The following is a 45,066-nucleotide window of genomic DNA, read 5'->3' as shown; positions in this document are numbered from 1 at the left end:
GCCTCATTCTTGAATGTATAGGTTGAAATAAAATTCCTCAACTGCTGAAAGGCATCGCCCAATACGAGCGATGCCTCCAACGATTTTTTCAAAATATTAAGATCTGAATTTTCAATCTTTTTTATACGTTTCTCGGTTTCTTTTTCAAGAGAGACGACAAATACTTTCATTCTATAATAATCAATTATCTATTTAATTGATCCTACGACTTATCCTCCAAACGAATGATGCCAACTTATTCGCCAATTTTCAAGCGGATGATATTCATACACTTGTCGAATAACAAAACATTCAGTTGATCTCACTTTATTGTACGGAACCTTGATTGAAATATTCGATACCTACTAATGGATTTAACACTTTTACCTTTATGATTTGCGTGATGTAACGGATATCTTAGCAAAACATCCTTTTATCATTTCCGCAAATGCAGTCCGCACTCCTTGTGATCGGGCGATTCCCACCACCACCGTCCGGCGCGAATATCTTCGCCCGGTTTCACTGCCCGCGTGCATGGCTGGCATCCGATACTCGGAAATCCCTGCTCGTGCAGCTTGTTATACGGGACGTGATTGCGGTGTATATATTCCCAGACCTGTTCTTCGTGCCAGCCGATCAGCGGATTGATTTTCACCAGTCCGTGTGTCTCGTCCCATTCGATCGCCCGCATTCCGCTGCGTGTAACCGACTGTTCACGCCGAAGGCCGCATATCCAAGCGTCCAATCCCTGAAAGGCCCGTTCGAGCGGTTCGAGCTTGCGCACCCGGCAGCAGCGTTTGCGCTTTTCCAGACTCTCGTAAAATCCGTTCATACCGCAGTCGGCAACCAATTTTTCGACTTCGGCATGGTCGGGAAAGAAAACCTCCAAACGAATGCCGTAGCGCATGGCCGTCCGGTCAATCAGGCTGTACGTTTCCGGGAACAGACGTCCGGTATCGAGTGTAAATATCCGTGCGCCGGGTTTCAACTTGCAAATCATGTCTGTCAGCACCTGATCTTCGATGCTCAGACTGGACGACAAGGCGATGCGGTCGCCGAAATGATCGAGAAAATAGCTCAGGATCGTTTCAGGCGTCGCGTCGGCGAACTCTTCGTTCAACCGTATTATTTCGTTTTGTGTCATGGTATTACTCGATTATGGTTATCATGCCGGCACCTACCGTATCGTTGGTGTCGGGATCGATGAAAATCAGGCTGCCCGTCGTGCGATTCTGCGCATAGGCATCGAATACCAACGGCAGGGCCGTGCGAATCCGAATGCGGGCAATATCGTTGACAGCAAGTTGTGTGACGGAATAGATTCGTTCCAGCGAGTTGATGTCCAGTTTGTATTCAATCTCCTTGACGACGCCCACGGTTTCTGCCGTTGCCTGCCGAATGACATAGCGTTTGCCGAGTTGCAGCGGTTCTTCGCGCAGCCAGCAGACCGTCATGGTTACATCCTGCGATACTTGCGGCTGCGGTTCGTCGCTGCGCACGATGAGGTCGCCGCGACTGATGTCTATGTCGTCGGCAAGACACACCGTTACCGATTCGGGCGCAAACGCCTCGTCTTTCTCTTTTTCCGCGAAACGGATCTCCTCCACGGTCGAGCGGTTTCCCGACGGAAATACGACAACAGCATCGCCCCTGTGCAATACGCCGCTGCACAGACGCCCCGCATAGCCCCGGAAATCGTGAAACCGGTCCGAGATCGGACGGATGACGTGCTGGACAGGCATTCGCATGGGTCCCTCGGCAAGCGAGAGTCCGACAGGGATGGTCTCCAACAGATGCAACAACGTGCCGCCATCGTACCATGGCATGTGCTCGGATTCCGTTACGACATTGTCGCCCAACTTCGCCGAAATAGGAATGAACGTTATCCCGCCGATCCGCAGCTTCTCAGCCATATTGCGGTATGCCGTACAAATGTCGTCGAACGCCTGCTGCGAAAAACCGACCAAATCCATCTTGTTGACGCATACGACGATATGTGAGATTCCCAGAGTCGACGCGATGAACGAATGGCGCACGGTCTGTTCCAGCACGCCGTTGCGGGCATCGATCAGAATAATCGCCAGATCGGCGGTCGAAGCGCCCGTCACCATGTTGCGCGTATATTGTATGTGTCCCGGCGTGTCGGCGATGATGAACTTGCGGCGCGGCGTGGCGAAGTAGCGGTATGCAACGTCGATAGTTATGCCCTGTTCGCGTTCTGCACGCAGACCGTCTGTCAGCAGGGCGAGGTTCAATTCTTCGTTGCCTCGGTTGCGCGAGGCCGTTTCGACCGCTTCCAACTGATCTTCAAAAATCGACTTGCTGTCGTATAGCAGCCTGCCTATCAGTGTGCTTTTGCCGTCGTCAACACTTCCGGCCGTAGTGAAGCGCAGCAGCTCCATATCCAAATATCCTTTTTCCATAGCTTTGTCCTCGTTAAAAATACCCTGCTTTCTTGCGGTCCTCCATAGCTGTCTCCGAACGTTTGTCATCGGCGCGCCCGCCGCGCTCCGTCACGCGGGTAGCGGCGATTTCGTCGATGATCTCTTCCAGCGTATGCGCCCGCGAGAGCGTCAGCCCCGTGCAGCTGATATCGCCGATGGTGCGGCAGCGCACTTCACGCTCGACCACCTCCTCGTCGGGTTTGAGCCGCATGCACGGTTCGGCCGCCAACCACTGACCGTCGCGTTGAAAGACACGGCGCCGATGTGTGAAGTAGATGCTCGGCATCTCGATATGCTCCTGATAGATATACTGCCAGACGTCCATCTCGGTCCAGTTGCTGATCGGGAAAACGCGGAAATGTTCGCCCATGTTCTTACGCCCGTTGAAGATATTCCATAGCTCGGGCCGCTGGTTCTTGGGATTCCACTGCCCGAACTCGTCGCGGTGCGAAAAGAAACGCTCTTTGGCACGGGCTTTCTCCTCATCGCGGCGTGCTCCGCCGATTGCTGCGTCGAACTTGTATTTCTCGATGGTATCGAGCAGGGTGGTCGTCTGCAAGCGGTTGCGGCTGGCATTGTAACCCGTCTCCTCCTTGACGCGCCCCGTGTCGATCGACTCCTGCACGGAGCCGACGATGAGCTGCGCTCCGAGGCGTTCGACCAAAGCGTCGCGATACTCGATCGTTTCGCGGAAATTGTGTCCGGTGTCGATATGCAGCAGCGGAAACGGGATCCGAGCCGGATAGAAAGCCTTGTAGGCCAAATGAGTGACGACTATAGAGTCCTTCCCGCCGGAGAACAGAATGACCGGACGTTCGAACTGTTCCGCCACCTCGCGAAGTACGTAGACGGCTTCCGACTCCAACTCTTTAAGATGTGTTAATTTACGATTGTTCATATATTTCGATTGATTCGTTAACTGAATACGCCCGACAGGTAGTTGCGGGTCATCTCGTGCTGCGGGTGATGGAATACCTGCTCGGCATCGCCCGTCTCGATTACCTCGCCCATGTAGATGAATACGACGTAATCGGCGATACGCAATGCCTGACGCAGCGTGTGGGTCACCATAATGATGGAGTATCGCTCCTTGAGTTTGACGAAGAGGTCTTCGACGATCTTGCTCGACTGCGGGTCGAGTGCCGATGTCGCTTCATCGGCGAGGATAAATTCCGGCTCTACAGCCAAACTGCGCGCCAGACAGAGACGCTGCTGCTGTCCGATCGAGAGACCGTTCGCCGGTTCGCGCAGTCTTTCTTTCACCTCGTCCCACAATCCGACCTCACTCAGGTAATGTTCGACGACGACGTCGAGTTTACGCCTTCCTCGGATACCATGGATGCGGCAGCCATAAGCGACATTGTCATAAATGGACATGGGCAGCGGGCAGGGACGCTGCGGGACGAGTCCGATGCGACGGCGCAAGTCGATCAGGTCGGCACCGTCGCTGCGGAGGATATCCTGCCCGCCGAGCGTAATGCTTCCACGCATGCGAACCCCATCGACCGAATCGATCAGCCGGTTGAAACTTTTGAGCAGCGTGGACTTGCCGCAGCCCGACGGGCCGATGATGCAGGTGATTTTGTTTTCGGGGATTTGCAGGCTGATATCTTTGAGAATCTGTTGATTCCCGATCGACAGATCGAGATGTCGTACTTCCAGCCGTGCACCCGTATCGGGATGTCGGAACTTGACGTCGGGAGTAAATGCGTTGTCCTTGTGCAATAGGTCGTCCATATCCGGTTCTACGACGGAGAATCCTATGTGGCGCTTAAAGAATTCGGGTAACATATTTTCAGATTTTATTTTTCGAGAAGCGGTGCATGATAAATCGCCCGGCAAGACTGATGACGAGTACGATCATGGTCAGTACGAGTGCGGCGGCATAGGCACGGTTCTGCACTTCGGCCTGCGGAGCGCTCAGCTGAAAGAAAATCGAGAGCGGCAGTGTGGCTGCTGGTTGCGATAGTGATGAGGGTATCGAATCGGAAAAGCCCGCCGTGAACATCACACCCGCGGCATCGCCTATGGCGCGCCCCACCGACAATAACGTCGCCGTCGCAATTCCGGGCATGATCTGCCGCAGGACGATCCCCATGGTTTCGAGCCGCGTGGCCCCGAGCGAATACGACGCGTCGAGCAAATCGCGGGGGAAAGTCTTGGCCACCTCGTCCATCGAACGGATCAGAATGGGGATGATGAGCAGCGTGGTGACCAGAATGCCGCCCAGCAGCGATGTGCGCAACCCGAGCCAGATCATCAGCGTGAAAGCAAAAGCCCCGTAGACGATAGACGGGATGCCGAACAGCACGTCGTAGGCCAAACGGGCGACATAGCCGAATTTCGAATCGCTTCTGAGAAATACGTTCAGATAGAATACTACGGGAATACTGACCAGCAGCCCGAGAAAGGTCGAGGCCGCAACGATATAGACCGACCCGACGATAGCATTGAGAAATCCGCCCTCCTTGCCTATGTAAAATCCGCCGCCGGGAAGCGAACTCACCATCTCCCATGTGATGCACGACCAGCCCCGATGAAAGACGACGTAAACGATACCCGCTGCGAATCCGACAACGGCAAGCAGCGACAATGCCATCAGAATTTTAACGATAATCTCTTCTATGTATTTGGATTTCATGATTTCTTAAGCCGATAAAGGATGATTCGCGATAGCAGATTGAACAGCAACACCACAACGAAAAGAATCATTGCGGCGAACATCAGAGCCGCTTCGTAGAGCGGCAGCGAAAGCATCTCGCCATAGTTGTTGGCAATGAGGGCGGGAATGGGATAGCAGGCATCGAAAACGGAATGAGGCACTTGAGACAGGTTCCCGCAAACCATAAGTACGGCAATGGTCTCGCCCAATGCTCGGGAAACGGCCAACACCACGGCGGCGAAGATACTCGGCAGCGAACGGCGAATCACCACCTTCTTGGTCGTTTGCCAACGCGTTGCACCCAGCGCCTGCGAAGCGTCGCGCAACTCTTGCGGTACGGTCGAGAATATCTCGACGAACAGGCTGACGAGCAGCGGCAGAATCATAACACTCAGCACGATGCCGCCCGCCAGTACGGTATATCCCGACGAGAACTCGACGAAATGCGGCGCCAGCCATTCGGAAATCCACGGAACGATCAGCAGGGAACCCCACACGCCGTAGATGACCGACGGAAGTGCGGCGAGGATATCCAGTGCCGGATAAAACCACCGTTTGACCCATGCGCGCGAATACTCGGTCAGAAAAACGGCGGTCAGCAGCGATAAAGGCAAAGCCAGCACGAGAGCGATACCCGTCACCCACACCGTGCCCATGATGAAGGGGTAAAATCCGAACCTGTTCTTGAACGGTTTCCACTCGCTGGCCGAGAGCAATTCCCACAGGGAATGATCCTCGAAGATCGGAGCCGACTTCATATACAGTCCGATTCCCATGATCAGCACCAGCAACAGTGAGGCGCCTGTCAGTAGGTACATGACGGCGCCGGCTGTTTTTTCCCTTGTTATTCGTTGTGTACTCATCGGTTATTCCGATTGGTTCGCAGATTCGAGCAACGCTAATGATTCCCGAATTTTATTTTCCGGAATATCGATATAGCCTGCCGGAATGTTTTTCGCCTGTCCGTTGCCGAGAACATATTCGAGGAATGCCACCGCGACGGGATCGGTGGGAATCCCCTTGGTAACCAGATATAGATCACGTGCCGGCGGTGACGGATATTTCCCTTCGGCAATAGCTGCGATAAGACGGTCTTTCGTATCGTAGAAATTTTCATCGGGAGCGATCCGGCCGTCTCCGTCGGTATCGATGGGCAGCACCACGATCCCGTCGTTGGGCAAATGGGTGTCATTGTCATAAGCATAACCGATATTGTTGAGCCCGATTCCGTATATGTCTTTCTGTACGGCGGCTGCAACACCCGGATCGCCGAATACGGCCGTACCGCCCAAGTCCTCTTGTTTGGCTCCAAACCACAAGGCCCAAGTTTCGGCGGCCCCGCAGGCATCGGAGCGGGTATAGGCATGCAGGGGCGTTGCGTCATCCGTGCCGAGAACGTCACCCCATGTTTTCGCCTTGCCCGTAATCCATATATCGATAGCCGCATCTCGGGAAAGACCGTGTGCGAACAGTTCCTTGAGTTTCGGATTGGAGGCATTGATTGTCGGGACTACGGCATCCTTCGCCACAGCAAAACCTACAGCACCCTTTTCTTTTTCGGGCGGATATACTTCACGCGAAACCATACCGAAATCAACGACTCCGGCTAAAGCATCGGTCATTCCTTTGCCCGCACCTCCTGCCGAAATATCAATCTGTACACCCGGGTGCAAGGTCTGAAACTCTTCTGCCCACTGAACGGCTACGGGATAGAGCGCAAACGCACCCGAAAGCGACAATTCGCCGCTCAAATCGTCATTCTTGGCTCTGTTCCCATTTCCGCAGGAAACACCCCCTAAAGCCAGTGCGCCGAAAAATAAGGTCGAAACAAATACAGTCGTTGTTTTCATGATTTGATAATTTTTTATTCATTAGAATAGGGCAAAAAATTGCAATGTCAAAGAATTAACATCTTTTCGTGCCGCTAACATTTTATATACGTAGTTCAATTGCAGACGGAGTTTTTGCATCGGGAAGTAGTTCAGCCCGATCAAATAATCGTTCTCTGCCGTATGGCTATCCGACTTGTCCCAAAGGAAATAGTCATATTTCAGAATCGGCTGAACTTTCGGGTGTACGAAATATCCAGCTACGATATATACTCCGTCGCTTTCGATGCCGCCGGTTTTCCCATAGATATATTCGCTGCGGAGCAGTAGGCGCAGATCCTCCCATTTCGCTCCGCACCCGACCCTCACTCGTCCGTGGGTCTCGCCCTCTTTTCCGTAAGAGCCATTGTAATAGGATCCTGAAAACGACAGGTGACGCATGGGGCTGATCGTCAACCTGCCCGAGAAATCCTTCGATTTATTGTTGTCTTTGATATTGATCCCATTCCCGTTGAAAATACCCACGGCATAGTCGATGATATTGTATCCATCCTTTTTTATGAAACCGCCGTAAAGACCGATACCCACATCTCGTCCGTTGGCCGATATTCCCGAAATGTCATTATAGTTGCATAAATTGGAAATGGCCATCGAATTGTCGGCTGTTTCGAGCGTCGTCGGACCATATATGTTTTCCATGGAAAACGGGATCTTGAACTCTCCGACTTGCAGATTGAAGCGTCGGTCGATTTTGCAACGGAGATAGGCATCCAATATCTTGGGGCTTCCTGCAAACTCCATTTGAAACCGGTAGTCGAGTTTTGTCGCCAGATCGCCCTTGAAATCGAGGCGCGCACGCCGGATATCGAAGCTGTTTGATTCTCCGTTATATTGGTAACGCACATTGATAAATCCCGATATTTTCGGTAGTGCGGAGGTAATCTTCTCAAGGGAAGTCATTCGCTTTTCCATGTCGGATATATCGGTCGAATCCGCCGTATTCTGTTGCGCGAACAGTGAACCGTACATGAACAATCCTCCAATGATGCCAACGACCTTTCGCATTTGATTTTTTGATTAATTATACTACACTGCAAAGGTAGAGATTGCGAAAGTTCTTGTCAATAGGTATTTTTACCTAATCTACACTTGGAAGATGTAGATTAGGAGAAGGGCGCATATATGAGGATGTTTTCTTCTTTTTTAGAATGATATGTCGGGAAAAACATTATTTTTGCAAAGACAAATTACCCGAAAATCCCATGCTTTCGAAGAAAACAAGATATGCCATGCTGGCACTCAGCGTACTGGCCGCAGAGTACGGAAGAGAGCCCGTGCAAATCGGTCGAATTGCCGAAAAGGAGAAGATTCCCCAGCGTTTTCTGGAAGGAATACTGCTCTCGCTTAAAAATATCGGAATGTTGAATAGCACGCGAGGCAAGAGCGGCGGCTATTATCTGTTGAAAGATCCGCGGGAAGTGACACTGCTCGATGTAGTAATTTGTTTCGAGGGTTCGGTGAGCATGCTGGCATGTGTGTGTGAAGATCAATATATGCCGTGCGAATTTTGCAAAGACGAAGATAATTGTCCTATTCGCAAACCGTTTTCAGAGATTTATCGGCATATTATAGACGTATTGCGTCGAACAACATTGGCCGATTTGGTAAAAGAGCAGCACGTCAACAACGATAAAAGTAAATCTTGCATGCTTTCAGAATAATAAATCACAGGTAAAATCCTATTCTATGAATTATTTAGGTTAACCAAACTGATAGCAATTATTTGATTATTCAAAAAATATAATCATATTTGCAAAGAGATTAAATGAGTTGTTTGAAAGTAAGAAGAACAAGCGGCAAAGATTTTTTTGTAACTTACTTATCCATTGCCTTTTTTATTAAGATTCTCTTCTAAATCATTAGCGCCCAAATAAATAATCAGGGTAATATCAAAGATACGAAAAAGTCGTGACAATGAATGTCACGACCTCCTGTTTGTCCTTACGGTATGTTTGCCCTAACGGGCGAGCACGAGTTTTTCGATCTCCTCGACCTGGCGGCGGAACGCCTTGTCGGTCTCGATGAGGTTCGACACGGCCTTGCACGAGTGGAGCACCGTGGCGTGGTTGCGGCCTCCGATGGCCGATCCGATCGTCGTGAGCGGGGCCTTGGTGTGCTGCTTGGCCAGATACATGGCGATCTGCCGCGCCTGGGCGATCTCGCGTGTGCGCTCCGTGGAGTTGAAGCGTGCGAAATCGAGATTGAGGTATTCGCACACGACCTCGATGATGTGGTCGATGGTCACCTCCTTCTGGTAGAGCTTTACGTAGACTTTCAGAATCTCCTTGGCCAGCGACGTGGTGATCTTGCGTCCGAGGAACGAGGCGTTGGCCACCAGCGACGAAAGCGCCCCTTCGATCTCCCGCACGTTGGCCGAGATGTTGTCCGCGAGGTAGGCCACCACGTCGTCCGAAATCTGAGCTCCCAGTTTCTGTGCCTTGGCGCGGATGATTTTGAGCTTCGTCTCGTAGTCCGGGGTGTTCAGCTGGGCCGACAGTCCCCATTTGAAACGCGTCAGCAGCCGCTGTTCGATGTCTTTCAGCTCCACGGGCGGTTTGTCCGAGGTGAGTATCAGCTGTTTGCCGGCCAGTTGCAGGTGGTTGAAGATGTTGAAGAACGCATTCTGCGTACCGGTCTTTCCCGTCAGCTCCTGGATGTCGTCGATGATGAGCACGTCGATCATCTGGTAGAAATGGATGAAATCGGGGATCTCGCCGTTCTTGTAGGCCGTCTGGAACTGGGCCTGGAACTTGTTCATCGAGACGTACAGCACCTGCAATTCCGGATGACGCTGGCGCACCTCGTGGCCGATCGACTGCACGATGTGGGTCTTGCCCAATCCCGAATCACCATATATATATAAGGGATTGAAGGGATTGTTGCCCGGATTCACCGCCACGGACATACCCGCCGAGCGGGCCAGCCGGTTGCATTCGCCCTCGATGAAGGTTGCGAACGTGAGGTTCGGATTCAGCTGCGGGTCGATGATTATCTTTTTGAGTCCCGGAATTACGAAAGGATTCTTTATATTTGCCGTGTTGGTCTGCGTGTTGAAGCGCGAGATGGCCGTCGTGTCGGCATCGGCCGCCACGGGGACCGCCGGAGCCGTCGCGCGGGGCACGGCGTAGTGCAGCCTCGTCTGCTGTCCGTAGAGTTGCGATATGATCGGTTTGAGGAACGGGATGTAGTTCTTCTCGATCTGGCGGACATAGCTTTCGTTGGGAACCTTCAACCGCAGCGTCGTCCCGTCGAATTCGAGCGGGATGATGGGCTGGAACCACTTTTCGAACTCCTCGGCGGATGTCCGGGCCTTAATCCGGTCCAAGCAGGTCTGCCACATATCGCTATATGTCTGCGTGTTGTTTAGCATGATTCAGGGTTGCACCATTTTTGATGTGACAAAGTTGTGAATAATTTTGCGAAAAGATTTTCATTTTTGGGTTGTAATTCTCCTTTTTTTATATATAGAAAACCAACGGTTTCCGAACGCTGAATTTTAACTCCCTGATATTGAATAATCGATTTTTAATTCGTATATTTGCATATAAATTTTTTGGGACTCCCGAAATGTAAATTATAAGTAAAACCAATAGAATTATGGCAAACGAATTGGAACAACTGGTTCTCCGAAAAGCTCAGACCTGGCTCGACGGCCACTATGACGAAGCGACGAAAAAGCAGGTTAAATACCTGATGGACAACGATATGAAAGAGCTCGTGGAGAGCTTCTACAAGGACCTCGAATTCGGTACGGGCGGTCTGCGCGGCATTATGGGCGTAGGGTCCAACCGCATGAACGTCTACACGGTGGGGGCTGCCACGCAGGGGCTTTCCAACTACCTGAAAAAGAACTTCGCGGGCGAGCGGGTGCGCGTCGCCGTGGCGCACGACAGCCGCAACAATTCGCGGATGTTCGCCGAGCGCGTGGCCGATATTTTCGCCTCGAACGGGTTCCAGGTTTTTCTGTTCGACACGCTCCGGCCGACCCCTGAATTGAGCTTCGCCATCCGCGAGTTGAAATGCCATTCGGGCGTGGTCGTCACCGCCTCGCACAACCCCAAGGAGTACAACGGATACAAAGCCTACTGGACCGACGGCGCGCAGGTGACCGAGCCGCACGACAAGAACATCATCGCCGAGGTGGCGAAGATCACGGATGTCGATATGGTGCTTACGGGCAAGAATCCCGAAAACATCACCATTCTGGACGAGAAGTTCGACGAGATCTATTTGAATAAGGTGCATGAACTCTCGCTTTCGCCCGAGAGCGTGAAGAAGCACCACGACATGAAGATCGTCTATTCGCCGATGCACGGCGCGGGCGTGCGGCTGGTTCCGGCTTCGTTGAAGAAGTTCGGCTTCACGAACGTGATTCTGGTGAAGGAGCAGGCCGTCATCGACGGTAACTTCCCCACCGTCGAGTCCCCCAACCCCGAGGAGCGCAAGACAATGTCTATGGCCATCGACCTCGCCGCGAAAGAGGGCGCCGACCTGGTGCTGGCCACCGACCCTGATTCGGACCGCATCGGCGTCGCGCTGCGCAACAAGAAGGGCGAATACGTGCTGCTGAACGGCAATCAGACCCTCGTGCTGCTGCTGAGCTACCAGCTGACCCGCTGGGCCGAGCGTGGCGAACTGGACGGCAACCAGTATGTCGTGAAGACCATCGTCACGTCGCAGATGGCCAACGCCGTGGCCGAGCATTTCAAGGTGAAGTGCTACGACTGTCTCACGGGCTTCAAGTATATCGCCAAGATCATCCGCGAGAACGAGGGCAAAGCCAAGTACATCGGCGGCGGCGAAGAGTCGTTCGGCTACCTCGCCGGCGACTACGTGCGCGACAAGGACGCCGTTTCGGCCTGCTCGCTGGCTGCCGAGGCCGCCGCATGGGCGATGGATACGATGGGTCTGACGCTCTACGAGTGGTTGCAGGAGCTTTACGTGAAATACGGTTTCTACCGCGAGGGCCTCGTTTCGGTGGTCCGCAAGGGCAAGGAGGGCGCCGACCAGATCCAGAAGATGATGGTCGATTTCCGCCAGAATCCGCCCAAGACGATCCTCGGGTCGCCCGTGGTGAAGATCAACGATTTCCAGTCGCTCGAAACGCTCGACGTGAAGACGGGCTGCAAATCGCCTATCCATCAGGACCGCAGCAACGTACTGCAATGGTTCACGGCCGACGGCACGACCGTTTCGGTGCGTCCTTCGGGCACGGAGCCCAAGATCAAGTTCTATTTCGGCGTGAAGACGCCGCTGGCTTCGGTCGCCGATTTCGACACGACGCTGGCCGAGCTCGACGCCAGGATCGACGGCATCAAGCGGGAGCTCAAATTGGAGTAGTCTCCGGCTGCCCTATCGAAAAACGTCCCGGCCATGCGGCCGGGACGTTTTGGCATTTACAGTTTCGGGTTGTTGCGGTGCCGCTCCTTGTCGCGGGCGGTCTTCTTGGCGAAGTTGGCCTCGACGGCCGTCGTGAGGTCCACGCCCGTCTGGTTGGCCAGGCATACCAGCACCCACAGCACGTCGGCCATCTCGTCGGCGAGGTTTTCCTTCTCGCCCTTCTTGAACGACTGGTCGCCGTATCGGCGGGCCATCACGCGGGCCAGCTCCCCCACCTCCTCGGTCAGCACGGCCATGTTGGTCAGTTCCGAGAAATAACGCACGCCGTATTCCTTGATCCAGGCATCGACACGCTCCTGCAATTCTTTGATTTCCATCTTATTTTATTCTTATCAGATTCAGTCCGTCGCGCAGCGGGACGATGACGTTCTCCACGCGCGGGTCTTCGACGACCATGCGGTTGAACTCCACGAGCGCCTGCGTGTGGCGGTCGTTGTGCGCAATGGGTTGCACGACCTTTCCCGACCAGAGAATGTTGTCGGCGATGAGCACCGAGCCGCCGTGCACCAGCTGCCGTCCGCCGTCGTCGCCCATCAGCATCCGGTAATAGGCGGGGTATTCGCGCTTGTCGCCGTCGATGAACACCATGTCGAACTCTCCGCCTAACTTCGGGGCGATTTCGAGTGCCGAGCCGATGTGGAGCGTGATTTTGTCTCCGTGGGGGCTGCGGGCGAAATACGAGCGGATGAACTCCTCCTGTTCGTCGTCCACCTCGACGGTGTGCAGTTTGGCTCCTTCGTCGAGCCCCGCGGCCATTGAGAGCGCCGAATAGCCCGTGAAAGTCCCGATTTCGAGCACTCTCCGCGGACGCATCATCCGCACCAGCATCTCCAGCAGCCGGCCCTGAATGTGCCCCGAGAGCATCCGCGGCGCCACGGCCCGCAGGTTGGTTTCGCGGTCGAGTTCGTGCAGCAGCTTCTCTTCGGGCTCCGAAAATTCGTGGACGTATTTTTCGAGAGCGTCCATCTATTCCCGGTAGAATCCGTGTTTGTTGAAGGCGTACGACGCGGCGATTTGCTCCGGCGTGTCGGCTTCGAGTGCGAGCAGGCATTCGCGGGCGAATTCCAGATACCCCGAGCCGTTGGCCGTCACGATCTTGCCGTCGCGCACGGCCTGCCGCTCCCGATAGAGTCCGGCGCCCGTGTAATTCGCGCCACCCCACTCCCGGAGCATTTCGAGCGTGTTCCCGGTATGTTCCGCCGCGTTCAGAAATCCGTGCGCCGCGAGGAACGACGCGGCGTTGCAGATGGCGCCGACGAGCACACCGCGCGACAGAGCTTCCCGCACCAGCGGGACGATCCGTTCGGCTTCGGGCGTCGCCCAGCTCATGCCGCCGACGAGAATTATCCCGGCGCAGTCGTCCGGCAGCGTCTCCGTCCCGCAGTCGGGAGTAACGGTCATGCCGCCGATCGAGCGCACGGGAACTCCCCCGGGCGTCGCATACCGCACGGCGTGGCTTCCCGGGCGTCCCGGCATGACGCCGCCGCGAAGCGCCGGGGCGAGGAACGCCGCCTCCCAGTCGGCGAATTCGTCGAGTAAAACGAACAATACGGTTTTCATCTTATTTGTAGATTAATCGTGACATATTCGAAAATACCGCTTCGGCGACCTCGGTCAGTTGTGCTGCCGTCAGATCGCGGACCTTGGCATAGACCTGTTCCATGGTGTCCACGTCGTCGTGGACCAGCAGACTTTTGCCCGCGCCGAGCATGTAGCTCTCGTTGCTCTCGCTCGATATGGCCAGCTGGGCGATGAACTGCTTCTTGGCCATCGACAGCTGCCGGGCCGTGAGCGGTGCGGTGCGGAGTTTTCGCAGCTGGCCGTCGATCAGCTCGACGCATTGCTCCGCATTGCTGTGGTCCGAACTGAAATAGATGGCCACGATGCCCGTGTCGCCGTAGGGCGTGTAGCTGGCCTCGATGTTGTACGAAAGCCCGTTCTTTTCGCGCAGAACCACGTTCAGCAGCGAGTTGGCGCTCGGTCCTCCGAGGATGTTCGTGAGCAGCGCCAGCGGCAGCCGCTGTTCCTCGCCGATGCCGCAGGCACGGTTGCCGATGATGCAGTGGGTCTGGTGGGTGTGCTTCACGACCGTCTTTTCGAACGGCGCATAGGCCGCGGGCGCGACCCGTTCGAATCCGCGCACCGTCGCCGGTCGGTCGGCGAAATAGCGGGCCGCCACCGCTTCGGCGGCTTTGGCCGAGAAGTTGCCGATCGACGAGAAGACCATCTGGTCGGTGGTGTGCGTGCGCGCCGTGAAGGCGCGGATCGCGTCGCCGTCGTAGCGCATCAGCGACGCTTTGCGGCCCAGGATGTTGTGCCCCAGCTCCGAATCCGCGAAAAGCAGGTCTTCGAAGGTGTCGTAGATCATGTCGGCGGGCGAATCCTTGTAGGTGTTGATCTCGTCCGCGATCACCTCCTTTTCGCGTTCCAGCTCCCGGTCGGGGAACGTCGAGCGGAATGCGATGTCGGCGATCAGCTCCGCGGCCTTGGCGAAATCGCCCCGCAGCGTCGTGGCGTGTATGGTCGTATCCTCCTTGGTGGTGAATGCGTTCAGCTCCCCGCCGAGATTCTCCAGCCGGCAGTTGATCTGCCAGGCGCGGCGGTGCTCGGTGCCCTTGAAAAAGGCGTGCTCCGTGAAGTGCGCCAGTCCGTATTGGTCGGGATGCTCATCGCGGCTTCCGGCGCCGATCACCAGCGCGCAATGCGCTACCGATCCCTTCACCTGACGGTGGATGCCCCGGATGCCGTTGGGCAGTCTGTATGTGAAAAATTCCATTTCGGTCGCTTAAAGTTTGGTCCTGAGGCGCAGGAATTCGCCCGTGCGGCTTTCGGGACACTTCTCCAGTTCGCGGGGCGTCCCCTCGAACACCACGCGGCCGCCCGCCGTGCCCGCCTCGGGCCCGAGGTCCACGACCCAGTCGGCGCACTTGATGATGTCCATGTTGTGCTCGACGATCACGATCGTGTGGCCGCGCTCGATCAGGGCGTTGAACGCCGCCAGCAGTTTCGAGATGTCGTGGAAATGGAGTCCCGTCGTGGGTTCGTCGAAGATGAACATCACGCCGCCCTGCGCCGAATCCTTTGTCAGGAACGACGCCAGCTTCACGCGCTGGCTTTCGCCGCCCGAGAGCGTCGATGACGACTGCCCGAGCCTGATATATCCCAGCCCCACGTCCTGCAACGGCTGCAACCGTTCGACGATGCGCCGGCAGGTCGCGTTTTTCTCCTCCTCGCCGAAGAATGCGATGGCGTCGTCCACGGTCATCTCCAGCACGTCGTAGATCGACTTCCCGCGGTATTTGACTTCCAGCACCTCGTCGCGGAAGCGCCGCCCGCCGCATGCCTCGCAGACCAGCTCCACGTCGGCCATGAACTGCATCGAGACTTTGATGACGCCCTCGCCCTGACACTCCTCGCAGCGGCCTCCCGCGATGTTGAACGAGAATGCCGAGGCCCCCAGCCCATTGTGCTGGGCATAGGGCTGGTCCGAGAAGAGTTTTCTTATTTCGTCGTAGGCTTTTATATAAGTCACCGGATTCGAACGCGACGACTTGCCGATGGGGTTCTGATCGACCATCTCGACCGATTTCAGAAGCTGCACGTCGCCTGCCAGTCCGTCGAAATCGCCCGGTTTGACGCCCGTGTCGTACAGCATGCGCCGCAGTGCCGGGTAGAGAATACCCTTTGCCAGCGATGACTTTCCCGAGCCGCTGACGCCCGTGATGCAGGTCATCACGCCCAGCGGAATCCTCACGTCGATGTTGCGCAGGTTGTTTTCCCGGGCGCCTTTGACGGTTATCGAGTTGCTCCACCCGCGTTCGGTCGTCGGAACGGCTATTTCGCGCCGCCCCGTGAGGTAGTCGGCCGTGAGGCTTTTCCTGCTTTTCAGCAGTTGCGGCAGCGTGCCGCTGAAAACCACCTCGCCGCCGTTGTAGCCAGCTTTGGGACCGATGTCCACGATCCAGTCCGCCGCGCGGATCACCTCTTCTTCGTGCTCCACGACGATCACCGTGTTGCCCAGGTCGCGCAGCTGTTTCAACACGCCGATCAGGCGGTTGGTGTCGCGCGGATGCAGCCCGATCGAGGGTTCGTCGAGGATGTAGAGCGACCCCGTGAGGTTGCTGCCCAGCGATGTCGAGAGGTTGATGCGCTGGCTCTCGCCGCCCGAGAGGGTCGATGACAGCCGGTCGAGCGTCAGATAGCCCAGCCCCACGTCCGTGAGGTATTGCAGGCGGCTGCGGATCTCGACGAGGATGCGCGACGCCGTTTTGGCATCGTGTTCGTCCAGCTCCAGACCGCCGAAGAAGGCGATCAGCTCGTCCACGGGCATCTTCACGAGGTCCGCGATCGTTCTGCCGCCCACACGGACGTACAGCGCCTCTTTGCGCAGGCGCGAACCGCCGCATTCGGGACACGTGGTCTTGCCCGTGTAGCGGGCCTTCATCACCCGGAACTGGATTTTGCGCCGCTCCGAGTCGATGTATTCGAAAAATTCGTCGAGTCCGTGAAAATACTGGTTGCCGCGCCACAGCAGGCGTTTCTGCTCGGGCGTCAGCTCGTGGAACGGCGTGTGGATCGGGAAGTCGAATTTCGAGGCGTTCTCCACGAGCTTCTGTTTCCATTTGCGCATCGTCTCGCCGCGCCAGCAGGCCACGGCGTCCTCGTAGATGGTCTTGCTCTTGTCGGGGATCACGAGGTCCTCGTCGATGCCGATCACCTTGCCGTACCCCTCGCACCGGGGGCAGGCCCCCAGCGGATTGTTGAAACTGAACAGGTGTTCCGAGGGATGTTCGAACTCGATGCCGTCGGCCTCGAAGCGCGAGGAGAATTCCCGGATGCCTTCGTCCGTGACCACCTCGCAGACGCCCCCTCCGTAGGAGAAGGCGCGGGCCACCGAGTCGCGGATGCGGGTCTGCGAATCCTCGTCCGTGGCGACGCGCATGCGGTCGATCACCATTTTGATCCCTGCGGGGTCCGTGTCGGGGCCGATGCCGGGCAGTACATCCTCGATGAGCTTCACCTCGCCGCCCATGTAGACCCTCATCAGGCCCTCCGAGAGCAGCAGCGTCAGTTTTTCGATGATCCCCTGCCCTTCGGCGAGCGCCAGCGGCGCGCCGATCACCACGCGCTGGTCCGCATGCGCGAGAATCCACGCCGCTACGTCGTCCACGCTGAAACAGCGCACCTCCTGGCCCGAGACGGGCGAAAAGGTGTGCCCGATGCGGGCATATAACAGTTTGAGGTAGTCGTATATCTCGGTCGTCGTGCCCACCGTCGAACGGGGGTTGCGCGTGTTGACCTTCTGCTCGATGGCGATGGCCGGCGCGATGCCCGTGATGATGTCCACGTCGGGTTTGTTGATCTTGCCGAGGAACTGGCGCGCATAGGCCGAGAGGCTCTCGACGTAGCGGCGCTGCCCTTCGGCGAAGATCGTGTCGAAAGCCAGCGTCGATTTTCCCGAGCCCGAAAGGCCCGTGATGACGACCAGTTTGTCGTGCGGGATCTCGACCTCGATGTTGCGGAGGTTGTGGACCCGCGCACCTTTTATATAGATTGCGTTTTCGTGTTTCATGATGTGCAATTAAAAATCAGAGAATCGTCATTGCGAGGCATCGAAGATGCCGTGGCGATCTGATTGAAACTTTCAAGGCCGCACTTTCGGCGCAGATTGCCGCGCTCTCTTGCGTTCGCTCGCAATGACAGAAATAAAACAGCGCAAAACTTCCAATTTTTAATTCTTTTTTTTCATTTTTCATTGTCACCGTCTGCAATGCTTCCTCCGGCCTTTTTCAGCTTTTCGATAAGCACCTCCGCACGGCTTTCGCGGATGGTCAGCCGCATGGAACAGAGGCTGTCGAAGGTCTGCGACACCACCTTCGGCTGCTCCTCCTTGACGACCCGCATGATGTCGTTCATCGCCACATAGGGAAAATCCAGCTCCACCGTGCGGTCCACGGTCCGCTCCACGATCTCCGCTGCGGCGATGGCCTCTGCCGCCGACTCCTTGTAGGCGGCGATCAGCCCCGGAACCCCTAACTTCGTGCCTCCGAAGTAGCGGACCACGACCACCAGACAATCGGTGATGTCGTTCGAAAGCAGCTGTCCGAGGATCGGTTTCCCGGCGGTTCCCGACGGCTCCCCGTCGTCGTTCGCGCGGAACGCCTCGCCGCGGGGCCCCAGCCGCCAGGCATAGCAGTGATGCGTGGCGTCGTAATATTTCTTGCGCAGGGCGTCGAGCCGTTCGCGGATCTCCTCTTCCGAACGCACGGGGTATATCCAGGAGAGGAACTTGCTGCTCCGCTCCCGGCAGGCGGCTTCGGCTTCGGCCGCGACGGTTCGGTAACTGTCGCCGGCCACCGTTATCTCACTTTTCGGAAGAGGCGATCCCAGCGGATGTTGGCCGGGAAACGCTTGTTAGCATCGAGCGACAGCCATACGAACGACGCCTTGCCGACGATGTGGTCCTCGGGCACGAAGCCCCAGAAGCGCGAGTCGGCCGAGTTGTGGCGGTTGTCGCCCATCATCCAGTAGTAGTTCATGGCGAAGGTGTACTCCGCGGCTTCCGCGCCGTCGATATAGATCTTGCCGTCGCGCTCTTCGAGTTCGTGGCCCTCGTAGGCTTCGATGATGCGGCGGTAGAGCGGCAGGTTTTCGGGCGTGAGCCGCACGGTGGCGCCTTTCGCCGGAATCCAGATCGGACCGTAGTTGTCCTGGCTCCAGCGGGGCTCGTCCCATTGCGGGAATACGCCGTTGTTGGGGGTGTAGATGTAGCGGCGGACCGAGATGACGTTGTTGAGCGCCTTGACCTTCTCGGCGGTTTCGTCCGTGAGCGTCATGTAATACCCCGAGCCGTTGCCGGTGTACTCCCGGATGCCGAGGTTGTCGATGGCGTACTGCGTGAAGGGCGACGAGGTTTGCACGATGTAACTGTATTGCAGCCCCGGAACCGGTTCCTGCGGTTCGCCGTTGATGAAGGCGCGTCCGTCGCGGATTTCCAGCGAGTCGCCCGGAATGGCGATGCAGCGTTTGATGTAGTTCTCGCGCTTGTCCACGGGGCGGCTGATGATCGTGTATTCCTGATTGAGCCGCTTGCGTCCCTCCTCCTTGCCGAACGAACGCTCGAATTCGCGCACTACGTCGTAATAGGTCACGGCCGGGTCTTCGAGCAGCACCGTGTCCCCCGCCGGGAAGTTGAAGACCACCACGTCGTTGCGGCGGATGGGCTTGAGTCCTTTCAGACGGTGGTACGGCCATTTGATCGCCTCGGAGAACGATTTTTTGGTCTGCGAGAACGGCATCGTGTGGTGCACGAAGGGGAACGACAGCGGCGTGTTGGGCATCTGGGGTCCGTAGGCCACCTTGCTCACGTAGAGGTAGTCGCCCACCAGCAGCGACCGTTCCATCGACGAGGTGGGAATGACGTACATCTGGAAGATGAAGATATGGACCAGCGTGGCGACGACCGTGGCGAAGATGATGGCGTTGACCCACTCGTAGACGGTCTTGTAGACCTTGCTCCGGCGGCACATCGTCACGTTGTGGCTCCACACGTAGCGGTAGAAGAACTTCGTGATGTAGAGGTCGAAGATGACCGGCAATCCCAACAGCAGCCAGAGGTTGCCCGTCCAGACCACGAACCATAGCGTATAGAGCAGTGCGGCGAGCGTGAACCCGACCCATTTGTTGCCAAAAATTTCCTTGATCTTTCCCATGCGGAGAATCCTCGATTTTTAATTCTTAATTTTTCATTTTTAATTGCGCAACAGGTCGTCCATTCCGAAGACGCCTTGTTTGCCGCAGAGGAATTCGGCGGCCACGACGGCCCCCATCGCCAGCGTGCGGCGGTTCTTGATCGTGTGTTTCAGTTCCAGCATGTCGTCATCCGACTCGTAGGTCACGGTGTGGATGCCCGGGACGGCGCCTTCGCGCACCGAGCGGATTTCGATCCGGTCGGCGGGCGTGTCCTCGCTGCGCTCCACGCGGTTCGTGGCATGCGCGATGCCCGGGGCGTAGTTGACCCAGCCCTGCTTGTCGGCGAGGTTGTCGAGGATGCCTTCGGCCAGCGTGATGGCCGTGCCGCTCGGGGCGTCGAGCTTCTGGGTGTGGTGCACCTCCTCGATGCGCACTCCGTAGCCGCCCACGCGGCCGATCATCGCCGCCAGCTGGCGGTTGAGGCGGAACATCAGGTTCACGCCCAGGCAGTAGTTCGAGGCGTAGAACAGCGCTCCGCCCCGCTCGCGGCACAGCTCCTGCAACTCCGCCAGGCGGTCGGTCCAGCCCGTCGTGCCGCTCACCACCGCCGTGCCGTTTTCGAGGCACGTGCGGATGTTGGCGTAGGCCGTCGCGGGCGTGGTGAATTCCAGCGCCACGTCGATCCCCGCCAGATGTTCCGCGTCGAGTTCGCCGGCGTTGTCGGTGTCGATGACTAGGGCCGCCTCGTGGCCCCTTTCGGTGAGTATGCGTTCGATTTCACGGCCCATTTTGCCGTATCCGATGATTGCAGCTTTCATTTTATTCCATTTCCCGCAAAGATACGAATAAGCGAGGGCAAAAGCAAGTTTACTTGCATTTTGCCGAGCGAAAGTATCTTCGGCGCAGCCAAAATACGAATAAGCGAGGGCAAAAGCAAGTTTACTTGCATTTTGCCGAACGGCGGTATCTTCGGTGCAGCCAAAGATACAAATTTATTTCAAAACTAAACGTAGCGGCCGGGTTTATAGTATCCCGGAATTTTGTATATTTGCCGGACCAACCACTTCCGGTATGCGTTATTTTCTCGAACTCCGGTACAACGGAGCCGCCTATTGCGGCTGGCAGCGGCAGCCCGACATGCCCACGGTCCAGCAGACGCTGGAACGGGCGTTGACCACCTTGCTGCGCGAGCCTGTCGAGGTGACGGGCGCCGGGCGCACCGACACGGGGGTCAACGCCTCTTATTACGTGGCGCATTTCGATTGCACGACGCCCGTCGCGGACCCTGTGCAGACGGTCTATAAACTCAATTTCCTGCTTCCGGGCGACATCGCCGTGGGGAGCATGACGCCCGTCGCGGAGGACGCCCACGCGCGTTTCCACGCCTGCGAGCGGGAGTACCGCTATTTCATCGAGCCGCGCAAGAATCCCTTTACGCGCCACATGGCATGGCAGTATTACGTGCCGCTCGACCTCGGACGGATGAACGAGGCGGCGGCCATGCTGACGGAATACGACGATTTCACCTCTTTCGCCAAGCTCAATTCGAACAATAAGACCAATATCTGTCGCGTGAAAAAGGCCGTCTGGACCGTCGATGAGCGGGGCACGATGTGTTTCACGATCCGTGCGGACCGGTTTTTGCGTAACATGGTGCGGTCGATCGTCGGCACGCTGGTCGATGTGGGGCGCGGGCGCTATACGCCCGGGGAGTTCCGTGCGATCGTCGAGAGCCGCGATTTGTCGCGTTCGAGCGCGGGAGCCCCGGCGCAGGGGTTGTTCCTGAGCGACGTGCGTTATCCGTCTGAAATTTTCGAACCTCAATGTTACACTAAATTCAAATTGTTATGATTGGAACGATTATTTGGCTGATCGGCCTCGTGTGCGCTATCTGGTGCGTGATGGACATTTTCAAGAAAAACATCTCCACGGGCGGCAAGGTGATCGCATCGGTCGTCGTGCTGCTCACCAGCTGGGTGGGACTTGCGGTCTACTATTTCTACGGCCGCGAACACCTGGAAGAGTGGTTCCGCTAATCCGGTGAACGCAGAGAAAAAGGGAGGTTCGAAAACCTCCCTTTTTCTTTTTGCGGTTTTGCGGCACGGTCACAGGTGGATCGCCGCCCCCATCGCGGCCTCGGCAGCCTCCATGACGCTCTCGTTCATCGTCGGATGGGCGTGGATCGTGCGGGCGATCTGGTGGGCTGTGGCGCCCAGCGTGCGCGCCAGCGTCGGTTCGGCCAGCATCTCGGTCACCGACGCCCCGACCATATGGGCTCCTAACAGGCGGTCTTCGTCGTCGAAGAGCAGCTTGACGAATCCGTCGCGGTCGCCGGCTGCCGTCGCCTTGCCCGATGCGGTGAACGGGAAGCGTCCGGCCTTGTAGGCTATGCCGCGTTCCTGCGCCTGCTGTTCGGTCATGCCGACCGACGCCACCTCGGGCTGTGTGAAGATGCATGACGGGATGGTCGTGTAGTCCACCGGCGCGGGATTCAGGCCGCAGATGGCCTCCACGCAGCAGACGGCCTCGGCCGAAGCCACGTGCGCCAGCGCCGGGCCCGGCACGATGTCGCCGATGGCATAGACGCCCGGGACATTGGTGCGGTAGAACTTGTCCACCACGATTTTGTCGCGCTCGACGGCGATGCCCAGCTCTTCGAGGCCGATGCCTTCGATGTTGGACTTGATGCCCACGGCCGACAGCACGATTCCGGCGATCAGCGTCTCGGCGCCCTTCTTACCCTCGATCTCCACTTCACAAAGCCCTTCGGCGTTGACTTTCACGGCTTTCACCGTGGTCGAGGTCAGCACCGTCGCGCGCAGTTTGCGGAACGCGCGCTCCATGGTCTTCGACACCTCCTCGTCTTCGAGGGGCATCATGCGGGGCATGTATTCGATGATCGTCACCTTCACGCCCAGCGCGGCGTAAAACCACGCGAATTCGCTGCCGATGGCTCCCGAGCCCACGACGATCATCGACTCGGGCAGGCGGTCGAGCGTCAGCGCCTGCCGCGACGAGATCACGTGCTCGCCATCGACGGGCATGAACGGCATTTCGCGGGGGCGCGCTCCCGTGGCGAGGACGATGTGGTCGGCTTCGTACTCCGTGCCGTCCACGTCGAGGCGTCCCGGGGCCGTGAGGCGTCCGAATCCGGGGATGAGGTCGATGCCGTTCTTGTTCAGCAGGAACCGCACCCCTTTCGACATGGTTTCGGCCACGCCGCGCGAGCGTGCCACGATCTTTTCGAGGTCCGGACGCACTTCGCCCGCGAATTCCAGTCCGTAGTGCTCCGCATTTTTGCAGTAGCCGTAGACTTGCGCGCTTTTCAGCAGCGCCTTGGTCGGGATGCAGCCCCAGTTGAGGCATACTCCGCCCGGTTCGGCGCGCTCCACGAGCGCTACTTTTTTGCCTAATTGCGCAGCGCGTATTGCCGCTACATAACCTCCGGGGCCGCTGCCCACTATCAGAATATCGTATTTCATAGGAGCGATTTAATTCTTCATTTTTAATTTTTAATTACCCGCAGGGTCTTTCCGTTATCGGCCGCCACGGCACGTTTCCACTTCTCGTTGTAGCCCGGGAACTGGATTTTGCCGGGAATCTGCCGTCCGTTGCCGTTGTCCACGAAATGTGCCGGACTTCCGTCGCCGTCGAGAAATGTCAGTACGTCGCCGTGCTCGCTCTTCACATTGCCGTCCATGTATTTCACCAGCAGGTAGTTGTTGAGCCGCTGCCAGCGGTCGAAGAGTTCCTGTGCCGTTTCCACGCTCAGTTGCGTGAGGTAGTTGCGGCGTGCCGCGGGCGACATCCGGCCCACCCGGGCGTCGGTCTTCCGCACGTTGGCCAGCATGTCGTTCTCCCATTTGTCCGCGACCTTGCGGATGTCGGCCGAGATCATGTCGTAGCGCATGTAGGCGAAATTGGTCGTGCGGTTGAAGAGCCAGAACGCCGACGTGGGCGAATATTCCAGCATCGAGCCGTTGCCCTCGCGGAAGCACTCGGGAACCTCCTGCGCCGAGCAGAAGATCGGCGTCAGGCACGAGGTCGCCGCGTCGTCCACGCCGAACCAGAGGATGCCCATGTCGCGCGTCACCTCCGGCCGGGCCTGCGCCACGAACCAGAATCCGGTCTGCTGGGTGGCCGTGGCGCGTTCGTTGACGTAGCTCACGTCGTCCACCTCGAACTCCATCGGACGCCAGCGGTAGGGGCAGTTGTGGCCTCCGGCGCCGATGTCGGCGGTCATGTCCATCGGGGTCCCCTCGTAGTGGTCGCGCATGCAGTCGAAGAGCGTCTTGGGCGATACTTTCGCGCGGGGTTTCACCCACAGCGGCATGCGGTTCTCCTTGTTATGGCCCATCGCATAGTCCGCATACCGGTCCATGTCGTCGGCCACGGTGCGGAAGAAGGCCCACACGCGGGCTTCGCAGGCGCGCATGGCCCCGAAATCGAGGGGTGCATAGGCGTCGCAGAAGCTGAAATCGGCGTCCGGACCGTCGTAATATCCCATCTCGCGGGCGAACGAAATCACGTCGGGCGAGTAGAGGCAGTTTTCGGGATCGTTCTTCGGAAAGGCGGTGATGCGGGCCTGGTTGGCGTGGGCCGAAACATAGCCGTCGGGAATGCGGCGGGCCACCCATACGATGCCTTTCCGGGCGTTGCCGCCCTTGCCGTCGTCCTTGAAACCCTTGCCGATCAGCTCCATGATCCACGCCTCGTCGGGATCGGCGATCGAGAACGATTCGCCGCTCGACGCATAGCCGTAGGTGTTGGCCAGGTCAACGATTACGCCGATCGCCTCGCGGGCGGTCTTGGCGCGCTGCAACGTGATGTAGATCAGCGATCCGTAGTCCATGCGTCCCGTCGAATCCTCCAGTTCGCGGCGGCCTCCGTAGGTCGTTTCGCCGATGATGAGCGAATGTTCGTTCATATTGCCGATGGTCGAATAGGTCTCCCGGACCTGCGGGATGTCCCGGAGGTAGCGGCCCGTGTCCCATTCGTAGACGGGGAGCATCGCTCCGTCCTTGAATTTGCCGCCGGGGGTGTGATACAGCGCGCCGTAGAGCGCGTGGGAGTCGGCCGCATAGGTGACCATCACCGAACCGTCGGTCGAAGCTCCTTTGGTGACGATGAAATTGGTGCAGGCCGATGCCGCGCCGTATGCGACTGCGGCGGTCGCTGCAAGAATCAATCGGAGTTTTTTCATTGTTTTTCAGGTTTTGACACCAAAGATACTAAAAAGAACGGACGGTTCCAAACCCGAATCGCGTATGGCTCAACAAAACGTTCCGGCCCTCTGAAAGTGCCGTTCCGGCACGAAACTGTTCGGAAACGGCGAAAGTTCGCTATATTTGTATCGGATGCGCTGTCTGTACATCCCGGAAATACCCCCCCCCGGAGCGGAGGTAACGAACTGTAATTCATGTTTTTGTATGAAAAAATTCCTGTTGTTGCTCCTCTCCGGGGCGATCTTCGGGGCCTGCTCCGACAGGGCTGCGCACCCGGCTTTGGTGACCGGTGTCGTCATGCCTCCCGAATCGCGGGTCTTCACGCCCGGCGACGGGGTGACCGTCTCGGCCGAGGGCTTCGAGGCCGATGACGAAATCATGTTCGAAATCCATTGGGAGGAGGGCGCCGAGGGGTTCGCCCCGAACGGTTGCGCCAAAGGCGTGCGGGGGATCGTCACGGCGCGCTCCGCCGCGAGCGTCACCTTTCTGGCCCCGGGGCACTACCCTGCTTCGACGGCCACGGTGCTGCTGTTCCGCCGGGGGCATCTGATGCCTTTGGGCAAGATCCGCGTTGCCGACGGAGTTCCGGAATCCGAGGCGCTCTACGGCATTTCGGATTCCGATACGGACGGAGCCGCGATCGACCGCATCGACCTTTCGACGGGCGAAGTGACACGGGTTGCGACGCTCGGTGCCGGCCGGGGAATCGCCTGCGCCGTGGGGCTTCCCGGCTCGGGCTGGATTTGCGGCGTCTGCTCCGGTTCGATGGTCGGTTTCGACCTCACGATGAATTATTATGACGATTTCGGATACCGGAGTTGTCTCTTGGCCGGACAGATCACCGACTCCTCCGTCGGACTCGTTTCCCACGACGCGGGGCGGCTGACGCTGACGACCCGAAGCGTGACCCGCACTCCCTCCGCGGGATCGGTCTCCTGGCAGGTGCCCGACGAGATCGTGCGGACGCTGATCGTGCAGCCTTTCGTGCGGGTCGGCTCCGATCTGCTGCTCGCGCAGCGCAATGCCGACGGCACCTGCATCCCGGTTCTGCTGCGGATTTCCGGCGGCTGGGGACCGGGCGAGGCCGTGGCGGCCGATGCGATGGTTCCGTTCTGGACGGCGGTCCCCTCGGCGGCCGATCCGGACAAGATGGTTCAGGCCGGCGGCTATGCCGTGTCGAAGGAGGGAAGGACGCAGCTGCGGCTGTTCGATCCCGTTTCCGGGTCGTTGGGCGGGCCGTTGTGCGAGGTGGAAGGGACCGTGCTTTCGGTTTCGGAATTCGTCAGAGACGGCAGACCGAAGCTCTGCATGCTGTGCGAGGAGGCGGACGTGCGCCGGATCTGGGTTTACGACCTGCTGTCCGATTCGGGATACCGGCTCCCCGGGGAGTTCGGCTGTTCGCGGATCGTGGCGGCGAAATGACGGCTTTTTTGAGGGTCGGTTTCGTGTTTGTACGAATTTTGCGTATTTTTACCGGGTAAAACTGAAAAAACAATGTCGGATATAGCTTGTCAACTGTCGTTCGTGCGCTCGACGATCCCTGCGGAGGTCACGCTGGTCGCCGTCTCGAAGACCCACCCCGCGGAGATGATCCGCGAGGCTTACGATGCCGGCCACCGCATCTTCGGCGAGAGCCGTCCGCAGGAGCTGCGCGAAAAATACGAAGCCCTGCCCAAGGACATCGAGTGGCACATGATCGGCCACCTGCAAACCAACAAGATCAAATACATCGCCCCGTTCGTGACGCTGATCCAGTCGGTTGACAGCGCCCGGCTGGCCGAGGCCATCCAGCGCGAGGCGGCCAAGTGCGGGCGTTCGATCGGGATTCTTTTGGAGATACACGTCGCCGCGGAGGAGACCAAGACGGGCTGGGACGTGGGCGAATTGATGGAGTACATCCGTACGGCGCCCTTTGCGCAGATGCCGAACGTCTGCGTGCGCGGTGTGATGGGGATCGCCACCAACACCGACGACGGGGAGACGATCCGCCGCGATTTCAACGAACTCCGCCGCTGTTTCGACCTGCTGCAACCCTATTTCGGGGCGCGGTTCGACACGCTGTCGATGGGCATGTCGCACGACTATCCGCTGGCTGTCGAGTGCGGTTCGACGATGGTGCGCGTCGGTTCCCTGATCTTCGGAAACAGAGACTACACGAAATAAATCAAAGACTATGAAAATCGGATTTATCGGATTCGGGAATATGGCGCAGGCCCTCGCGCACGGCCTGGTTCGCGGAAAGGCCGTCGAGGCCGGGAATATCGGCGCCTGCGCACGCGACTGTGCGAAGTTGCAGCGCAATACGGAGCCGCACGGGTTCCGGGCCTTCGACGATGCCGCCTCTGTCGCGGAGTTCGCCGACATCGTGGTCGTCGCCGTGAAACCCTATCAGGTCGAGGCGGTCGTAACCCCCGTCCGGGAACTTCTGGCGAAGAAAATCGTCGTCTCGGTGGCCGCGGGCGTCACGTTCGACGATTACGAGCGGATGCTCCTCCCCGGAACGGCTCACCTATCGACCGTTCCCAACACTCCCGTCTCGGTCTGCGAAGGCATCGTCGTCTGCGAACGCTGCCATTCGCTTTCGGACGCGCAGTGGACGAGCGTGGAGAAACTCTTCTCGACGCTGGGGAGCGTGATTCCGATGGATACCGCCCTGCTCGGGATTTCGAGCACCGTTTGCGGCTGCGGTCCTGCGTTCGTCGCCATGTTCATGGAGGCGCTGGCCGACGGGGCCGTCAAACACGGCGTTCCGCGCGCCGACGCCTACCGGATGGTGAGCCAGATGGTCGCCGGAACGGGGAAACTGCAACTCGCTACGGGACAGCACCCCGGGGTGATGAAAGACGCCGTCTGCTCGCCCGGAGGCACGACGATCGTGGGCGTCGCCGAATTGGAGCACAAGGGGCTGCGCGGTGCGGTCATCGCCGCCGTCGATGCCGTGCAGAACAAGCCCGTCTAAGAGCCGGGTTTTAGGGGCGGCGGGTAGTTTCCCGGCGTCCTGCCCGGTTCTGCGCCCGGATGTGATAATCGTTTTTGGAGAGGGGGCTCGGGGCATATCCCGAGCCCCCTCTCTTATTTGTGCAGTCCGAGTCCGCGCATCAGGCTTTTCCACCAGCGCGAATACCATCTCTTTTTCCGGCGGGGCGCTGCCGGCCGCCAGCTGCCGAGGCAATGGTGTATGGCATAACTTTCGGGAGCGGCTTTCTCGGCATACGCGGCTATGGTCGGCGAAGGATGGATGCGGATGCCCTCGTCCAACTCCTGCGCAACATCCTTGTATTTCAGTCCGGCCGGCCGGGCATGGTATGCCATGATGTCGGGCGCGATGATCTTGTCGTAAAGCGTTCCGTCTTCGCATACGAAACGGCGGCTTTCGTACCAGTCGAGGCAGCGTCGGGTGAAAGGATGGCCCGCCGCGACGCCGAACGCACCCGATTGCAATCCCAATCCCATGTCCGGAAACAGTCCGCCCGTCAGCACCTCCCCCGTTTCCGAAATGCGGCCTTCGGCGACATTGCGGGCCAGCACCGATTCTTCGGTCTCTATGGCGGCGAACATTTCGGCGTCGAGCAGGTCGTCGAACGGTTTGAGCACTTCGACATCGGTGTCGAGGTAGATGCCGCCCTCGTGATAGAGCGCATAGTGGCGGATGTAGTCGGCGGCAAAGGCGTATTTCTTTTGCTCGACCGCTTCCCGGACCCAGGGTACGGAGTTCACGTCGAAACGCCTCTCGTCCCAGCGGACGATTTCGTAACCGGGCAGTATCTCGCGCCACGATTCCATGCACTGCCGGACCCGCTCAGGGTATTTACCCCTCCCCAGCCAGCAAAAATGGATTGTCTTGGGTATCATTCGGGTGGAGTCGTTGAGTTTCACTCCGTGTTACCGCACCCGCAGCGAACGTCCGATGCGCAGGATGGTGGTCGATTTGATACCGTTCAGCCGGCAGAGGTTTGCCACCGTCGTGCCGTGACGGCGTGCGATGGCGCCCAGCGTATCGCCCGAACGGATCTTGTAGTATTTCATGGCCGCTTTTTCGGCGGCTTCCTTCTTGTCCTGCTCCTCGTTGGCGATTTCGTCTTCGAAATCCTGCCCGGCGTTGGAGTAGATGCTGAAGAACGACTTTTTCAGCAGGAACGTCTCGCGGCTCAGCGTGCCATTCTTGAAGTCGATCAGACGCTCGGGGTCGAACGACTGCCCGTAGTAGCGGGTCTCGAAATGGAGATGGGGCCCCGTCGAACGTCCCGTCGAGCCGCCCAGACCGATGATCTGTCCCGCCTCGACCCATTGTCCGGGTTCCACCATGCGCTCCGAGAGGTGTCCGTAGTAGGTCTCCAGCCCGTTGTCGTGGCGGATGATGACGAGGTTGCCGTAGCCGCCCTTGTTGTACTGCGAAATGCGCACGCGGCCGCAGAAGGTGGCGTAGACCGGGTCGCCTGTTTTGAGCGGCAGGTCCACGCCCTGGTGCTGGCGCCGGCGCCGCGGACCGTATTTTCCGTGCGGATGCACCGTGCCCTGATAGGGACAGTGGTAGCAGGTCAGCGAATCCACGAGGTCGATGACCACCGATTTGGGCATGCCCGACATATCGACCTCCCGGTAAGGGAAGAGCGTCGTCGTGTCCCAGTATTTCTCGAAGATGGTGCTGTCCTTGGCGATCTCGCGGTTGCGGACGTATTTCCACGAATTGTTGCTGTAAAGAATCACCTGCACGGCGTCGTTGTCCGTTGCGAGGGTGTCGATCACAGTCAGCCCGTTGGTGTCGAAGATGGATTCGATCTTCGTGGGCCGCAGCCGCAGCTGCAATGCGGCGACGGAGTCTGCGGCGGCCTGTTCGGGGCTGACGACGGGTTCTTCGGTCTCTTCGGCTTCGTTCCTGTCTCCCGAAAGTTCCCCGGCGGTGTGTTCGGCGACGACGAGGCTGCGGAGCGAGTCGATCAGCGACGCCTGCCGGGCCGTCACGGCCAGGAGCGAATCGGCAATGGCGACTTCGCTGTTTTTCGCGGCGGTTTGCGTGCGCGCGTTTTTAGGTTTGCGGGCCGCCGAGGTGAGGACCAGCGAGAGGGCCGCAAGTGTCAACAGGTATTTTTTCATAGTCTTCTATTGTTGTCTGATCAGTTCTTCGGCCGCTTCCAGCGCCTTGTAAAATTCCTCGCCGAAGCGGCGGACGAGCGGCTCCCGAAGGGCTTTGTAGACCGGGATGCCCAGCTTCGCGCCGCACCGGCGGGCCGGGGCGCACACCGACCAGCGGTGGTAGTTGAGCCCCACGGTGCCGTTCGAGAAGCGCATCAGGCGGATCGGATACAGATGGCACGAGATCGGCTTGCGGAACGGGGTTCTGCCCTCCATCCACGCCTTTTCGATGGCGCAGAGCGTCACGCCGTTCTCCGTATAGGTATAGGCGCATTCGGCATCGTTCACCAGCGGCGTGGTCAGGTCGCCGTCTTCGTCTACGACCATGAAACCCTGCCGTTCGACGGCCTCGATGCCTTCGGGCGTCATGCAGGGTTTGTAATTGGGGTATTCGCGTTCGAGGATCTCCACCTCTTCCGCTTCGAGCGGCGCCCCGGCATTGCCCTCGACGCAGCAGATGCCCTTGCACTGCGCGATGTCGCAGGCGAAGCATTCGCGCAGCAGGTCGGCGCTTACGATCTTGTCGTCGATTTCGATCATTTGCGGCACGTGTCGGCGATGATGATGTCGTAGAGTTCCCCGAGCGACATGCCCATTTCGCGGGCCTGCTTGGGGACGATGCTTCCGGCGCTCATGCCGGGAATCGAATTCAGCTCGATGAAGTAGGGCTTTCCGGAGGGGGTTACGATGAAATCGACCCTTACGACTCCCGCACAGCGGCAGGTTTTATAGGCTTCGCGGGTCATGCGGTTCAGTTCGGCTTTGACCTCGGGGGTGATGTCCGCCGGGGTGATTTCGTCGGAATACCCGGCGGTGTATTTAGCCTGATAGTCGAAGAAATCCTTTTTGGAAACGATCTCCGTGATGGGGAAAATGTACTCCTTCCCGCCGGCGATCAGGATTCCGCAGCCCATTTCGCGGCCCGTGATGCACTCCTCGATCAGAATTTCGTCGCCTTGGGCGAATGCCGCGTCGATGGCTGCGGGCAGCTCCTCCGGGGTGTGGACCTTCGTCACGCCGAACGACGAACCGCTGGCGTTGGGTTTTACGAAAAGCGGCATGCCCAGTTCCTCGACGATTTTCGACGCGTCGAACGCCTCGCCCCGGCGCAGGAAAATTTCGCGTGCGAGGTTGACACGGCCCGCCAGCGTGCGTTTGGTGGTGATTTTGTCGAAGGTGATGACCGAGGAGGTCATCGGACACGACGAATAGGGAATGCCCATCATGTCGAGGTATCCTTGCAGCTTGCCGTCCTCGCCGGGCGTGCCGTGGATGATGATGAGGGCATAGTCGAACGATTTTCGTTTACCGTCTACGGTGATCGAAAAGTCGTTCTTGTCCACCTGCCATTGGCGGCCGTCGGGCGTCGTGTGGTGCCAGTCGCGGCCGTGGAGATCGACGACCGTGATGTCGTATTTCGAGTGGTCGAGGGCCGCTTCGATCTGCGCGGCGCTCTGGAGGGCGATCTCCCGCTCGGGCGAATCTCCGCCGGCCAGGAGGGCTATCTTCAAACGTGTCATTTCAGGGGTTGTATATGTCTTTGTATCTGAATTCCAGTATTTCCTGCACCATCCGGGCGAACTGCCGGGCCTCGACGTGTCCGTCGTCGAGCGCCAGCACGCGGTTGAAGTCGTTGAGGGCCGGGCCCCACTCGCCCAGCCGGTAATGGAGTCTGCCGCGCTCGATGTAGAGCTCCGTATTGTCCGGGGCTTCGGCGATCCGTGCCGTGAGGACGGCGATGCGCGATGCGGGGCTCCACAGCCCTTTGCGGCGGATGTAGGCTGCGACGCCCTCGTCGAGCATCTCCGAGGTGTCCTCGCCCCGCCCGATGCGGTCGCGCACGTCCGTCGAGGCGAAATCCTGCAAAGGGGCGTCCGTCAGCAGCGTGATGCGTCCCTCGAATCCTTTCGCCGGCTTGTCGCGCCGCGGGTAGACGTAGACGGGATATTCGAGGATTTTTTCGTACTCCTTCCAGCCGTCGAGCCGGGCGATCTGGTCGCTGCCCATCAGGATCGAGAACTCCATGCCGGACCCGAAGTTCTCCTTCAGGTAACGCAGGGTATTTATTGTGTATGAGGGTTTCGGAAGCAGAAACTCTACGACCGAAGGTTTGATCCGGTCGGGGTATTCCGAGGCTGCGCAGGCGATTTCGGCCATTTCGAAACGGTCCATTTCGGGGGCCAGTTCGTCGGCGGCCTTGTAGGGGCTCTGCGGCGAGACGATCAGCACGACTTCGTTGCACAGCGCTTGCCGGACGGCGTATTCCGCCAGCGCGATATGGCCTTTGTGCACGGGGTTGAACGACCCGAAATAGAGCATCACCCGTTTCATCCTACCGCGCGATAAATTGGTCGAGGATGCCGCAGGTGCCCCCCACGGCCTCTTCGAGGCAGTCGTTGACGACCACATGGTCGAACTCCGGGGCTTTCGTCAGTTCGAATTCGGCCTTGGCCACGCGGCGTTCGATCACCTCCGGAGCGTCGGTGCCGCGGCCGACGAGCCGCCGGCGCAGCTCCTCGATCGAGGGCGGCATGATGAACACCGAGCAGGCGTCGTCGCCGAAGATACGCTTGAGGTTGATGCCGCCGATCACGTCCACGTCGAAGACGATCACGTGGCCCTTGGCCCAGATGCGTTCGACTTCGCTGCGCAGCGTGCCGTAGCAGGTGCCTTTGTAGACCTCCTCCCACTCCACGAAGCGGTTTTCGGCCACGGCCTTGGCGAACTCCTCCTGCGAGAGGAAATAGTAGTCCACCCCGTCGCGCTCCTGTCCGCGGGGTGTGCGGCTGGTCGCCGATACGGAGAATTCCAACTGGGGGTAGCGTTCCAGCAGATGCCGGACGATCGTGGTTTTGCCCGAGCCGCTCGGGGCCGAAAAGATGATTACCTTACCCATCTTAATTAAAAATGAAAAATTAGAAATGAAAAATTGCTTGTTCCCGGGGGATGTTTTCGTCGAATGGGATTTTAATTCTTCATTCTTAATTTTTAATTAGGAATATCTTGTAATAGGTTGATTACAAGATATTCAATACCTGCTCTTTGATCTTTTCCAATTCATCCTTCATCTTGACGACGAGAATCTGGATGTTCGATTCGTTGGCCTTCGACCCCATCGTGTTGATCTCGCGGCCCATCTCCTGGGCGATGAAACCTAATTTGCGGCCTGCGCCCTCCTCCCCTGCGGCCACTTCGCGGAAATATTTGCAGTGGTTCGTCAGGCGCACCTTCTCTTCGGTGATGTCGAGTTTTTCGAGGTAGAAGATCATCTCCTGCTCCAGCCGGTTGCGGTCCACTTCGACGGGGAGTTTCGCCAGATTGTCGAGGATGCGCGTCCGGATGGTCTCCGTGCGGGCCTTTTCGAACGGCACCACTTCGTCGCGGTACCGCTCGATCAGCTCCACGCGGCGCAGCAGGTCGGCGATCAGGATCGCTCCCTCCTGTGTGCGGAATGCGTCGAGCTGTGCGGCGGCGGCCTCCGCGGCGGCGATCAGCGCGGCGTGCTCCTCCTCCGAAATGGCTTCGGATTCGGTGGCTACCACGTCCGGAAGGCGCATGATGACCGGCAGGATGGCGTCGTAATCGGCGTCGATGCCTGCGAACGCGAGCGTGTCGTTCATCTGCCGGAGGTATTCGCGGAACACCTCGCGGTTGATGCGGGCCGAGGTTTCGACGGACTGCGACTCGACCGAGACGAAGACATCGACCTTGCCCCGCTGGATCGTGCGGGCGATGACGTTGCGGAGTTCGTATTCCGACTGGCGGTAGACCGCCGGAAGCCGCAGCGAGAGGTCCAGCTGCTTGGAGTTGAGCGAACGGATCTCGACCGTGATCCGTTTATTTTGAAGTGTGGCTTCGCCCTTGCCGAAGCCGGTCATTGATTTTACCATATGGTGCCGGAACTTGATATTTCCGGCAAAATTAATAAAAACTATCCAAAAAGAGGCGCGTTCCGCTTATGGAATGAAATTTATTTGGCTATCTTTGCGTTTATAAAATTTTTTTCTTTATATTTGTGTTAGCAAACTAACAGTTGGGTATCAGATCATTCAAATCACATACGAAATCATTATGAAAAAGCACAATTTCAATGCGGGACCTTCCATCCTGGCGGACGAGGTCATCGAAAATGCGGCCAAGGCAATTCTCGACTTCAACGGATCGGGGCTTTCGCTGCTTTCGATCTCCCACCGGACGAAGGATTTCGACGCCGTGATGGAGGAGGCCGACCAGCTTTTCCGGGAGTTGCTCCATATTCCGGACAACTACAAGATCATCTATCTGGGCGGCGGTGCAAGTACCTATTTTTATGAAATCCCCGCGAACTTCCTGGGCAAGAAAGCCGGTTATGTGAATACGGGCGTGTGGTCGAAGAAGGCCATCAAGGAGGCCAAGCGTTACGGCGAGGTCGAGGTGCTGGCTTCGTCCGAGGACCGGAACTTCACCTACATCCCGAAGGGATTCGCCATTCCGGCCGACCTGGATTATGTGCATATCACCTCCAACAATACGATCTACGGTACGGAGTACCACGAGGACCTCGCGTCGCCCGTGCCCCTGATCGCCGACATGTCGTCGGACATCCTCTCCCGTCCGGTCGATGTTTCGAAATACGCCATGATCTACGGCGGCGCGCAGAAGAACCTGGCGCCTGCGGGCGTGGCTTTCGGCATCATCCGCGAGGACATGCTCGACAAGATCGTCCGCGACCTGCCGACGATGGTGTCGTTCCGCACCCATGTCGAGAACAACTCGATGTTCAACACGCCGCCCGTCTTCCCGATCTACGTTCTGAAGGAGACCCTGAAATGGCTCAAGTCGATCGGCGGCGTTCCCGAAATCTACCGCCGCAACAAGGAGAAAGCCGCCCTGCTCTACGACGAGATCGACCGCAACCCGCTGTTCCGCGGCACGGTCGTGAAGGAGGACCGCTCGCTGATGAATATCTGCTTCGTGATGGCTGAGGGTTACGAGGGTCTCGCCGACGAGTTTATGACCTTTGCCAAGGAGCGCGGCATGGTCGGCATCAAGGGGCACCGTCTGGTGGGCGGTTTCCGCGCGTCGTGCTACAACGCCCTTCCGAAGGAGAGCGTCGAGGCGCTGGTGGCCTGCATGCAGGAGTTCGCGCAGAAACACGCGAAATAGGCCATGTGCCCGACTATCGTCCCGCTGATGCGGGAGACGAAGAGAGAACAGGATATTTATTTTACGTCATTGATCGATACTATGAAAATACTGGTTGCAACGGAGAAGCCTTTTGCCAAAAAGGCCGTCGATGGAATCCGCGGGATCGTGGAGAATGCCGGCTATGAACTGGCGCTGCTCGAAAAATACACCGACAAGAGCGAGTTGCTGGAAGCCGTGGCCGATGCGGATGCACTCATCGTCCGCAGCGACAAGGTGACTGCCGAGGTCATCGCCGCGGCGAAAAACCTGAAAATCGTGGTCCGCGCCGGTGCGGGTTACGACAACGTGGACCTCGCAGCGGCTTCGGCGCGGGGCATCGTGGTGATGAACACCCCGGGGCAGAACTCCAACGCCGTGGCCGAATTGGCCTTGGCCATGATGATCTACATGTCGCGGAACCGCTTCACTCCGGGCACGGGTTCGGAGATTCAGGGCAAGACCCTCGGCATCCACGCTTACGGCAACGTCGGCAAGCTGGTGGGCCGCAAAGGAAAGGCGTTGGGCATGAATGTTGTCGCATACGATCCGTTCATCGCCGACGAGGCGGTTTTCGAGGCCGACGGCGTGAAGAAGGTGGCGACGGTCGAGGAGCTTTACAAGGCGTCCGACTTCCTCTCGCTGCACATCCCCGCCACGGAGCAGACCAAAGGCTCGATCGGCTATGACCTGCTGATGTCGATGCCCAAGGGGGCCACGCTGGTCAACACCGCCCGCAAGGAGGTGATCGACGAAGCCGGTCTGGTGCGTGCCCTGACCGAGCGCGAGGACCTGAAATACATCACCGACATCGCCGCCGGCAATCAGGCCGAGCTGGACGAGAAGTTCGGCAAGCGGGTTTTCGCCACGGCGAAGAAGATGGGCGCCGAGACCGCCGAGGCCAACATCAATGCCGGTCTGGCTGCTGCCAGCCAGATCGTGGACTTCCTGAAAAACGGCAACACCCGTTTCCAGGTCAACAAATAGTTGATATGTATAATCGGAAAGAGGCGGGTGCGGAAACGCCCGCCTTTTTCGCCTAAAACGATAACTTTATGGTACGAATAAAACCTTTCCGTGCGGTCCGTCCGCCGAAAGAACATGCCGCCGAGGTGGCGTCGCGTCCCTACGACGTGCTGAATTCCGCCGAGGCGAAAAGCGAGGCGACGGAGCGTTCGCTGCTGCACATCATCAAGCCCGAGATTGATTTCGAGCCCATCGCCGACGAGCATTCCGAGCCGGTTTACGAAAAGGCGGTGGAGAATTTCCGCAAATGGCAGTCCGAGGGATGGCTCCGGCAGGACCCCGAGGAGTACTATTATATCTATGCGCAGACGATGGAGGGGCGCACGCAGTACGGACTGGCGATGTGCTGCCACTTCGAGGATTACCTCTCGGGAGCCATCAAGAAGCACGAGCTGACGCGCCCCGATAAGGAGGAGGACCGCATGATCCACGTCCGCAACCAGCAGGCCAACATCGAGCCGGTGTTCTTCGCCTACCCCGACAACGCCGAGATCGACGCCATCGTCGCCGACGTGGTGAAGAACAACGCTCCGGAGTACGATTTCACGGCCGCCGACGGCTTCGGGCACCAGCTGTGGGTGATCCGCGACCGGAAGACCAACGACCGCATCACGGAGATTTTCGCGGGTATTCCGGCGCTGTACGTCGCCGACGGGCACCACCGTACGGCTGCCGCCGCTCGCGTGGGTGCGGAGTGCCGCGCGAAGAATCCGAACCACTCGGGCTGCGAGGAGTACTGCTATTTCCTGGCCGTGACCTTCCCGGCCAACCAGCTGCGCATCATCGACTACAACCGCGTGGTGAAGGACCTGAACGGCCTGACGCCCGCCGAGCTCGTCGAAAAGCTGAAAGAGTCGTTCACGGTCGAGGATAAAGGCGCGGAGGAGTACCGCCCCTCGGCCCTGCACAATTTCTCGATGTACCTCGACGGCCGCTGGTACAGTCTGACGGCCAAGCCGGGCACCTACGACGACAACGATCCGATCGGCGTGCTGGATGTCACGGTGCTGTCGAACCTGGTGCTGGACAAGATTCTGGACATCAAGGATCTGCGCACCTCGAAGCGGATCGACTTCGTGGGCGGCATCCGCGGCCTCGGCGAGCTGAAACGGCGCGTGGACAGCGGGGAGATGAAAGCGGCGTTCGCCCTCTACCCCGTTTCGATGCAGCAGTTGATCAACATCGCCGACACGGGCAACATCATGCCTCCGAAGACGACGTGGTTCGAGCCCAAGCTCCGCTCGGGAGTGGTGATCCATTCGTTCGAAGATAAATAATTGAAAAAGAGCTGCCCGATGAGGCGGCTCTTTTTTCGGGGCGTTGTTTTATCACGGAATGGCGATTTTTTATAACGAAAAACAAGTCGAGGCATGGAATTTTTTGTATATTTGTAAGCAACTTAACAATATTACGGCGTTATGGCTAAAATTAAAGGAACAATCGTCGTCGATAAGGAGCGCTGCAAAGGGTGTGGGGTTTGCGCCTCGGCCTGTCCGTGCGACGTGCTCGCCCTGTCGGCAGAGGTGAACAGCAAGGGCTACCCGGTGGCGTGGATGGCGAATCCCGATGCCTGCACGGGTTGCGCTTCGTGTGCGGTGATCTGCCCCGACAGCGTCATCACGGTTTATCGTCAAAAATTCGAATAGGCTATGGCAGAGAAGGAAGTGAAACTGATGAAAGGCAACGAGGTGATCGCCCATGCGGCGATCCGCTACGGTTGCGACGGATATTTCGGATACCCCATTACCCCGCAGTCGGAGGTGATGGAGACCCTGATGGAGCTCAAACCGTGGGAAACCACGGGGATGGTGGTGTTGCAGGCCGAGTCGGAGATCTCTTCGATCAACATGGTCTACGGCGGCGCCTCGACCGGAAAACGGGTGATGACTTCGTCGTCGAGCCCCGGCATCAGCCTGATGTCCGAGGGGCTGAGCTATCTGGCCGGCGCCGAACTCCCCTGCCTGATCGTCAACTGCCAGCGCGGCGGTCCGGGTCTGGGTACGATCCAGCCTTCGCAGGGCGACTATTTCCAGGCTTGCAAGGGCGGCGGCCACGGCGATTTCCACCTGATCGTGCTGGCTCCGAATTCCGTGCAGGAGATGCACGACCACGTGGCCGAGGCTTTCGACCTGGCGTTCAAATACCGCAATCCGGCGCTGATTCTCGCCGACGGAGCCATCGGACAGATGATGGAGAAGGTCGTGCTGGCTCCCCAGCGTCCGCGCAGGACCGACGAGGAGCTGAAAGCCGAGTGCGGTTCGTGGGCCGCGCAGGGAAAACCCGCCGGTCGTCCGCGCAATATCGTGACCTCGCTCGAATTGCAGTCCGAGAAGATGGAGGTCATCAACAAACGGTTGCAGGAGAAATACAAGGCTCTGGAAGAGAACGAGGTGCGCTACGAAGCCATCGAGTGCGACGATGCCGACTACGTGATCGTGGCATTCGGTTCGTCGGCCCGCATCTGCTCGGCGACGGTCGAAATGGCCCGCGCCGAGGGTCTGAAAGTCGGCCTGCTGCGCCCGATCACCCTCTACCCTTTCCCCAAGAAGCAGATCGCCGAACTGGCGGCCCGCGGTGTCAAGGGCTTCCTTTCCGCGGAGCTGAACGCCGGACAGATGGTCGAGGACGTGCGGCTGGCCGTCAACGGCAAGGCCCCCGTCGAGCATTACGGGCGTCAGGGCGGCATGATGTTCAATCCCGACGAGGTGCTCGACGCGCTCAAGGAAAAACTGATTAAAAAGTAAAAGACGATGGCAGAGGTTGAAATCAAAAAGGAGAATCTGGTTTATACGAAACCGGCGCTCATTACCGACAATGTCATGCACTACTGCCCCGGTTGCAGCCACGGCACGGTGCACAAACTCGTCGCCGAGGTCATCGAGGAGATGGGACTCGCTGAGAAGACCGTGGGCATTTCGCCCGTGGGCTGCTCGGTGTTCGCCTACAACTATATCGACATCGACTGGATCGAGGCGGCGCACGGACGCGCGCTGGCCGTTGCGACGGCCGTGAAGCGGCTCTACCCGCAGAATATGGTCTTCACCTATCAGGGCGACGGCGACCTGTCGGCCATCGGCACGGCGGAGTCGATCCATGCGGCGGCGCGCGGCGAGAACATCGTGGCCATCTACATCAACAATGCGATCTACGGTATGACCGGCGGCCAGATGGCCCCGACCACCCTGCTGGGCATGAAAACCGCGACGACCCCCTATGGACGCGATCCGCGGCTGAACGGCTACCCCTATAAGATCGCCGAGATGATGGCCCACCTCGACGGCGCCACCTACATCACGCGCCAGAGCGTGCATACGGCGGCCAACGTACGCAAGTGCAAGAAGGCGATCCGCAAGGCGTTCGAAAATGCGATGGCCGGTAACGGCTTTTCGCTCGTGGAGGTCGTTTCGACCTGCAACAGCGGCTGGAAACTCTCGCCCGTGGCATCGAACCAGTGGCTCGCGGAGAACATGCTGCCCTTCTACCCGCTGGGCGACATCAAGGACGTTAAAAAAGAGTAAGGCAATGAAAGAGACGTTGATAATTGCAGGATTCGGAGGACAGGGCGTCCTCTCGATGGGTAAGATTCTGGCTTACTCGGGTGTAATGCAGGATTTCGAGGTGACGTGGATGCCCTCCTATGGTCCCGAGATGCGCGGCGGCACGGCAAACGTGACGGTGATTCTCTCCGACCGGAAGATCTCCTCGCCCATCGCCCATGAATTCGATACGGCGATCATTCTGAACCAGCAGTCGATGGAGAAGTTCGAGCCGATGGTCCGGCCCGGCGGCGTGCTGATCTACGACACGAACGGCATCACGCGCCATCCGGTGCGCAAGGACATCGAGGTCTATGCGATCGACGCCACGGCCGAGTGTGCGAAGATGGGCCAGGCCAAGCTGTTCAACACGATGATCCTGGGCGGGTATCTCAAGGTACGCCCCGTGGTCGAGATGGAGAATGTGATGGTCGGGTTGAAAAAGTCGCTTCCCGAACGTGCGTGGAAGATGCTCCCGGCCAATGAAGAGGCCATCCGCCACGGCGGCGAGATCATCCGCAAGGTCCGCTGATTTTGCAGGATAGCACAGTTGCAACGCCCGGCTGGAAGGTCGGGCGTTGTCGTGTTCATGAGGTTCGGGGAATTACTGTTTTTCCGATTTTTCGACTTTGGGTTGGAAGTCGATCTGGTAGAATTTGAATTCCGGCTTTGTGATGGCTCCGGTCGCAGCGTCTATTCCCCATGTGAGTATGTTCAGCAGATTGAGGACCGATACGGCGTTGAAACTTTTGTTGATGATGATCGGTTCTGCCGTGTAGTTTGCGGTTTCGGCTGTCACGAGCGTTTCGTCGAATCCGCGTCTGATTTTGGTTGTGTAGGGAAAAGTGACATTCAGGTGTTTTCGGCCGTCGATTGTAAGGGTTGCTTTTTCGGCTACTTCACTATCGAATACGACTCTGGCTTTTGATCCGCAAAAAATTGATGCACAAGAACTCATCAAGATTGAAGAACAGAGAAGAATCCCGATACGTTTCATTTATTGGGGTGATATATGCCCGTGTCCCTGCGGAGGTATTTGATTGGAATAGGCATATAAAAAACGTGGGACAAAACTTTTATCATCGCATATCGAGGTTCTGGAATACCTTGTGGCAATAATATAAGTGAAGCCCACGCCATAGACGTGAGCATCAACTTCACTTCTTTTGCCACAATTTGAAATTTTCCAGATTTCGATATGCAAAGACGTAAAGCTAACGCTTTTTATATGTATGTACCGGCGCTTTTAGTGCGGAGACGGTACGTGTGTTTCGAATAAGTTAATCATTACTATATATCCATAGGCAATGCTTTTTAGAGTTATTCGAACAAATATACGAATAATTTCAAAAAAATGAAGTTTCCGAATGCCGCTTTTTCGCATTTTTCGGACCGGACGTATTTGTTGCCTTTTGCGGTCGTAAGCGAATCCGCCGTTTGTGTAGACCGATCCGTGCAGGAACGTAAATCGGTGAATAACATATCCTTAAAATTATTATCTTAGCGTACGACGAAGAATTTGCGGATGCGGGGCATTGATTTTGCGTGCCCGGTCATTAACATCAAAATTTCAGACTATGGAAAAGAACGAACAGCAAATGCCGCGTCTGGGCGAACCCGTTCCGGCATTCGAGGCCATGACCACCAAGGGGAAGATCAGCTTCCCGGACGATTACAAGGGCAAATGGGTGATTCTGTTCAGCCACCCTGCCGACTTTACTCCGATCTGTACGACCGAGATACTGACGTTCGGAGCCCGTACCGCGGAGTTCCGGGCGCTGAACTGCGAATTGGTGGGCTTGTCCGTGGACAGCCGCAACAGCCATATCGCATGGCTGAAGACCATCCGCGAGAAGATCGAGTACAAGGGCATGAAGAACGTGAAGGTCGAGTTCCCGATCATCGACGACGTGTCGATGAAGGTGGCGTCGCTCTACGGCATGATCCAGCCCGGCGAGAGCCAGACGGCAGCCGTGCGGGCCGTTTTCTTTGTCGATCCGAAAGGCGTGCTGCGGGCGATGATCTATTATCCGCTGGCGCTGGGCCGCAATTTCGACGAGATCAGACGGGTGCTGGTCGGCTTGCAGACCATCGACGCTTTCGGCATCGCGCTGCCTGCCGACTGGAATCCGGGTGACGAGGTGATCGTGCCGATGAAGGGCGACGATCAGGAGAAGATTCCCGAAGGGGCCAAGTGCTACGACTGGTTCTTCTGCACCAAGCCGCTCCCGAAGGAGGAGATCGAGAAGAAGATCGGCAAATAGGCCGGAAAAACGAAGGAGGCGTCCCGTTTCGGGGCGCCTCCTTCGTTTCAGAGCCGGGATTCGAAATAGTCGGTCCGCAGCAGGATGTCCGAAACCCGCCACAGCTCTTTCCGGTATTGCCGGACCGAGTCGTTGCGGTTGCCGCCCACCCAGCCTTCCGAGTGGTCGGCTGCACAGTCGCTCTGGCGGCGGAAGACGCTTTCGCCCAATCCGTGAAAATCGTAATCCTGTGCGTGCATCAGGTCCAGCAGGCTGGGATAGATGTCGATCTGTGCGATGACCTTCCCCGTTTCGGCTTTCAGCGGCGCATTGAGGATGAAGAGCGGGATGTAGCGGTCGCTCAGCTCCCGTTTTTTGCGCCCTTCGTATTGGTTGCGGGTGATGGAGTCGTGGTCGCCCATGATGACGATGATGCTCCTGTCGTAAAGCCCGCATGTTTTGAGCGAGTCGATGAACCGGCCGAGGCAGCGGTCCACGTACTGTGTGGCGACCAGATAATATTTGGCTTCGTCGTCGGGGATTTTGGCATTGTTCAGCGGGCTTTCGAGATCCGACTTCGCATACGGTCCGTGTCCCGACATCGTGACCAGCTGGGCATAGAACGGCTGCGGCAGTTCCTTCAGAATTTCGAGTCCGTTTTCGTAGAGCTCTTCATCGGCGCGGCGCATCGGTCCGCGGCTCAGTTCGTAATGATATCTGTCGAATCCGTAACTCTTCGTGGTGGCTTCCTGATTCCAATAATGGCGCGAATCGCAGATCAGCGATGCGGAGGTATACCCTCTCCGGGCCAGCGCTTTGGGTAACGAAGGATAGGTGTTCCGGCAGCCGTACAGACTGGCTGCGGCCCCGCTTTCGAGCGGCAGCAGTCCGGTGTTGAGCATCAGTTGGGCGTCGGACGACCGCCCGTCCTTCACCTGCGGCAGCACCCGCGGGAAGTAGAGCACGCTCGTGTCCCGGGCCAGCGAGTTCATGAATGGGGTCGCTTCCGTGCCGTCGATTTCCAGTCCGATCGGCCAACTGCCCAACGATTCGGCCAGCACGACGATCAGGTTTTTGCGGTGGTCTTCCGTGAGCGGTTCCCGGGAGGCGCGCCGCTCTGCGGCTTCGACGAACCGGGCGGCGTATTCGGCCTCCTCGGACGAGCAGCCGTGCAGATAGGCGATCTGATAGGACCAATAGCCGATCAGACCGTATTTGTGGAGTCCCAGCATGATTTCATTCCGGTACCAGGGCCAGGGGTGCTTGAACTCATTGGGGTCGTTGAAGTACGGCGGGATGACGGTGACGACGATCAGCAGCAGGCTGGCGGCACATCCCGCGGCACGGCGGCATTTCCCCCCCCCCTCCCGGTATCCTGCGGCCGAAAAGGGAGTATCCGGCGGCGAAACAGACGGACGGAAGCACGATCCACAGGTCCGAAGCCCGCATCGAGGCGCAGATGCTCGGACCGAGCCCCCGGAGGTTGTTCACCATCAGGTAGGAGTTCAGCGGCATGATGCTGTAATAAATGCGGTAATACCAGACGTTCGACAGCAGGTAGAGGTTGACCAGCACGATCCAGGGAAACAGCCATCGTTTCCGGTGCAGGAACCAGACGGGAAGCGCCAGCAGCATGGCGTCGGCGGCGCGCCGGGCCCAGATGGCGAAATAGTGGTGATGGCGGATGAGCCATACCTCGTCTACGATCGTCAGGGTGATGTAGAAGGCCAGCGTCAGCAGCAGGTAGGTCGCTGCCCTTTCATAACGGGCGGTCCGGCCGTTGGGTAAGTCCGGCCGTTCGGGGTTTTGCATGCGAAGTTTCATTCGACAGCGTATTTTTTATCCGGCAACCGTGATGGGGCGGTTGCCGGAATAAATAAGACGGTTTTGCGACAGAGAATCGGGTTATTTCCTGAATCTGTATTGGTTCACGTCGCGCCAGCCCAGCAGCAGGTCGCGCACCGCGAGCCGTTTCTTGCCGGCTATCTGCAACTCTCCGGGAACGATCCATCCGTCGGCGCACGCCACGCGGATAAAGGTCCGTCCGTCGCTCTCGACCGTGCCGCACGGCTGGCCGTGGGCCGCGGCCTCGAAGGTCGCCGAGAACACTTTGGCACTCTGCGGCTCTTCGTCCTCCTCGCGGAACATCTCGGTCCACGCCGCCGGATACGGCGACAGGCCGCGGATGAAATCCGCGATGCGCCGGCCCGGAAGCGTCCAGTCGATCCGGCAATCCTCCTTGAAGATCTTGGGAGCGGGCCGCAGCGTCGATTCGTCGATGTGCTGTTGTTCGACGGGCCGGATGTCCCCCGCGGCGATGCGGTCCACGGTCGAGGTGACCAATGCGGTGCCGGTCGTCATCAGCTTGTCGTAGAGCGTGCCGACGTTGTCTTCCAGCAGGATCGGCACCCGGACCTGTCCGATGATGCCTCCCTTGTCGATCTCGTGGTTCAGCAGGAATGTCGTGACGCCCGTTTCGGTTTCGCCGTTGATGATCGCCCAGTTGATCGGCGCCGCCCCGCGGTATTGGGGCAGCAGCGAGGCGTGGAGATTGAAGGTTCCCAGCCGCGGCATGGCCCAGATCACCTCGGGAAGCATCCGGAAGGCGATCACGATCCCCAGATCGGGCCGCAGGGCCTGCATGGCTTCGACGAACTCCGGGGCTTTCAGCTTC

Annotated in this window: 45 protein-coding genes (1 of these 45 cut by a window edge); 15 read left to right on the top strand and 30 right to left on the bottom strand. The window is 58.2% G+C overall.

Going from position 1 to position 45,066, the window contains the following annotated elements:
* Window positions 1-415: 415 nt before the first annotated feature.
* The 8 genes from WMO46_RS12755 to WMO46_RS12720 are packed head-to-tail and all read right to left on the bottom strand — an operon-like array spanning window position 416 to window position 7,979.
* Window positions 416-1,123, bottom strand: a complete 708-nt coding sequence (locus WMO46_RS12755) for a phosphoadenylyl-sulfate reductase (RefSeq protein WP_129650038.1) — start codon at window positions 1,121-1,123, stop codon at window positions 416-418.
* Window positions 1,124-1,127: 4 nt separating this feature from the next.
* The gene (locus tag WMO46_RS12750) at window positions 1,128-2,402 is read right to left on the bottom strand and encodes a sulfate adenylyltransferase subunit 1 (protein WP_207209326.1); all 1,275 of its coding nucleotides are present in this window, start codon (window positions 2,400-2,402) and stop codon (window positions 1,128-1,130) included.
* 13 nt (window positions 2,403-2,415) lie between these two features.
* On the bottom strand, window positions 2,416-3,321 hold the full coding sequence (gene cysD / locus WMO46_RS12745; RefSeq protein WP_129650036.1) for a sulfate adenylyltransferase subunit CysD: 906 nt from the start codon (window positions 3,319-3,321) through the stop codon (window positions 2,416-2,418).
* 17 nt (window positions 3,322-3,338) lie between these two features.
* A complete protein-coding gene (locus WMO46_RS12740) occupies window positions 3,339-4,214 on the bottom strand; it encodes a phosphate ABC transporter ATP-binding protein (protein ID WP_129650034.1) in 876 nt (291 codons plus the stop codon).
* 4 nt (window positions 4,215-4,218) lie between these two features.
* Window positions 4,219-5,064: a PstA family ABC transporter permease gene (locus tag WMO46_RS12735; RefSeq protein ID WP_129650032.1), complete on the bottom strand. Its 846-nt coding sequence runs from the start codon at window positions 5,062-5,064 to the stop codon at window positions 4,219-4,221.
* On the bottom strand, window positions 5,061-5,948 hold the full coding sequence (gene pstC / locus WMO46_RS12730) for a phosphate ABC transporter permease subunit PstC (protein WP_129650030.1): 888 nt from the start codon (window positions 5,946-5,948) through the stop codon (window positions 5,061-5,063). The genes WMO46_RS12735 and pstC overlap by 4 nt, the downstream gene beginning before the upstream one ends.
* 3 nt (window positions 5,949-5,951) lie before the next feature.
* A complete protein-coding gene (locus WMO46_RS12725) occupies window positions 5,952-6,935 on the bottom strand; it encodes a PstS family phosphate ABC transporter substrate-binding protein (RefSeq protein ID WP_129650028.1) in 984 nt (327 codons plus the stop codon).
* A 21-nt stretch (window positions 6,936-6,956) separates the two neighbouring features.
* The gene (locus WMO46_RS12720; RefSeq protein ID WP_129650026.1) at window positions 6,957-7,979 is read right to left on the bottom strand and encodes a porin; all 1,023 of its coding nucleotides are present in this window, start codon (window positions 7,977-7,979) and stop codon (window positions 6,957-6,959) included.
* A gap of 143 nt (window positions 7,980-8,122) precedes the next feature.
* Here WMO46_RS12720 and WMO46_RS12715 point away from each other — a divergent pair, with 143 nt between their 5' ends.
* Complete coding sequence (locus tag WMO46_RS12715) at window positions 8,123-8,635, top strand: RrF2 family transcriptional regulator (protein ID WP_129650024.1); 513 nt, start codon at window positions 8,123-8,125, stop codon at window positions 8,633-8,635.
* 296 nt (window positions 8,636-8,931) lie between these two features.
* On the opposite strand, the gene dnaA is transcribed toward WMO46_RS12715, so the two are convergent.
* Window positions 8,932-10,344: a chromosomal replication initiator protein DnaA gene (dnaA, locus tag WMO46_RS12710; RefSeq protein ID WP_019150122.1), complete on the bottom strand. Its 1,413-nt coding sequence runs from the start codon at window positions 10,342-10,344 to the stop codon at window positions 8,932-8,934.
* Window positions 10,345-10,571: 227 nt separating this feature from the next.
* On the opposite strand from dnaA, the gene WMO46_RS12705 reads away from it, so the two are divergent.
* Window positions 10,572-12,314, top strand: coding sequence for a phospho-sugar mutase (locus WMO46_RS12705; protein ID WP_129650022.1), 1,743 nt, complete (start codon window positions 10,572-10,574; stop codon window positions 12,312-12,314).
* Between the two features lie 56 nt (window positions 12,315-12,370).
* Here the strand turns inward: WMO46_RS12705 and WMO46_RS12700 are convergent, their stop codons facing one another.
* The 8 genes from WMO46_RS12700 to dapB form a co-directional block, all read right to left on the bottom strand.
* Window positions 12,371-12,691, bottom strand: a complete 321-nt coding sequence (locus WMO46_RS12700; RefSeq protein ID WP_349094466.1) for a nucleotide pyrophosphohydrolase — start codon at window positions 12,689-12,691, stop codon at window positions 12,371-12,373.
* Between the two features lies 1 nt (window position 12,692).
* A complete protein-coding gene (locus WMO46_RS12695; protein WP_349094465.1) occupies window positions 12,693-13,340 on the bottom strand; it encodes an O-methyltransferase in 648 nt (215 codons plus the stop codon).
* A complete protein-coding gene (locus tag WMO46_RS12690) occupies window positions 13,341-13,934 on the bottom strand; it encodes a type 1 glutamine amidotransferase family protein (RefSeq protein ID WP_349094464.1) in 594 nt (197 codons plus the stop codon).
* 1 nt (window position 13,935) lies between these two features.
* Window positions 13,936-15,150 carry a M16 family metallopeptidase gene (locus WMO46_RS12685; RefSeq protein WP_349094463.1) on the bottom strand — a complete coding sequence of 405 codons (1,215 nt, stop codon included), beginning with the start codon at window positions 15,148-15,150 and terminating at the stop codon, window positions 13,936-13,938.
* 9 nt (window positions 15,151-15,159) lie between these two features.
* Window positions 15,160-17,946 carry an excinuclease ABC subunit UvrA gene (uvrA, locus tag WMO46_RS12680; protein WP_349094462.1) on the bottom strand — a complete coding sequence of 929 codons (2,787 nt, stop codon included), beginning with the start codon at window positions 17,944-17,946 and terminating at the stop codon, window positions 15,160-15,162.
* A 173-nt stretch (window positions 17,947-18,119) separates the two neighbouring features.
* On the bottom strand, window positions 18,120-18,731 hold the full coding sequence (locus WMO46_RS12675; RefSeq protein WP_349094461.1) for an IMPACT family protein: 612 nt from the start codon (window positions 18,729-18,731) through the stop codon (window positions 18,120-18,122).
* A gap of 2 nt (window positions 18,732-18,733) precedes the next feature.
* Window positions 18,734-20,086 (bottom strand): signal peptidase I, encoded by a 1,353-nt coding sequence (gene lepB, locus WMO46_RS12670; RefSeq protein WP_349094460.1) that lies wholly within the window; start codon window positions 20,084-20,086, stop codon window positions 18,734-18,736.
* 39 nt (window positions 20,087-20,125) lie between these two features.
* The gene (gene dapB / locus WMO46_RS12665) at window positions 20,126-20,884 is read right to left on the bottom strand and encodes a 4-hydroxy-tetrahydrodipicolinate reductase (protein WP_349094459.1); all 759 of its coding nucleotides are present in this window, start codon (window positions 20,882-20,884) and stop codon (window positions 20,126-20,128) included.
* A 253-nt stretch (window positions 20,885-21,137) separates the two neighbouring features.
* Between dapB and truA the strand changes: the two genes are divergently transcribed.
* On the top strand, window positions 21,138-21,917 hold the full coding sequence (gene truA / locus WMO46_RS12660) for a tRNA pseudouridine(38-40) synthase TruA (RefSeq protein ID WP_349094458.1): 780 nt from the start codon (window positions 21,138-21,140) through the stop codon (window positions 21,915-21,917).
* Window positions 21,914-22,102, top strand: coding sequence for a PLDc N-terminal domain-containing protein (locus WMO46_RS12655; protein WP_129650006.1), 189 nt, complete (start codon window positions 21,914-21,916; stop codon window positions 22,100-22,102). Before truA ends, WMO46_RS12655 begins: the two co-directional genes overlap by 4 nt.
* A gap of 69 nt (window positions 22,103-22,171) precedes the next feature.
* Here WMO46_RS12655 and lpdA read toward each other — a convergent pair whose 3' ends face one another.
* Window positions 22,172-23,548 (bottom strand): dihydrolipoyl dehydrogenase, encoded by a 1,377-nt coding sequence (lpdA, locus tag WMO46_RS12650; RefSeq protein ID WP_349094457.1) that lies wholly within the window; start codon window positions 23,546-23,548, stop codon window positions 22,172-22,174.
* Between the two features lie 23 nt (window positions 23,549-23,571).
* Window positions 23,572-25,269, bottom strand: a complete 1,698-nt coding sequence (locus tag WMO46_RS12645) for a C69 family dipeptidase (protein ID WP_349094456.1) — start codon at window positions 25,267-25,269, stop codon at window positions 23,572-23,574.
* A gap of 226 nt (window positions 25,270-25,495) precedes the next feature.
* On the opposite strand from WMO46_RS12645, the gene WMO46_RS12640 reads away from it, so the two are divergent.
* The 3 genes from WMO46_RS12640 (at window position 25,496) to proC (ending at window position 28,250) form a co-directional block, all read left to right on the top strand.
* Window positions 25,496-26,713 (top strand): WD40-like domain containing protein, encoded by a 1,218-nt coding sequence (locus WMO46_RS12640; protein ID WP_349094455.1) that lies wholly within the window; start codon window positions 25,496-25,498, stop codon window positions 26,711-26,713.
* Between the two features lie 72 nt (window positions 26,714-26,785).
* Window positions 26,786-27,454, top strand: a complete 669-nt coding sequence (locus tag WMO46_RS12635; protein WP_349094454.1) for a YggS family pyridoxal phosphate-dependent enzyme — start codon at window positions 26,786-26,788, stop codon at window positions 27,452-27,454.
* Between the two features lie 10 nt (window positions 27,455-27,464).
* A complete protein-coding gene (proC, locus tag WMO46_RS12630; RefSeq protein ID WP_349094453.1) occupies window positions 27,465-28,250 on the top strand; it encodes a pyrroline-5-carboxylate reductase in 786 nt (261 codons plus the stop codon).
* Window positions 28,251-28,363: 113 nt separating this feature from the next.
* Here proC and WMO46_RS12625 read toward each other — a convergent pair whose 3' ends face one another.
* The 7 genes from WMO46_RS12625 to WMO46_RS12595 all read right to left on the bottom strand — a co-directional run bounded on the left by WMO46_RS12625 (window position 28,364) and on the right by WMO46_RS12595 (window position 34,302).
* On the bottom strand, window positions 28,364-29,143 hold the full coding sequence (locus WMO46_RS12625; protein WP_349094452.1) for a glycosyltransferase family 32 protein: 780 nt from the start codon (window positions 29,141-29,143) through the stop codon (window positions 28,364-28,366).
* Between the two features lie 30 nt (window positions 29,144-29,173).
* Window positions 29,174-30,385: a M23 family metallopeptidase gene (locus tag WMO46_RS12620; RefSeq protein WP_349094451.1), complete on the bottom strand. Its 1,212-nt coding sequence runs from the start codon at window positions 30,383-30,385 to the stop codon at window positions 29,174-29,176.
* Between the two features lie 6 nt (window positions 30,386-30,391).
* Window positions 30,392-30,964: a DUF3109 family protein gene (locus WMO46_RS12615; protein ID WP_288660995.1), complete on the bottom strand. Its 573-nt coding sequence runs from the start codon at window positions 30,962-30,964 to the stop codon at window positions 30,392-30,394.
* Window positions 30,961-31,944, bottom strand: a complete 984-nt coding sequence (locus WMO46_RS12610) for a D-alanine--D-alanine ligase (protein WP_349094450.1) — start codon at window positions 31,942-31,944, stop codon at window positions 30,961-30,963. The genes WMO46_RS12615 and WMO46_RS12610 overlap by 4 nt, the downstream gene beginning before the upstream one ends.
* 1 nt (window position 31,945) lies before the next feature.
* On the bottom strand, window positions 31,946-32,755 hold the full coding sequence (nadD, locus tag WMO46_RS12605) for a nicotinate (nicotinamide) nucleotide adenylyltransferase (RefSeq protein WP_349094449.1): 810 nt from the start codon (window positions 32,753-32,755) through the stop codon (window positions 31,946-31,948).
* 1 nt (window position 32,756) lies between these two features.
* The gene (gmk, locus tag WMO46_RS12600) at window positions 32,757-33,320 is read right to left on the bottom strand and encodes a guanylate kinase (protein ID WP_019150145.1); all 564 of its coding nucleotides are present in this window, start codon (window positions 33,318-33,320) and stop codon (window positions 32,757-32,759) included.
* Between the two features lie 121 nt (window positions 33,321-33,441).
* Window positions 33,442-34,302, bottom strand: coding sequence for a YicC/YloC family endoribonuclease (locus tag WMO46_RS12595; RefSeq protein WP_026076393.1), 861 nt, complete (start codon window positions 34,300-34,302; stop codon window positions 33,442-33,444).
* Between the two features lie 193 nt (window positions 34,303-34,495).
* On the opposite strand from WMO46_RS12595, the gene serC reads away from it, so the two are divergent.
* The 7 genes from serC to WMO46_RS12560 all read left to right on the top strand — a co-directional run bounded on the left by serC (window position 34,496) and on the right by WMO46_RS12560 (window position 40,681).
* The gene (serC, locus tag WMO46_RS12590; protein WP_019150147.1) at window positions 34,496-35,569 is read left to right on the top strand and encodes a 3-phosphoserine/phosphohydroxythreonine transaminase; all 1,074 of its coding nucleotides are present in this window, start codon (window positions 34,496-34,498) and stop codon (window positions 35,567-35,569) included.
* An 81-nt stretch (window positions 35,570-35,650) separates the two neighbouring features.
* Window positions 35,651-36,574, top strand: a complete 924-nt coding sequence (locus WMO46_RS12585) for a 3-phosphoglycerate dehydrogenase (RefSeq protein WP_019150148.1) — start codon at window positions 35,651-35,653, stop codon at window positions 36,572-36,574.
* A 68-nt stretch (window positions 36,575-36,642) separates the two neighbouring features.
* Window positions 36,643-37,890 (top strand): DUF1015 domain-containing protein, encoded by a 1,248-nt coding sequence (locus tag WMO46_RS12580; protein WP_019150149.1) that lies wholly within the window; start codon window positions 36,643-36,645, stop codon window positions 37,888-37,890.
* Window positions 37,891-38,031: 141 nt separating this feature from the next.
* On the top strand, window positions 38,032-38,259 hold the full coding sequence (locus WMO46_RS12575; RefSeq protein ID WP_010259342.1) for a 4Fe-4S dicluster domain-containing protein: 228 nt from the start codon (window positions 38,032-38,034) through the stop codon (window positions 38,257-38,259).
* Between the two features lie 3 nt (window positions 38,260-38,262).
* Window positions 38,263-39,357: a 3-methyl-2-oxobutanoate dehydrogenase subunit VorB gene (locus WMO46_RS12570; protein ID WP_019150151.1), complete on the top strand. Its 1,095-nt coding sequence runs from the start codon at window positions 38,263-38,265 to the stop codon at window positions 39,355-39,357.
* A 6-nt stretch (window positions 39,358-39,363) separates the two neighbouring features.
* Entirely contained in the window at window positions 39,364-40,131 is a 768-nt protein-coding gene (locus WMO46_RS12565; RefSeq protein WP_019150152.1) for a thiamine pyrophosphate-dependent enzyme, read from the top strand.
* A 4-nt stretch (window positions 40,132-40,135) separates the two neighbouring features.
* The gene (locus tag WMO46_RS12560; RefSeq protein WP_026076394.1) at window positions 40,136-40,681 is read left to right on the top strand and encodes a 2-oxoacid:acceptor oxidoreductase family protein; all 546 of its coding nucleotides are present in this window, start codon (window positions 40,136-40,138) and stop codon (window positions 40,679-40,681) included.
* A gap of 72 nt (window positions 40,682-40,753) precedes the next feature.
* On the opposite strand, the gene WMO46_RS12555 is transcribed toward WMO46_RS12560, so the two are convergent.
* Window positions 40,754-41,146: a hypothetical protein gene (locus WMO46_RS12555; protein ID WP_349094448.1), complete on the bottom strand. Its 393-nt coding sequence runs from the start codon at window positions 41,144-41,146 to the stop codon at window positions 40,754-40,756.
* A gap of 580 nt (window positions 41,147-41,726) precedes the next feature.
* Here WMO46_RS12555 and WMO46_RS12550 point away from each other — a divergent pair.
* On the top strand, window positions 41,727-42,413 hold the full coding sequence (locus WMO46_RS12550; protein WP_019150155.1) for a peroxiredoxin: 687 nt from the start codon (window positions 41,727-41,729) through the stop codon (window positions 42,411-42,413).
* A 47-nt stretch (window positions 42,414-42,460) separates the two neighbouring features.
* On the opposite strand, the gene WMO46_RS12545 is transcribed toward WMO46_RS12550, so the two are convergent.
* The 3 genes from WMO46_RS12545 to fmt form a co-directional block, all read right to left on the bottom strand.
* Entirely contained in the window at window positions 42,461-43,624 is a 1,164-nt protein-coding gene (locus WMO46_RS12545) for an LTA synthase family protein (protein ID WP_349094447.1), read from the bottom strand.
* 37 nt (window positions 43,625-43,661) lie between these two features.
* The gene (locus WMO46_RS12540; RefSeq protein ID WP_281716843.1) at window positions 43,662-44,216 is read right to left on the bottom strand and encodes an LTA synthase family protein; all 555 of its coding nucleotides are present in this window, start codon (window positions 44,214-44,216) and stop codon (window positions 43,662-43,664) included.
* Between the two features lie 81 nt (window positions 44,217-44,297).
* Window positions 44,298-45,066: the 3' portion of a methionyl-tRNA formyltransferase gene (fmt, locus tag WMO46_RS12535; RefSeq protein ID WP_349094446.1), read on the bottom strand. 203 nt of this gene lie beyond the right edge of the window; the window shows 769 of its 972 coding nt (coding positions 204-972); its start codon lies beyond the right edge, outside the window — the gene reads right to left on this strand; the stop codon is at window positions 44,298-44,300.

It is taken from the genome of Alistipes intestinihominis, from assembly GCF_040095975.1.
GTDB lineage: Bacteria > Bacteroidota > Bacteroidia > Bacteroidales > Rikenellaceae > Alistipes > Alistipes senegalensis.
This window is presented reverse-complemented; position numbering and strand designations above follow the sequence as displayed.

What these genes read in the sequence shown, in the direction of transcription:
- WMO46_RS12580 (WP_019150149.1), top strand. Translation starts at nt 36,643, where the DNA reads ATGGTACGAATAAAACCTTTCCGTGCGGTCCGTCCGCCGAAAGAACAT.
- WMO46_RS12555 (WP_349094448.1), bottom strand. Translation starts at nt 41,146, where the DNA reads ATGAAACGTATCGGGATTCTTCTCTGTTCTTCAATCTTGATGAGTTCT.
- proC (WP_349094453.1), top strand. Translation starts at nt 27,465, where the DNA reads ATGAAAATCGGATTTATCGGATTCGGGAATATGGCGCAGGCCCTCGCG.
- WMO46_RS12645 (WP_349094456.1), bottom strand. Translation starts at nt 25,269, where the DNA reads ATGAAAAAACTCCGATTGATTCTTGCAGCGACCGCCGCAGTCGCATAC.
- WMO46_RS12620 (WP_349094451.1), bottom strand. Translation starts at nt 30,385, where the DNA reads ATGAAAAAATACCTGTTGACACTTGCGGCCCTCTCGCTGGTCCTCACC.
- serC (WP_019150147.1), top strand. Translation starts at nt 34,496, where the DNA reads ATGAAAAAGCACAATTTCAATGCGGGACCTTCCATCCTGGCGGACGAG.
- WMO46_RS12725 (WP_129650028.1), bottom strand. Translation starts at nt 6,935, where the DNA reads ATGAAAACAACGACTGTATTTGTTTCGACCTTATTTTTCGGCGCACTG.
- cysD (WP_129650036.1), bottom strand. Translation starts at nt 3,321, where the DNA reads ATGAACAATCGTAAATTAACACATCTTAAAGAGTTGGAGTCGGAAGCC.
- WMO46_RS12585 (WP_019150148.1), top strand. Translation starts at nt 35,651, where the DNA reads ATGAAAATACTGGTTGCAACGGAGAAGCCTTTTGCCAAAAAGGCCGTC.
- WMO46_RS12705 (WP_129650022.1), top strand. Translation starts at nt 10,572, where the DNA reads ATGGCAAACGAATTGGAACAACTGGTTCTCCGAAAAGCTCAGACCTGG.
- dapB (WP_349094459.1), bottom strand. Translation starts at nt 20,884, where the DNA reads ATGAAAGCTGCAATCATCGGATACGGCAAAATGGGCCGTGAAATCGAA.
- WMO46_RS12575 (WP_010259342.1), top strand. Translation starts at nt 38,032, where the DNA reads ATGGCTAAAATTAAAGGAACAATCGTCGTCGATAAGGAGCGCTGCAAA.
- WMO46_RS12685 (WP_349094463.1), bottom strand. Translation starts at nt 15,150, where the DNA reads ATGGAATTTTTCACATACAGACTGCCCAACGGCATCCGGGGCATCCAC.
- dnaA (WP_019150122.1), bottom strand. Translation starts at nt 10,344, where the DNA reads ATGCTAAACAACACGCAGACATATAGCGATATGTGGCAGACCTGCTTG.
- WMO46_RS12540 (WP_281716843.1), bottom strand. Translation starts at nt 44,216, where the DNA reads ATGAAACTTCGCATGCAAAACCCCGAACGGCCGGACTTACCCAACGGC.
- WMO46_RS12715 (WP_129650024.1), top strand. Translation starts at nt 8,123, where the DNA reads ATGATATGTCGGGAAAAACATTATTTTTGCAAAGACAAATTACCCGAA.
- WMO46_RS12570 (WP_019150151.1), top strand. Translation starts at nt 38,263, where the DNA reads ATGGCAGAGAAGGAAGTGAAACTGATGAAAGGCAACGAGGTGATCGCC.
- truA (WP_349094458.1), top strand. Translation starts at nt 21,138, where the DNA reads ATGCGTTATTTTCTCGAACTCCGGTACAACGGAGCCGCCTATTGCGGC.
- WMO46_RS12635 (WP_349094454.1), top strand. Translation starts at nt 26,786, where the DNA reads ATGTCGGATATAGCTTGTCAACTGTCGTTCGTGCGCTCGACGATCCCT.
- WMO46_RS12700 (WP_349094466.1), bottom strand. Translation starts at nt 12,691, where the DNA reads ATGGAAATCAAAGAATTGCAGGAGCGTGTCGATGCCTGGATCAAGGAA.
- WMO46_RS12640 (WP_349094455.1), top strand. Translation starts at nt 25,496, where the DNA reads ATGAAAAAATTCCTGTTGTTGCTCCTCTCCGGGGCGATCTTCGGGGCC.
- WMO46_RS12565 (WP_019150152.1), top strand. Translation starts at nt 39,364, where the DNA reads ATGGCAGAGGTTGAAATCAAAAAGGAGAATCTGGTTTATACGAAACCG.
- nadD (WP_349094449.1), bottom strand. Translation starts at nt 32,755, where the DNA reads ATGAAACGGGTGATGCTCTATTTCGGGTCGTTCAACCCCGTGCACAAA.
- WMO46_RS12610 (WP_349094450.1), bottom strand. Translation starts at nt 31,944, where the DNA reads ATGACACGTTTGAAGATAGCCCTCCTGGCCGGCGGAGATTCGCCCGAG.
- WMO46_RS12550 (WP_019150155.1), top strand. Translation starts at nt 41,727, where the DNA reads ATGGAAAAGAACGAACAGCAAATGCCGCGTCTGGGCGAACCCGTTCCG.
- lpdA (WP_349094457.1), bottom strand. Translation starts at nt 23,548, where the DNA reads ATGAAATACGATATTCTGATAGTGGGCAGCGGCCCCGGAGGTTATGTA.
- gmk (WP_019150145.1), bottom strand. Translation starts at nt 33,320, where the DNA reads ATGGGTAAGGTAATCATCTTTTCGGCCCCGAGCGGCTCGGGCAAAACC.
- WMO46_RS12740 (WP_129650034.1), bottom strand. Translation starts at nt 4,214, where the DNA reads ATGTTACCCGAATTCTTTAAGCGCCACATAGGATTCTCCGTCGTAGAA.
- WMO46_RS12735 (WP_129650032.1), bottom strand. Translation starts at nt 5,064, where the DNA reads ATGAAATCCAAATACATAGAAGAGATTATCGTTAAAATTCTGATGGCA.
- WMO46_RS12690 (WP_349094464.1), bottom strand. Translation starts at nt 13,934, where the DNA reads ATGAAAACCGTATTGTTCGTTTTACTCGACGAATTCGCCGACTGGGAG.
- WMO46_RS12560 (WP_026076394.1), top strand. Translation starts at nt 40,136, where the DNA reads ATGAAAGAGACGTTGATAATTGCAGGATTCGGAGGACAGGGCGTCCTC.
- WMO46_RS12655 (WP_129650006.1), top strand. Translation starts at nt 21,914, where the DNA reads ATGATTGGAACGATTATTTGGCTGATCGGCCTCGTGTGCGCTATCTGG.
- WMO46_RS12695 (WP_349094465.1), bottom strand. Translation starts at nt 13,340, where the DNA reads ATGGACGCTCTCGAAAAATACGTCCACGAATTTTCGGAGCCCGAAGAG.
- WMO46_RS12755 (WP_129650038.1), bottom strand. Translation starts at nt 1,123, where the DNA reads ATGACACAAAACGAAATAATACGGTTGAACGAAGAGTTCGCCGACGCG.
- WMO46_RS12615 (WP_288660995.1), bottom strand. Translation starts at nt 30,964, where the DNA reads ATGATCGAAATCGACGACAAGATCGTAAGCGCCGACCTGCTGCGCGAA.
- uvrA (WP_349094462.1), bottom strand. Translation starts at nt 17,946, where the DNA reads ATGAAACACGAAAACGCAATCTATATAAAAGGTGCGCGGGTCCACAAC.
- pstC (WP_129650030.1), bottom strand. Translation starts at nt 5,948, where the DNA reads ATGAGTACACAACGAATAACAAGGGAAAAAACAGCCGGCGCCGTCATG.
- WMO46_RS12595 (WP_026076393.1), bottom strand. Translation starts at nt 34,302, where the DNA reads ATGACCGGCTTCGGCAAGGGCGAAGCCACACTTCAAAATAAACGGATC.
- WMO46_RS12545 (WP_349094447.1), bottom strand. Translation starts at nt 43,624, where the DNA reads ATGCTGGGACTCCACAAATACGGTCTGATCGGCTATTGGTCCTATCAG.
- WMO46_RS12720 (WP_129650026.1), bottom strand. Translation starts at nt 7,979, where the DNA reads ATGCGAAAGGTCGTTGGCATCATTGGAGGATTGTTCATGTACGGTTCA.
- WMO46_RS12750 (WP_207209326.1), bottom strand. Translation starts at nt 2,402, where the DNA reads ATGGAAAAAGGATATTTGGATATGGAGCTGCTGCGCTTCACTACGGCC.
- lepB (WP_349094460.1), bottom strand. Translation starts at nt 20,086, where the DNA reads ATGGGAAAGATCAAGGAAATTTTTGGCAACAAATGGGTCGGGTTCACG.
- WMO46_RS12625 (WP_349094452.1), bottom strand. Translation starts at nt 29,143, where the DNA reads ATGATACCCAAGACAATCCATTTTTGCTGGCTGGGGAGGGGTAAATAC.